Origin of the sequence: Vibrio anguillarum (assembly GCF_001989995.2) — a bacterium.
In the GTDB taxonomy this organism is placed as follows: Bacteria; Pseudomonadota; Gammaproteobacteria; order Enterobacterales; family Vibrionaceae; genus Vibrio; species Vibrio anguillarum.
The window spans coordinates 1-57,671 of sequence record NZ_JAHGUP010000051.1 but is presented as its reverse complement, the minus strand read 5'-3'; the positions used below and the strand labels follow the sequence as shown (position 1 = coordinate 57,671).

The following is a 57,671-nucleotide window of genomic DNA, read 5'->3' as shown; positions in this document are numbered from 1 at the left end:
TGGTTGATGCTTGGGTCAGCGCATTTTTTATATTGACTCCGCTAGGAGATACGGACTTCTCATTTAATTGATAGAATAAAGATCCATCTGCAAGGAAAACCGCTATATGTTTGAGTTCTTTATTGCTGCTATCGACAGCGACTTTAACCCGCTCTTCCAAGCTCTCTACTTTGTTAAAGCGCACCGAAGTGGCGACGTTTTCAGCTAGAGAAGCCGCCATTTGTTGATAAGTTTGAGCGCTCAGCGAGTACATCACTGTGGCACTTTTCGACCATAGAGCATAGGAAATAGCAATCAGCGATACAACGCTAAGTAGCGACGCACTTGCCACTACCAACCGACTAATACTAAGTCTCATATAGAGTAATCCTGATCAATGAGTTAAAGAGCTTCTACGTTAACGCCGATGGTGATGGCACCAATCACTTTCCCTGAGCTAGGGTCAACCATGCTGTGGCTTATCTGTGACTGAAACATTTGGGTCGACTCATCTTCTTCTATCTCACCAATTAGATATGCGCTTGGACCTTTAAGGTAGGTGTCTTGCCACTTTTCCTCATCTCCTTGCCAGTAGTCAGAAGTAATCTCGCTTTGGGCGACATTCAGCCCTTTGTTATCCATAGCAAAGATCTCCGTAATTAGCCCGTTGCTAGCTTGTTGAATCGATTTAAGTTCAGAAGATGCGGGGGAAGAGAGCAGTTTGTTGATCAGTGGAGCATCGGTTTGGCCCACTTGGCTACGCCAATCCTTGTCGAGTTGATCAATTTGCATTTGAGTTAGGTTAGCGTGTTGAGCGTTTTGAGCATTAATGGCTTGGATTAAAACGGGATTAGCAATGATTTCAGCCACCTTGGTATCAATGAAGTTTTTTAGCGCCCCTTCAAACTCATTAGCAAAGGAGGAAAAGGAGAAACAAGCGATCAGGCAAATAAAATATTTCATAACAGACTCCAGTCGAGTTAGGTATTTTGCGTTGTGTATAAGGTATGTAGTGATCTTAGATGTTCATATTCATCCATATGCACTTTGAGCCTAGTTTAAGAATAGAAAACTGTAAAAAAATAGGTGTGATTTGAGCGCATGATCAAATGAATATTCATCTCTTGCCAAACAAAACAAAAAACTATCCGTTTTGACAATTGACAAGCTTGATGGCGGTGCCGGTTGTATTGTTTTCTCGACGAGGTCGGTTAGAAAATATCGATTTGGAGTGATACTTGTGGTGACCCAGCTGTGCTGAATGGCTTATTTAGCTAACGCATAGATTTTATTTTTTAACTCACTGTCACCGTTAAGCAATGTAAATTTAACTTATTTGTCACGATAGACCGCTAAGCTGCTTGCAAAATCCAATAACAAGACAAGTAAAGTCAAGGAGCAAACATGTGGAAGCGTGAAGAGCAAGAGTCTCAATTTAGTGAAATGATCGAAGCGAGACTCTCTCGCCGCCGTTTTATGGCGGGTAGTGCGGCAGTCAGTGCAGGCGCGTTTTTATCTTTAAATCCAGTTGCTAAGGCTGTGGCGGCAAAGTCGAGCTCTTCACTGCTCAATTTTGAAGCCATTCCTGTCTCAACGGCAGATGCCATCGTTGTTCCTAAAGGGTATAAAGCGACCCCGTTGATTTCATGGGGTGACCCCATTTCTGTTGATGCTCCTGAGTTTGACCAAAGTGGTAAACAAGATTCACGAGCACAAGAGCTTCAATTTGGTGATAACACTGATGGCATGAGCTTCTTCCCAATTTCGGATGATCGCGGTGTACTTGCGATTAATAATGAATACACCAACTACGAATACTTGTTTGATCACAAAGGTAAATCGATGACAGCAGATGATGTGCGTAAAGCGCAAGCTGCGGTCGGCGTTACTGTCGTTGAAGTGATGAACAAAAATGGCCAGTGGACGGTTGACCGCGCAGGGAAGCGTAACCGTCGTATCACGGCAAACACACCAATGTTGCTCACAGGGCCAGCTGCAGGCCATACGCTAATGAAAACCGCCACTGATCCTAAGGGCTTAAATCCACTGGGAACTTTTAACAATTGTGCGAATGGTCAAACGCCGTGGGGGACATACTTAACGTGTGAGGAGAACTTTGATGATTTCTTTGGTAGTAACCAAGATGGCGTGAAGTTAACGGCTGATCATAAGCGTTATGGTATTGAAGCCAAACCCAGTGATTATCAGTGGCACCAACATGATGAGCGTTTTGACGTTGCGAAAAACCCCAATGAGCCAAACCGCTTTGGTTGGGTAGTGGAAATTGATCCGAACGATCCAACATCGACGCCACTTAAACGCACGGCGTTAGGCCGTTTCAAACATGAAAATGCGGCGCTTACTCTCAACAAAGACGGCCATGCTGTGGTCTATCTGGGGGATGATGAACGCGGTGAACATCTATACAAATTCGTTTCAAAAAATCGCTACCAAGTTGGTAACGATGCGGCGAATCGCAATTTATTAGAAGAAGGAACCCTCTTTGTCGCTAAGTTTGATATGAATGAGAAAGAACTGAAAGGCTCGGGAAAATGGCTTGAACTGACCTTTGGTAAAAATGGTTTAACGCCAGAAAATGGCTTTAAGGACCAAGCAGAAGTGATGATTTTTGCTCGCCGCGCAGCGACTCAAGTGGGTGCTACGACAATGGATCGTCCTGAATGGGTTGCGATTCACCCTGATAATAAGCACGTGTTCTGTACACTGACCAACAATAAAAACCGAGGTAAAGAGGGGCAGCCTGTTGGTGGTCCTAACCCTCGCGCTAAGAATAACTATGGCCAGATTCTGCGCTGGATGCCAGCCAATGAGGATCACACTAGCACTGTGTTTGCATGGGATCTGTACTTGATTGCGGGCAACCCAACGGTACATAAAGGCGATCTCTATGCGGGCAGCGACAATATCTCAGCAGACAACATGTTCAACAGCCCAGATGGTATCGGCTTTGACAAAGCGGGTCGCTTGTGGATTCAAACCGATGGCAACTATTCCAACAAAGGGGATTTTGCCGGGCAAGGCAACAACCAAATGTTGTGCGGGGATCCAATTACTGGTGAAGTAAAACGTTTCCTAACTGGGCCGATTGCTTGTGAAATAACAGGGTTAACTTTTTCACCGGATCAAAAAACCATGTTTGTTGGCGTTCAACACCCTGGGGAAGATGAAGCGCCATCGCATTTCCCATACGGCGGAACCACCAAGCCGCGTTCGACCATTATGATGATCACTCGTGAAGACGGCGGGGTGATTGGCGCATAAGCCCTGATCATTTCCTCTGAAGGGAGCTGCGGCTCCCTTTTTAACATTCTTGCTGTCGGTCAACGCTGCTGCCATCATCCATTCACGGTCTTGGAGTCTCCTATCTTGCACGAAAGAAGACGTTGTTTCGGTTAGGCAGGACATGGTCTGGTTTGCCTTTCCTACACGTTATGTATGAATTCTTTGTGTCAGGAAAATAAGTAAAAAGGGTGAGATCGGGGCGATTATTTTCCCTCAAATTGACAATTGCTTGATACGTTCTTTGCGTGTCGTCCGTTATTATGCTGATCTTCAATAATCCAGCGGTGTCTATTGAGCGTGAAAAAGCAAATCCAAATGAAAAAATCGGGCTTAGTACTCTTAGCCTTGTTCTCGTTGCTGTTAGTTCCCATCTCATTGGTTGGGTCTTCGATTGATTTGACCACGCCAGTGAGCGAGGGCGTCGGTGCATTTTTTACCTATTTAACCGATTCGGCTGGTTGGCAAGGTTTTGGCTTTACCTTTGCTTTGTTGGCTTTTTTGGCAACACGGACAGCGACTTCCCGCATTGAACTGCTTAACCGCATTATTCAAATTGGCTTGTTATTGGTGATTGGTATGGCTGCCAAAACGGGTTTAAAACATCTGACAGAGAGCCCTCGTCCATACACCGAATTAATGACGTATGAGTTACTTATCCCAAACCCTGCGCATTTTTATAAATTGAGTGAATTACAAAAAGAAAGTGTGATGACCGACATCGCAACCCAAGTCAGTGACTGGCGTTTACGTCATTGGCAGGGTGAAAAGGATTATTCATTTCCTTCTGGCCATACGATCTTCGCTGCTATTTGTCTGGCTTTCTTTGGTGGCCTGTTTATTGAACAAAAGCGCTATATTTTTGCGGCGGGTCTACTGCTTTGGGCCTGTGGGGTCTCCTTTAGCCGCTTATGGTTAGGGATGCATCGTCCGGTTGATTTATACGGCTCCTTGCTGTTTGTCAGCATGATTTACCTTGTGATACCCAAAGTGTATCCCTTAGATCATCCTAAATTAAAACCGTTATTAACGCGCCTTCATCTCTGTTAACGGGTCACGAGTCATCATAAAAAAGCCAGCACATTTAAACGTGCTGGCTTTTTTGTAATCACATTCAATCACATAAGTAACGGCAATCAGGCAAAGAAGGAGGAAGCCACACCAATCAAACCACCGAATACTCCACCCCAAACAACCAACCAGCCAAGGTGCTGTTTAATCATCTTCTGTACCATCTCTTTCACCAATTTAGGCGTGAGTTCATTGAGACGTTGATCGATGATGTTTTCGATGTTAGCGGTGATCTCTTCAATCATCTCAGGAGCTTCTAACTGCTCTTTGAGCGCTTGTTTAACGCTATCGCTTTGGCTGATATCAATCATAGATTGCTGCATTTTTTCGACAAACGGTTGCTTGAGTGGTTGTAGCGCGTCGGTTCCACCAAACATCGCCAGCATGCCGCCAAATGGAGAGTTTGCAATCACTTCGACCAAAGAATCAAAGGTTGGGTTGAAGTCAACTTTGGCAATCACAGGCTCAAGATCCAACGTTTTACTGCCCGTCATCTCTTTACTGAGGAAGCGGTCAATATTGGACTGGGTGAAAAATTGCTCCATCATCAGGCTCTTGATTGCGGTTTTGAACTCTTCAAAGCGAGCAGGTATCACACCCGAGCCATAGAGTCCTGGCACTTTTTCAAACAGCATGTGAATCGCAAGCCAGTTGGTGATTGCGCCAGAGAAGGCAAATAAGCCCGCATACAGCGCAATAGTGTTATCCAGTTGATAGCCCGCTGCAAGGAGCGCTAGCGCAATGATATTAGTGAGTAAGCTCTTGTTCATAATCCAAATCTAGTTAAATAAAGGGAATGGGCGAATTCTAAGGAAAAAGAGTGAATTGTGGAAGCATCAACGGAGCGCAAACTCCGTTGATAAACCATTAAGCAATCTCAACGTCGTCGCAACCGATAAAGCCACCCGTTTGGTGCGCCCATAGGTGTGCATAAATGCCGTTTTGAGCGATCAACTCTTGGTGTGTGCCTTGCTCAACGACGTTACCTTTATCGAGTACGATCAACCTGTCCATTGCGGCAATGGTTGATAAACGGTGAGCAATGGCAATCACGGTTTTGCCTTGCATCAGCTCATTTAAGCTCTCTTGAATTGCCGCTTCCACTTCGGAGTCGAGTGCGGATGTGGCTTCGTCGAGTACCAACAGTGGCGCATCCTTTAACAGCACGCGGGAAATAGCAATTCGCTGGCGCTGGCCGCCAGACAGTTTTACGCCGCGCTCGCCCACTTGCGCATCATAGCCTAGGTTACCAAATGGGTCGGTGAGTGTTTCGATAAACTCATGTGCGTGTGCCTGTCGGGTGGCTTGCAGCAGTTGTTCTTCACTTGCATCAGGGTTGCCATACAAAATGTTATCGCGGATCGAGCGATGCAACAGTGAAGTATCTTGCGTCACCATACCAATTTTGCTGCGCAATGAATCTTGGGTGACCTCATTGATCGCTTGCCCATCGATACGAATTTGCCCACCTTCAACATCATGAAAACGAAGCAGTAAATTGACTAAAGTCGATTTTCCAGCGCCAGAACGCCCTACTAAGCCCACTTTTTCACCCGGTTTAATGGTCAGGTTTAAATGGTTAATAACGCCTTTATTCTCGCCATAGTGGAAACTCACGTCATCAAATTCGATGCCACCTTGTGCAACCTGCAACGGTTTTGCGTTGGGTTTATCTTCAATGGTGATCGGTTTCGAGAGGGTTTTCATGCCATCCACGACTGTGCCCATGTTTTCAAAGAGTGCACCGACTTCCCACATGATCCATTTCGACATGCCATTAATGCGCAATGAAAGGCTGATCGCAATCGCGATTGCACCAATACTGATGGCACTCTGCATCCATAGATAAATCGAAGTCGCCGCAATCACGAACACCAAAATATAGTTGGCGAGTTCAACGCACAGGTTAAAACCAGTCACTAAACGCATTTGGCGGTGAACCGTGTCTAAAAAGCTCTCCATGCCTTGTTCGGCATAGTCGGTTTCTCGGCGGGTGTGTGAGAACAATTTGACCGTGGCAATATTGGTGTAGCTATCAACAATGCGCCCCGTCATGGTTGAGCGAGCATCGGCTTGTTCTGATGCTACTTTTTTAAGCTGTGGTACAAAGTGAAGTTGAATACAAATGTAGGCCGCGAGCCAGACGAGCATCGGCACCATTAAACGCCAGTCTGCTTGCGCCAACATCACCACAATCGCAGTGAAATAGACTGACACATAGACAAACACATCCAAGGTCTTCATCACTGTTTCGCGGATGGATAACGCCGTTTGCATTACTTTAGTGGCAATTCTTCCCGCAAAGTCATCTTGGTAAAAAGAGAGGCTTTGTTTGAGCAGATAACGGTGCGCTAACCAACGGATCGACATGGGATAATTGCCGAGCATAGTTTGGTGGATCAACAGTGAATAGATGCCAATCAAAAGTGGCATGATCACGAGTACTAAAATAGATAAACCGATCAAGGTGTCTCGGTTCTCAGTTAGGAAAGTCTCTGGGTTACTGGATGAGAGCCAATCCACCAGTTGGCCCATAAAACCGAACAGTGATACTTCAACAACGGCAATTAACGTGCTGATTAACGCCATTAAAATGAGTGGTTTTTCAAAGCCGCGCGTGTAGTAACGACAAAAGGCCCATAAGGTCGCAGGAGGCTGTTTGGGTTCCTCTTTGGGAAAGGCTTGGGTAAAGCTTTCAAATTTTTTATACATCGAAAATCCTTATGCCAATTCTCGCTAAAGTATGAGAGACCAAAAGCCTAGAACGCGAGAATCTAACGTTGAACTCCTATAAGGGGAGCAAATGATGGAGTAAGCCGAACAGAAGTATAACGAAATCACAACATAAGTGGCGGATTACTTTTCGCGCTTGGCTCTAGAAAACGGCGCCTGATTAATACGGTGGTCAATGCAGCAAGCATCGGCTCGAATGGTCAGTAACGTCCATCGGGTGAAAAAGTGAAGTGAGTTAAATATCGTTATCGACGATAAGAGAACCATCAACGAGTTGCGCTACTTTTAAGTGAGTTTTTACTGTGAATATTTTTTGAATAAGGGTGAATATTTTTAGGTGTGATGGGGATTTTGCCGTAATTTTTAATGTGAAAAGTAGTTTTCTCAGTAATTAATAGGAGTTATTCGATGAAATAACCCAAAATTCAGTCAATGTTATTTTAACATTATGCTTACAATTGGCCTAAAGTGAGTAGAAGGGAAAGTTTCTATGATGTTGCAGGAACAAGTGATCACACAGCCAGCCGTGAATACGGTGCAAAATGCCAATTGTGTCGTAATGGTGCCGCCAAAAGAGTTCAAATTTAACGCTCAAACGGCGCAAGATAATGAATTTCAACACCAAGTTGCATTGAGTACCGAACAAGTTCGCATCCAAGCCATGGCCGAATATCAAAGCATGGTTGAGACACTGCGTCTCGAAGGCGTGCAAGTGGTGGAGTTTGATTACCCATTATCTGAAGTGGAAACGCCAGATGCCGTCTTCCCTAATAACTGGTTTAGCACTACGCCAGAGGGAACCTTGTTTACCTTTCCGATGGCTTGTAAAAATCGACAGCAAGAAGTGCGCCCACAAGCGTTGATCGAAACCCTTACTTTGTCAGGCCGCAAGGTATTGGCGCAAGATTCGTTGCTCGCGTATCAAGACCAGCAGGCTTATCTTGAAAGCACCGGTGTGATGGTGATGGATCACCTTAATCGAACCATCTATTCGGCGTTGTCACAGCGCTGCGACCGTGAAGTGCTAGAGGAGTACGCTAAACGTATCGGTTATGATCGCGTGGTCTCTTTTCAAACGGCGTTGCCTTCAGGCCAACCGGTTTATCACACCAATGTGATGATGGCGGTTGGTGAAGCATTCTGCGTGATTTGCGATGAAGTGATCCCGGAGTTTGAACGTCGTTTTGTGGTTAAATCACTGGCTAAAGATAAACAGATCATCTCAATTTCACTTGAGCAGATGAACTGTTTCTGCGGCAACATTTTACAATTAGAAACGGCGGCAGGGGATAAAGTGATCGCTATGTCACAATCGGCGTTTGATGCCTTTTCGCCGGCGCAGCGTGCGCAGCTAGCCAGTCACGGTAAGTTACTGCCGTGTAATGTGAAGACCATTGAGGATATTGGCGGTGGTTCGGTGAGATGTATGTTAGGGGAAGTGTTTTTGCCTGCTATTGGCTAAGATTGATGTACTCAACGCCATTTTTGCCATTTTTCTTCACCTGATACATTGCTTGGTCGGCCAATTCATATAAGGTTTCAAAAGTATGCATTGAGGTTGTGAATTGGCAAACACCAATACTAAAGCCAATTTGCACTTCTCCATGACTTAATTTTAGTGGTGAATAGGCTTTGGTTAGCAAACTGTCGATAAACTGCTTTAACGTTTCTGTGCTTTGATTGATGCACAATAGGACAAACTCATCGCCGCCCAAACGAGCAATCGATGATGGTTGAGGCGCATTTTCTTGAAGCCATTGAGAAACTTGGAGCAGCACGAAATCCCCAGCTTGGTGCCCAAGATGATCATTGACGGTTTTAAAGTCATCCAAATCGATAAAAATCAGTGCCGCAGAGTGTTCGACAAGATCATTCATCTCGTCAAACTTAGTTTCTAACGCCTTTCGATTTAATAGGTTGGTCAATGGATCTTGCGCGGCGAGTTTGGAGAGTTCTAATTCATAATGTTTTTCATTGGTAATATCCGTGTGGGTGCCCATCATGCGCAGCGGCTTTCCATTCTCATCATATTCAACGATTCGGCCGCGATCCGACACCCAGCTTTGACCTCCATCTTTGCGGATCATCCGGTGTATGACCTGATAGGTGTCAGCCTTGCCATTCAAATGGTCCTCAAAAGCGCCCACGGCTAAGTCATAATCATCGGGGTGGAGTTTGCTTTTCCAAATATCGACGGTGGCGTCTAGCTCGTGTGATTGATAGCCAAGCATATCACCCCATTCTCTATTGAATATTTTAAGGGTTCCGCTAGGAATGTGTTGTTCCCAAAGACAAAGTCCAGTGCCTTCTAGCGTTGTATTCAGTTTTTCTTCAAGAGAGCTGTTTTCTTTTTTGAGATGCTCAACTTGCTCTTCAAGCTGCTTGATTCGTTTTAAGTACTCTTCCATAAACCGTGATGAACCGAGTCTGCATTTATGTCGAGTGTGCCACAGTTTGCCGATGGATTCACAAGGTTGTTGATATCTTGTTCAACATACATCTCATTTTTTCCCGTGGGTCACAAAGCTTATTTGGTTTGAATAAATTTGCTGTAGGTACTGACTCGGCCGTTGATGTACTCAATACCGCAGTGAATACTGTGTTCGTTATTGCCAACAATCTGATATTCGACAATAAATTCACCGCTGATCACTTTGATAAATAAGAAACCGTCGATGACTTTCCATAATCCTTGCAGTGTTTTTTCACCAAACAGATCTCGCTCGACCAACGTGCCATTCGGCTTTAAATGCAAAGCGGAAGAAAAACCGTCTACATTCACTTTTACCCAAGTATGCTGGTGAGCCTCAAAGCTTAATATTTTGCGTCGACACTTAACCCATTCTGCCAGCGCTTGCTCTTGGGTTGGGGTGAGCGTAGGGAGCGCTTCCATTTCTAAAAGGGTGTGATGCTTTTCATACCAGAAGAGTTGTAAGTGAAGTAATTTCATTGGTTCTCAGAGTGTTATGCATCGGGGCGTTATCAAAAAGCAACTCTGCGCGATTGTGTTGGTGATGTCAATATTTGCCAAGAAAAGCTACCGCGCTCACGGGGGAGAGGGCGCGGCATTATCCAATATGAGGATGAAGGATGCATAAAAGATGCACCCGAGCACAATTTATAGGTTGAATAAATGAGCTATAGGTTGAATAAACGAGGCGAATCAGCGGCATCGCAGGCTTGATTTAGCCGATGTTGCGCAACACGAATATTGTGTTTCCAATGTTCATCTTGCGCCCACATTTCGATCACCATAGGTACAACACAGTTTGCCTCTTTCAGCGTTTGGGAAATAGCATCGAAATTGACTTCTCCTTCACCAATCACCAAGTCTCGAAATTGGCCCGTGGAACTAGAGGTGACGCAATGAGTATCTTTAAGGTGGATCTGAGTAATGTGTGGCATACCAAGTGCCAATTCAGTACACACATCGTAGTTCCAACCTGAAATGTTGCCTACATCTGGATACGCCATAAAATAGGGGGAGGGTACTTGCCGCTTTAGAATTTCGAACTTACTGAGTGAATTAAGATAGCTGGTATCCATGATCTCCACTGCCAGCATCACGCCAGCACGCTCGGCCAATTTGGCGGCAAGCTGCATGCCTTCAATGAAACGTTGATGAGTTTCTTTATTAGCGGGTTCGTAATAGACATCATAGCCTGCGAGTTGGATGGTGCGAATGCCCAGTTTGTAAGCTAAGGTAATCGCTTTCTCCATGTGCAGAATGGCTTGCTCTCTAATGGCGGGGTCTGACGAGCCAAAAGGAAACTTACGGTGCGCACTTAGGCACATCGATTGTAGCGGGATTTGGTATTGCTCACACCATCTTCGTAGCTGATAGATGGTTGCATCATCCCAGTCTAAGCGTTGACGACGTTCATCCGACTCATCGACGGATATCTCTAAAAAATCAAACCCCAGCTCTTTCGTTGTGGCGAGCTTTTCTTCCCAACTGAAATGATTGGGGAGCGCTTTTTCATACAACCCGATACGTTGGCGTGGCAAATGTTGATACATACGGCCTCCTAGCACCAAAAACGATCGATTTGACTGCGCAGTGCTTCGGCAGTGACGCGACCTTTTTCACCGACCAATGCACGCCCCGCAATGAAGGTTTTGGCCTTAATGCCTTCAAATAAATAGAGATCTTCTGGCACGATGCCACCTGTGATGGAAAGTTCAAGCCCCATATCGGATAGAGTTCGCATCTTCTCAACATCTTCGCTTGTCCAACCAATACCGGCCAGTTCGGCATCTCTTGAACGGTGATAAATGGCTTGAGTGATACCAAGGTCAATCCACGCTTGTGCATCAGCAAAGGTCCAGTTGCCGTAAATTTCGATTTGGATTTCGCCATCCAGTTCATCGGCGACTTTCTTACACGCACTGATGGTGGCGATATGCGCTGCGGCAGAAACGGTGATCCAATCCGCGCCAGCTTCAAATGCCATTCGCGCTAAAATAGCGCCGCCATCGGTGGTTTTCATATCGCACACTAGAATATGGTCAGGGTGATTATGGCGTAACGTTTTGACGGCCTTCATGCCTTCAGCAAAGGCGAGGATGGTGCCGACTTCGATGACATCCACAAAGCTTGCTACGTTTTTTGCCACTTCGATGGCAGAAATAAGGTCAGTTTGGTCGAGAGCGATTTGGATCATTGGTTTAGTCATGAGAGTTATCCTTGAATTTTGTCACGGATCAAACGGGCGAGCCCGTCGTGATTGTTATCGGTTGTACAAATCAGTTTGGCGTGGGATTTCACCGTATCGTCGGCATTGAGCATCGCCACACCGAGCCCAGCGTAGTCGAGCATTGAAATGTCGTTATGGTTATCGCCGACAGCCAACACGTGATTAGCGTGGTAGCCAAGTGATTGCACATATTCAGCCAAGCGCTGACCTTTACTGTTGCCTTTGGCAGCGAAGTCGACGCGATTCGACCATGAACGCTCACCGTTGAATGTTTCTTGTACCCAAGCTTGTTGGGCAAGACGTTCAACGGAACTCGGTAGCCCTTCAACCACAAATTTCCAAATAAACGTTTCTTGCTCGACGCGGTGACGAAACGAGTCAATTTGCTCGATTTTGGGCTGTGCTGTTGGTGGGTACTGGTTAGCCCATTTTTCCAACGCTTGCATGTAGGCGATTGGGCTACGCTTGGAATAGGTCATCGCGTCGGTCACATACATCACCAGTTTCATTTGAAACTCTTTAGCCAAAGCGAGAAAGGTCAATGCATCTTGCTTGGTGATGGCATTGTGCTTGAGCACTTTTTCATTTTGGTAGTCATACACATAAGTGCCGTTACAGCAGATGATGGGGGGTGTAAGCCCCAATTCTTGATAATAGGGTTTAGCCGCCGTGTGGTGACGGCCTGTCACGATCACCACGTGGCAGTGTTGCTGCGCCTGTTGAATCGCTCGCTTTAGCTGAGGATGAATGGTGTGTTCATCAGTCAACACCGTGCCATCAAGGTCGAGCGCGAGAACTTTATACATAGCCGCTACCTTTGGCCGTAGTAAGCGTTATCACCATGCTTACGTTGATAGTGTTTATCGGATAATTCCGGTTGAATTTTGATGCCACTGTTGAGTGAACGAGTCGCCAGCGCCATGGCGGAAATCTCTTCCAAGACGACAGCGTTATGAACGGCATCGTTAGCATCTTTGCCCCAAGAGAAAGGAGCGTGCCCGGCGACAATCACACTTGGCACCGCCATCGGATCAATGCGACGATGTTTGAACTCTTCGATGATCACAAGGCCGGTATTTTTCTCATACTGGCCAGCGATTTCATCGCAAGAAAGTTTGCGTGTGCAGGGGATGTCACCGTAAAAATAATCGGCGTGAGTGGTTCCTAAAGCGGGAATGTCAATGCCCGCTTGCGCCCAAATAGTGGCACTGCGCGAATGGGTGTGTACCACGCCGCCAATCTCTGGATAAGCTTTATAGAGTTCGAGGTGAGTGGCGGTATCACTGGATGGATTAAGTGTGCCTTCCACAATCGCGCCGTTAAGGTCAACGATCACCATGTCATCGACTTTCATCACATCGTATTCTACGCCGGAAGGTTTGATGGCGATGACGCCCTTCTCGCGGTCTATTTCTGATACATTGCCCCAAGTAAAAGTGACTAAACCGTATTGGGGAAGCTTAAGATTTGCCGCAAATACTCGCTGTTTTAGTTCGCTATACATGGCATCCTCACTCGACCAATTGCGCCGCTAACGCTTCATCAATCACTTGGTAAACATCCTGCGCGGTACGACAACGGCGCAGTTTATCGAGATCAACGCCAGTCTCGCTCTCTTCATCATCCAGCACTTGGGTTACTTCCATTAATCCTTCCATATGCTGATCAGACGAGCTACCAGCCAAGGTGATCAGCACATCGACCGGTTCATCTTCGCCGTCAAAATAGACAGGCGTTTGTAGCGTCACTAAAGCAAAGGCGGTTCTGATCACGCCATTTTCAGGACGAGCATGAGGCAGGGCAAGATTAGGCGCGATGACGATATACGGGCCTAATTGTTCAACGCTGCTGATGATGGCATCGTGATAGCAGGGGTGGATGGCTCCTGATTTGATCAGCCTATCCGTACCGATTTTGATCGCCTCTTGCCAAGTGCTCGCCTGTGCATTTAATTGGATGGAATCATTGTCGATCAGTGATTGTTTCAGTCCCATGGTTCTATCTCCAGAGTGGGTGCCAGTGCGTCTGGCACCTATTGTTGTTTTTGTACTTATCGTTTTGTAGTAAATAGCTATTTCAAAGTGACAAAGTTTTTATCGATGATATCGAGTAGCTCATCACCAAAAGAGTTCGGATTCAGCATGTTTTGTACGCCGAGCACAAACTTGCCTTCTCCGGGCTCCATCTCACCAGAGAGATGTTTTGATGAGACGATGATGTCGGTGGTGGCGAGCTTAGATTTATAATCAGACACTGCGCAAGAATCCATCACATGTGGAATGCCTTTTTTCTCCAGATACTTACCGATTTTCATCTTCATCATCATTGAGGAGCCTTGCCCATTGCCACACACGGCTAAAATGCTGACCGGGCGCACGCCATCACTGACTTTCAGTGCTTGTTCGACGGCGGCGATGACTTCTGGATCGTCACTGATGTTTACCAAACCTTGTGCATCTTCCTCTTCACGCAGTTTTTTAGAGGCGAAGAACATGTACACACCAGCCAATGCAATCAGCACAAAGAAGAACAGTTTTGAGACGGATAAGCCTTGCATGATCGGTGGGAAGACTAGCGCCCAGTCGGCCATGCCCATCCAGCCACTGAATTCGGTGCCGTATTGGTTGAAGATGTGAATTGCCCATGCTGAGCCAACGACTTCGATGATACCCATCACAAAACAGATCTTCATGACCGCGCGCCAGCCGCCAAAGTGGTTGGCAAAAACACCAATGGTTGCGTTGGAGAAGAACATCGGGATAAAGCCGGGAATGATCATGATCGGTGCATCAAAAGCGAGCATGGCCAGCACCGCCGTAAATTGACCAATCGCGCCCCACATAAAACCAAACACCATGGCATTAGGTGAGAACGCGTAGATAGCGGCGCAGTCAATGGCTAAAACCGCGTTAGGAATGACGCGCTCTGAGATACCTTTAAAGGCTTCAGACAGTTCGGCAACGAACATACGCACACCCGCTACGATAACTTGAATCGCTACCGCAAATTTAAGGCCAGTTTCCAGAATGTAGATAGACCAATGGGTTTTTCCCGCCATTGCTTGCAGGTTGTCTAAACCAAATGAGAGCAAAATAATGCCGAAAAATAGCGTCATCACAATCGCGGTTGCGGCAATGCTGTCGTGGAAAATGTGCAACCATTTAGGCAGCTCAAGGTGGTCGACACTCTCGTTTTTGTCGCCCAATTTGGGGGCAATCTTAACTGCAATCCAAGACGCGACTTGTTGCTGGTGGCCGATGGAGAAACCGGCTCCACCCGTGACGGCTTCGGTGGGTTTGAACATAATGTTGGAGGAGATAGACCAGTAGAGCGCCATCAAAACAGCCGAATAAAGGATGGTTTCCCACATGCTTGCGCCCAGCACAAGGTAGAACACCGCAATTAACCCTGCTTGTTGGAACATAATATGCCCCGTTAGCATGATGGTGCGAATGCCTGTGTAGCGGCGCAGCAAAACGAGCAAGATGTTGATCGCCAGTGCCAGTAGTACGGTATAACCAACCCAAGAATAATCATCCCCCATGATTTCCATGGTGGCCATCATTGAGGTGTACGGGTCGATAACCGAGCCAGTTAAACCATGATATTCCGATAATTTCTCAATCACAGGCTTAAAGCCTGCCACTAAGGTCCCTGCACCCACCTGTACCAACATAAAGCCGACGATGGTTTTGATCGACCCTTTAATGATGGTGGTGGTATCTCTTCTTAATAACCAGTAACCGATAAGGGTGACTAAGCCCAGCAGCAAAGGTGCTTTAGTCATTACTTGGCTATAAAAAATGTAGAAGATATCGTAGATGAACTGCATATCTTTACCCCTTGATTCTCTATTTATCGTTATGTGTATTCCCGTCTTACTCGAAGCTGGGTGTAGGTCAGAGTGAATCAGCAAGGTGATGCCGATTTCCATCTTGTTTTGCTCACGAAATAGACTTTACCAATCAAAAGTAATCATTCAATGCTCATTTGTGATTATTTTGATTTTTATCAATTTCTTCGCCAAATGGAGACATTATTTGATACTCAAGTCACAGTTAAAATTTTATTTCAAATAAAATCAATTGGTTATGTTTTATTGTGAGCGAGAGGGAAGTTTTGTTCGTCCAGTGTTTGACATTGTGATGGATGAGAAATAGAATCAAAACAAATCATAAATAATCACCAAGTAATCACTTGATGAAAAGATAAGGTGATAACCATGAACGAAGTACAAAGACATAACGAGATACTGTCTTTGCTAGACAATATGCGCACCATCAACGTCACGCATATTATTGAGAAATTTAACGTGTCACCAGCAACGGCCCGCCGCGATATTTCTAAGTTAGATGAGCTAGGTAAGCTGAAGAAAGTTCGCAATGGTGCTGAACGCTTAGAGATTAGAAAGCGAGCGTGGACGCCGTTAAATATCGACAGTACGGATCATTTCCATGAAAAATCACAGATTGCCATGGCTGCGGCTAAGCTCTGCAACCCAGGTGACAGTGTGGTAATTAACTGTGGTTCTACCGCCTTCTTGCTCGGTAAAGAGTTGTGTGGCCAAGATGTTCAAATCGTGACTAACTATTTTCCACTGGCCAGTTACCTTATCAATGAAGATCACGACGATGTAATCATCATTGGTGGGCAGTACAACAAAGCACAAAACATTTTCCTCAACCCCGCCCCTGATTCGTTAGGTGGTTATGCCGGACATTGGATGTTCACCAGTGGCAAAGGGCTGACGGAAAATGGCCTATACAAAACCGATATGCTCACCGCCGTTGCCGAGCAACAAATGCTAGAGCAAATCGGTAAGTTAGTGGTGGTAGTGGATAGTTCTAAAGTTGGGCAGCGTACGGGCATGCTATTTTGCCCCGCCAGCAAGGTTGATATTGTTATCACTGGCAAAGCCGCCGATCCGCAAGTTATCCAAGCGCTACAACAGCAGGGGACAGAAGTGATTCTGGTATAGAAAGCACTTCGCTCTACACATTCTAATAATAAACACAGGCTCAGTGTCTTCACCTTTGGTTAAGACGCTTGGCTCCCTACATCCAAAATTTGTCTAACTGATCGTGAAATAAAAGGTGTTGCTATGAGTAAAATTGATGAAATCACACGCGATTCATGGGTTCTCAGTACGTTTCCTGAGTGGGGAACTTGGCTGAATGAAGAGATAGAAAAGACCGAAGTGGAAGCCAACACCTTTGCTATGTGGTGGCTTGGTTGTACAGGCATTTGGCTAAAAAGTGCCGGAAATACCAATCTTTCGATCGATTTTTGGTGTGGGACGGGTAAGAAAACACAAAAGAATCCGCTTATGAACCCACAACACCAAATGATGCGGATGGGGGGCGTGCGTGAACTGCAACCCAACTTAAGAACGTCTCCTTTTGTGTTGGACCCATTTGGCATCAAAGAGATTGATGCGGTACTGGCGACGCATGATCACGCTGATCATATCGATATTAATGTCGCAGCAGCTGTGCTGCAAAACTGTGGTGAGCATGTGAAATTTATTGGGCCACAAGCTTGCGTTGACCTGTGGCAAGGCTGGGGAGTACCGAGTGAGCGCTGCATTGTGGCGAAAGTGGGTGATTGCATTGAAGTCGGCGATATCAGTATCCGAGTGCTGGACTCTTTTGATCGCACTGCGTTGATTACGCTGCCTAAAGGTGTTTCATCTTATGATAAGGGGATTCTTGATGGTATGGATGATCGCGCGGTCAACTACTTATTGGAAACCTCCGGTGGCTCAATCTACCATTCAGGTGATTCGCATTATTCGAACTACTATGCCAAGCATGGTAATGACTACAAGATTGATGTGGCGCTGCTCTCATACGGTGAAAACCCACGAGGCATCACAGATAAGCTGACTGCATCTGATATTTTGCGCGCAGGCGAGGCGTTAGGTTGTGAAGTGGTGATCCCATTCCATCACGATATTTGGGCTAACTTCCAAAATGACCCGCGTGAAATTGAAGTATTGTGGCAAATGAAAAAAGATCGTCTGCAATACGGCTTTGCGCCATTCTTTTGGCAAGTGGGTGGTAAATACACTTACCCAACCGACAAAGGACGTATGCATTACCAGCATTTCAGAGGCTTTAAAGATATTTTTGTCGATGAACCAGAGCTGCCTTTCAAAGCATTCTTGTAATGTTCTGAAAGCAAAAATTAGAGAAGAGAAAGAGGCCAATTGGGCCTCTTTGTTTATTGGTAATCTCTTTGCTTATCGGTAGTGATGTACAGCACTTAATTTTATACTTCAGGTTGGTAGTGCAAAATTGTCATTGATATGGGCGATTGCAACAACTCCCCTTCTGCATGGCCGGGTTGTACGTTACGTAAATTGGTATCGCATATCACTTCCCAGTTTTGGTTACGATCTTTAGGTAGAGTAAAACGAGCGGGTGCGTTGGTTTGGTTGATCAAGTAGAGCATTTCAGCCCCATCCGATCCAATGCCCATCTGCAATGCCACAGAACTTAAGCGGTTCCAATCATCATGTTCCATCAGTGTGCCATCCACGCGTCGCCAGAATACGCGGTTGGCATTACGTTCCTCACCGCTAAAAGCACGAATAAAGGGCACCATATAAAGGTGTCTTGCCGCCACCATTTGACTCAACCAATGTTTGAAGTAGCTTTTGCGTTCGGTCATGTTCCAGTCAAGCCAACTGATCTCATTGTCTTGGCAATAAGCGTTGTTATTACCTTGCTGAGTATGAGAAAGCACATCCGCGGTGAGAATATGAGGAATGCCAAAAGCAAAAAGTAAGCTCGCCATCATATTGCGTTTTTGCTTTTCGCGGGTTGCTTTTATCACCATGTTCTCGGTTTCGCCTTCGACGCCATAGTTGTCGGAGCGATTGTCACCGTGACCATCTCGGTTTTGTTCACCATTCGCTTCATTGTGCTTATGCTTGTATGACACCAAATCTTGCATGGTGAAGCCATCATGATAAGTGATGTAATTGACGGTCAGTTTGTAGGGCCAGTTTGCGGCACTGTACAAGTCGCGCGAGCCCATTAAGCGTGTGGCGAACTCTTTTAAATAGCCTTGATCGCCGCGCCAGAAGCTGCGTGTGATATCACGTAATTTGTCGTTACATTCATTCCAACCGAAAGGAAAATTGCCTACTTGGTAACCGTTTGGACCAATATCCCAAGGCTCAGCAATCAATTTGACGCGTTTTAATGTTGGATCTTGCGCCACCGCTTTAAAGAACGCAGCATCGGGGCTGAAATTATCGCCATTTCTTCCAAGCGTTGCGGCCAAATCAAAACGAAAACCATCGATTTGGTATTCGCTAACCCAGTAGCGCAGCGTGTCCATGACTAGGTTAAGGGCGGGTTGATAAGAGAGATCAATGGTGTTACCACAACCGGTAAAATTCGCGTAATGTTGGCCGTGTTTTAGATAATATTTAGGGTCGAGTGCTTTTAAATTGAAAATAGGCCCATCTTCGCCCCCCTCTGCTGAGTGGTTATAAACCACATCCAGTATCACTTCAATTCCGTGACGATGCAGTTCTCTGATAGCCGTTTTCAGTTCCGTTACCGCATCTTTTTGCGCATAACGTGGATCTGGCACCATAAACAGATAGGGGTTATATCCCCAATAGTTGACTTTGCCCATATCCAATAGATGTGGCTCATGCATACAAGCCGCGATGGGCAGTAGCTGTAGTGTGTTGATGTTTTGCTTGCGATAAAACTCCAGCATCTCCTCACTGATTAAGCCTAAATAAGTACCTTGTTCTGCTTTAGGCACACGTGGATTGAGTTTGGTCACCCCTTTGACATGGGTCTCAAATAAAATAGTCTTATCGCGAGGTATGTGTGGCTTTTTAGTTGATTGCCAATCGAATTGATCGTCGACCACGACACACTTAGGCAGCTCGAAACTCTTTTTTGAACTAAATGGTGTTTTATAGCCTAAGTTTTTATCTATCGCCTTCGCGTAGGGGTCGGAAATATAGTGCGGCTCGTCACCATTTAAAATGAGGTAACCGTATTTTTGCCCTGCTTTAATGTTTGGCACATGAGTGTACTTCACGCCCGCATATTCATTCTCTAACTCGTGGGTGGTGAAACTTCCCTGTTGATCAAACAGAGCGAGTAGAAGCTGTTTATTTGCTGGAGCATGAATAGCAAAATTGCAACCTGTGTTATCAAGGGTTGCACCGAGTGGGTAAGGGCTAGAAATAGTACATTTCATATGGGCATCTTTAATTGTTATTTTGCTGCACGTCATCGCTTTAAGTAAAAAGCTTTGTTGATATTAGGTCAAGCGCCCAATGAATAAAATTTGAATGTAATTTTATTTCATTTTAGTGATGTTATTGGCCCTAAATAGTGATCAATAAGGCATTTTGTATTCTATTTTATAACCATTAACTGATCTCCTCCCCCTGAAATCCGTGATCCGCGTTTTAAAAACGCCATACTATAAAATTACTCATCCTTTCTCCTCCCCCCCAAATTACTTTGAGGTGGAGGAAGCAAGCTTATTACGCCTTTAGTAACCTTATCACCGTTGAAACAACTGGGGACTTAGTCCCGTCTTACCTCTTCTTTTAGCGTTTATCTGTCAACTGCCTTGCAGGTTCCAACAGGAGAAGAGTGAAAGTTTTAAATGCTGTCCGTAGTTAAAATTTTCCATAAATATAAATCGTCCTTAATGGAGTTAAGAATGAAAAAAGTAAGTGTAATTGCTGCCGCAGTGGCTGCTACTCTAGCAGCAGGTTCTGCTTTTGCTGCAGAAACAGATGTACTAAAAGACGGATGGGAAGTTCATGGGTATGCTTCAATGAATTTCCGCATGGTTGATGGTGAAACTGTTGATACAGAGTTTGGTAAACCAGATTACAAAACAGCGGGTACTCATGGAAAAAGCACCAATCAGGTTGAGTTTGTAATTAAGAAACACACAGAACATGAAAATGGTGTTTGGTCAAATTTCACTGTTCGTTCTGAATACGGTAATGGTAACTCGTACGCTTATTCTTCATCTGGTAGTCAAAAAGCCAATGACACTGCACAATTTGAAGTGAAAGAAACTTTTGTTGAAATCGGTGGTTTATCCTACTTAGGAGAAGACACATCTATATGGGCTGGTCAACGTTTCCTAAACCGTGCTGCTGGTATTCTTTCTGGTGAATTTTGGAAACAATCTTCTGGCGTAGGTGCTGGTGTTCAAACTAAGCTTGCTGGCAATACTGCAGGATTTGCGGTGGTGGTTGCCGATCCTGATGCAGGTGCAGCAACGACAAACCCTGAACGCACAACGCTTTCATCTTACGATCTGTACTACTACGGTGTCGATGTTGGTTTTGGTAGCTTAGACTTTGATTTTAAATACATGGAACAAGCGAACAAAGACAGTAAATCAGATGATGGTTTTGGCGTATCAATCACGTTAAATTCTAGCTATTACGGCTTGGATGGTTGGGCTCAATCTGCTATTGCATATGGTAAAGGTGTTGCGCAAAACCGTGGTGTTAACTTTGGTGGCTGGTCAGGCGGTGATGATAAGCAAGAGTCTATTTTCTTGACTTCTTACGGTGTACTGAATATTTCCGAAAACTGGCAAATGGGCTCTGAAATTACCTATTTTGGTGCGCTGGATGAGTTATTTGGTGCTAAAGATTTGAAACGTTATATTGCTGCTGTTCGTCCATCGTATAAAGTGAATGATAACCTACGTCTTGAAATGACAGGTTCTTATGCTCATGAAGAGGGAGCTGAAGGTTACTGGGGTCGTACTGGTGAGGCACTAGAAAGCGATATTTTCAATGTGGAATTAGCTGCTGCATTTACAGTCAATGCTGATTACTTCGGTCGTCCACAAATCAAACCATACATTAGCTATATTTCTGCTGATGATGAAGCAAGCGCATCACAAATTGGCATCAAAGATGGCAAAAATGAAACAGTTATCGGTGTCCACACTGAAATCTGGTTCTAACTCAACTAAGATTTAAGGCAGCCTATTGGCTGCCTTTTTTGCTTTGTAAATGATAGAGAATAACGATGAATAATAAAAAATCATTAATGACCCTTATCCTCGGAGCAGCTTTGACTGCCTGTAGTTCAGTTCCATCTACCTCAAACCTTTCGTCTACTGAGGCTATCTCATACGCAAAAGTATGCTGTAATAATTATGCTGACTTTCCTTGGATTGAGCTACAAAGCAATGAAAGTATCGAGTTTGATATTGATGAAAGTGCCCCTATTGGCCACTTTACAGATGGCAATAGCTATTTTAATGCTTTTCAGCTCCCTCAACGTTCAGCAAAAGTGCAAATACAGCTTAGTAGCTACATGTTTGATAAAGCAGTATTTTTGCCAAAATTAATTATGTTAGATCAGACGTTCAATATTGTTTCTGAAATTGATTTATCACAATTTAAAATTAAAACCTCGGATGCTTTTACAAGAACACAATATTATGTAAACGTTCAGGTAGACTCTAAGCAGACACCTTATTTTATTATTTACTCTCCAGAGCAATATTTTGGGAAAACAATCAAGGTCGATCATCCAGCGAAGGTTAGAGCTAAAGATCTTGGTGAAGCGATGCCAATGGTCACGGACCCTACATATATATCATCCCACTTTGGTCAATTTAAACTAGAAATCAAGACATTATCTTTACAGTCTCATCAAACAAAGAGGAAAATTGAAAAGCCAGCATCAGAACAAACTGCAGCGGCAGTAGCAGTAGTTGTGCAGATAGAAACGAAAAAATATTACATATCAGCTATTGAAAATGCCGTCAATACTGGTGATGTAGCAAAAGCTCTAAGCTTATTAGATGAAGCGAAAATGTTGAATGTTGATGGTGCTCAGCAAGCATTTATTAAAGCCGTTAATGCCAAATAATTAAAAATTTAAGGTAAGCGTTATATTGGTATTTCATCGTTTCTATGGATGATTCTTATCCTAGATTTCTATATCCCTGATGGGCATTGAATGGTGTGGTTTCTGATATATAAGCTCCTTCATTGATGATGAAGGAGCTGTGGTTATACTAATCAACTGCCTTTTGTAAGTTTTGACTATGACGCTTGGTTTGAAGGTAGTCGTTCTGCTTTAAAGAATTATGCGTTAAATGCCAATTGGGATAAGTGAACTTTAATTTAGAGAGTTCAGGATAAGATGGAGCCACTACTTTTTTTACAATAATATCATTTCTGTTGAATTTAATGTCATCAGTGTTTACATCTAGTATTATTTCCACTTTTTTTGTTAAGTCGCACTCAATATTTATTTGATAATTCCCCAACTCCAATATGAGATTCAATATGAGATCAGCCCTCAGGTATCGTGGATTGATCATATAACTAGCCTTACCATCGTGGCATTGCCAGTTGAAGTATAAATTCTCATCTTGACCATATGGGAGGGTCGCACTAAAGCTTGTCCAGCATGACGGTAGTTTCGGTGAAAGATTAATCTTATTTTTCGACAATTCTGGTTTAAAGCCTAGGTAATCTTGTTGAGCATTTCGTGCATATTCTGAAACAGACCAGGCTTGAGCATAGGTACCTGTTTCTATCAAATTGTCTTCATCATGTTGATAAGCATCGAGGTTTTCACTCATTGTGCCACGATGTCCTTGCTGCAAAATTTGTTTGGCTAAGTTTTTGGATAATTGAAAAGCCAAATCTTGCTTGCTAAAACTTGTTAATGCACTGACGGTAAAACCAGCGTTCCAACCCCAAATCGTACCGTTATGGTATGCCGCATCTTTATGGTACTCAGAGCGATTATCATGGTAGGGGTGAAAATCTTCGTGATATTGCTCTAAGGAACAAATACCCCATGGAAATAAAAGATGATCAATGCTGTTTCGAATAATAAATTGCCCAATTTCTAGTGGGAGAAAGGCTTCTGTCTGTGGGATAGATAGTACCATTAATTGATTTGGACGTACGCTATTATCTGGTATATCGAACTCTTTTAGATGATCAGCTAGTTGTTTTTTATCCTCATCCCAAAATTTTCTGATAAAACTCATCTTTAATTTTTCAGCTAATTTTAAATAATATCGATGATCTAGATCATTTTTATTCATTTCTGCCAGACGTGCCGCAACATGAAAGCTTTCAAATAGCAATGCTTGAATATCATTAGCTTTCGGTCCGCGAGGAGACCATGGAATTTGACCTTTGATTTTTGCATCCATCCAGGTATCGGGATGACGATGTTTTAGTAACCCATCTTCACTAAGATAATTACTTTCTATCCCATCAATAAATCGTTTTACAATCGGATAAATATCCTTTGCAAAAGCGATATCGCCACTGTAATTAATATATTCCATCACCTCCCTAATCATCCAAGGCGTACCATCGGTCGTGTTATATATTATGTCCGTTTTGCTCGTTACTCGATTGGGAATACGACCGTAATTGACTGAAGTATGATCTTGCATTTGCATGGAAGCAAAATTTTCAATGATTGCTCTGGACTCTGGAAATTGACCATTAATGAGACTTGTCCCAGATAAGGCTATGAACGTATCCCTTCCCCAACAGTCTTTGAACCAAGGTAAACCAGCCCATATACCAGAACCAAACTCTTGGTTCACAAATGTACGACTTGCCAATCTAGACCACATCACGGCTCGGTTATACTCCAGATCGTTGGTCCATAGATAATTACGTGTCAGAAAGCGATACAGATTGTTTTGAAAAATAATATTTGCATGGTTTTGCGCTGCGAGTTGAGCTCCTTTTATTGCCTCTGTTTTGGTGCTTTCAAAGTAGAGGTAAATGACTAATTTTTGGGTTGATTCAGTGGAACTAATCATCAGCTTTACATTAGAATCACTTAAACCCATTAATTTAGAGGTGGTTGCACATTCATCGGTTGCCATTTCTTTGGCAATAACGGATTGATTTGCGCTAATCGCAATAAAACGTGGTTCTTCGCTAACAGAATTTGCGTCATTTACTTCATAGATAAGGACGTCATCGATGCATTCAGGTTTGCTTGCATTTACTAATATATTAAGCTCAGGGAGTATGGCAAGAGATTGTTTGGACTCAGAGGTGATGGTGAGACAAGCAAGTCGTTGACCTTGTAATAAGCTCAAACATTCTACAGAAGATGTACCAACATAGTGATGTTCAATGCCAAAAGGCATCAAGCGGGCTTTACTGGCTTGTGTTTTATCATTGATGTTACCGTTTACAAATGACGCAAATTGACCTAAATACCAACCTTGAGAATGACGGTAATTACCGCTTGAGCTGAAGCCATAGGTATGTCCTTGATAATATCCATCCACGCCATCACTGAATACATAAGAAAATTTTGAGGTACTTTCTATTGCTAGATTTGAAAATAAATTTTCTAGCTCTAAAGTGCCATCAATTCTTGGTGTACTCGGTTCTACACCACATATCGGCGTGAACTCCTTACAAATGAGAAGGCGTGTTTGTGTTTGGTTTATTGAGGTAATTTGAGAATGTCTATATTTTGAAGTCATGACCGATACCTATAAAAAGGGGTACAGTAGACTGTACCCAAAGGTGAACATGAAAATTGTGCTTGTTGGGGATGAATTATTTCGTGATTTGTTTCGCTGCCATATCTAATGCTTCTTTGACACCTTGTTTTCCTTGCATCGCATTATCAATCGCTGCCCCTTCGGCAAACCAGTATGCTGTCATCTGTGGGATATTAGGCATAATTTCACCATTTTCGGCGTTAATCATAGTGGCTTTGATTCGCTGATCTTGTTCTAAGATTTTTTGAAACGATTTTAACGTTACTGCGCCAAGTGGCTTATCGTCATTCATGATTTTTAGTGCATCATCTTGAAAGACATAATTTTCTAAAAACTCAACGGCAAGATCAGTATTCGGGCTGGCCGAATTAATCCCAGCACTTAGAATGCCAACAAAAGGATTACCTTTGCCACCGTTTAGCGTTGGCAGCTCTGCAACGCCATAATTTATGCCTAATTTATCTAAATTACCCCAAGACCATGGGCCGTTTATCGTCATGGCCACCTCTCCTTTGCTGAATGCAGCATCAGAGACGGCATAATCCATGTTTGGGTTCAATACACCTTGATTAACCATATTAACTAAAAACTGCAGACCGTTGATTCCTGCTTCATTATTAACTCCGGTACTTTTGGCATTGCAACCCCCTACAATTTTTTCAAAAGCATAGGCACCGCCAGAGGAAATAACAGGCCAAGTAAAGTAAGCATTTTTAATATCCCACATGATGGCTTTTTTACCCTGTTTCTCCATTGTATTATGAATACTGACTAGTTCTTCCCAAGTTTTAGGCGGTGTTGGTAACAGATCTTTATTGTAAATAAGAGAAGGGGCCTCAATAGCAAGAGGATAGCCAACCAATTTTCCATTAACGGTAACGGCATCCCAACTGAAATCGACCAACTTTTCTTTAAATTGCTTACTTGGTTTGATTTCGTGAAGCAAGCCTGCTTCTGCATAGCCACCGAATCTATCGTGTGCCCAAAAAATAATATCAGGACCACTGCCAGTTGCAGCGTGCTGTTGGAATTTCGCTTCAAGCGATTCTGGATGCTGAACAATGATTTTAATTCCAGTATCTTGTTCAAATTGTTGGCCTATTTGCGCTAAGCCATCATAACTTTTATCACCGTTAATCCAAATGGTGATTTCACCTTCTTGCATCGCCATCAGTGGTGCCGCCATTAAAGTGGCCAGTGTACAGATAGACAGATTCTTAATTGAATTTTTCATCACTATTTCCTGTTTTACCTAGGCCCGAAGCGAATATGGTACGCATGAGTCCTTGAGTGTAAGTCCTGTTGAAAATATAACGGCTTTTGCTTGCAATAAGAAATAGATGAAAGTGAGTTTGATATAGATTCTATCAATATCATTGCTCTAATATTGATAGAATGTAACTACGGTAGATAACACGGTGAGTTTTTCTACTTTCAAAAGTGTGAACCAAAACAAAAACTATTGTTGTAATGCCCGCTTTGTGTGCCGGAAGCCTATGTTATCAAGGCTTTAGTCCACACTGATCTTCAATAATCTGTTTAGTAGGGTGTTAGCCTTCATAAGGAAGAGGTATACTTCGTTAGTATTTCAATAAAACTGGTAATTTTTGGGTCAGCTATGCCTTGTTTAATATAAATTCCTACATTACCTTTTTTCTTTTTGTTGATGGTTAATGTTGCAATATTTCTTCTGGCCATCCAATGGCACATTTTATCGCTATATGGCATTACAGCGTTAGCCATCTCTAATATATCTATGCTAGCAAATAAAGAATCGACATCATAGATGGCTCTTTTACTCTCTCTTTGTTCCGTATATTGTTTAGCCAGTGATGCATGTTCAGCCAACATTGTACGATGTCGAGAATGATCCGGCGTGACGCGGATGAGAGGGTATTGGGCTTGTTCAAGCAGAAGTTCATCATCACTTTTTTTTGTATTCAATATCGGATGGCTTGAACATACAAACAATGCTTCTTGGTCTCGGAACAAAGGTTGGAAATGGACTTTACACCTTTCGTGTAGATCTTGAATTTCATGGCCAATAAAGAGGTCAATATCTCCCTGCACCAAATGATGGATCAAAGAAAGGTTATTGCCAAATTCCAAATGTATTGAACAATTAGGGGTGTTTTTTTGATATAGGCATACCGTATCGCGAACAAATAATTCCCACCACGCTTCCCCAGTGCCAAGCTTTAATTTTCCTTGATGTCTCTGTTGCATATCGGTGAACTGATGTAACAGTTGTTGCTGCTTTTCTTGTTGCTCCTGCACATACTCCCTAAATAGTTTGCCATAAGCGCTGAGCTCTACACCTTTTGAGCGGCGAATAAATAGCTCAACTCCAAGTTCATGTTCAAGCTTTTTAATTGCTGTGGTAAGAGATGGTTGACTGATATGCAGTTTCTCTGCGGCTTGCTTAATATTATTTTCAATCGCAACCATCAAAAAATATCGAAGGGATTTATCCATGCTGTTTTATCTTGTCTTCTGCTTATTGCTATCATGTTTGGCATAAATCACATTTTAGGTGATGTTTTTTTAATCTCTTTGCATGCAGAGAGGTCTAACTATAGTGATTTTTCTTATGATATAGGTATTGTCTATATCATATAGGGAATGTTCTATTGTTACTTTGCGTCAGCTCTCATTATGATGAGCAATAAATTAATTTACAAAAAGGCAATATCATGGAACCCAAATGGTGGCATAGCGCTGTGGTATACCAAATATACCCGCGCAGTTTTTACGATTCTAATCACGATGGTATCGGCGATTTAAATGGCATTATTAGTAAGCTTGATTACCTTGCAGAGTTAGGCATTAACGTTATTTGGCTATCTCCTGTTTATCAATCTCCAATGGATGATAACGGTTATGATATTTCTGACTACCAAGCAATAGCTCAAGAGTTTGGTTCCATGGAAGATATGCAGCGTTTACTGAGCGAAGCACAAAAACGCAATATTAAGATAGTGATGGATCTTGTCGTTAATCACACATCGGATGAACACCAATGGTTTTTACAAGCGAAGCAATCGCGAGACAATCCGTATCGAGATTACTACATTTGGCGGGATGCAAAACCGGATGGCAGTGTACCGGATGATACAGGGTCAATTTTTGGTGGCAGTGCTTGGCACTGGGATGAGCAAACGCAGCAATATTACTTCCACCTTTTTTCTAAACGTCAGCCAGATCTGAATTGGGAAAACCCTAAAGTGCAGCAAGAAGTGCACAGCATGATGAATTGGTGGATTGAACAGGGTATTGGTGGTTTTCGATTAGATGTTATTGATTTAATTGGCAAAGAAATTGATAAGGGCATTACTGGTAATGGCCCGCGCTTGCATCCGTTATTACAGCAAATGAATGCCGCCACCTTTGGTAATCAAGATCTGCTGACCGTGGGAGAAACTTGGGGAGCCACACCAGACATTGCAAAACTGTACAGTGCGCCGAGTCGTCGTGAGTTATCGATGGTTTTCCAATTTGAACACATCACTTTGACGTGGGAGCATGGTGACAAATGGAACCCTATTCCGTTAGATCTTAAGCAGTTTAAACAGGTATTAACCAAGTGGCAGATTGAGCTTGCCGATCAGGGTTGGAATTCATTATTTTGGAATAATCATGACCTACCACGCGCTGTATCTAAGTATGGTGATGACAAACGCTACCGAGTTGAATCTGCGAAAATGTTGGCAACGAGCTTACACTTTCTGAAAGGCACGCCTTATATTTATCAAGGCGAAGAGATTGGTATGACGAATGTGGCCTTCGATTCGCTCGATCAATACCGAGACATCGAGACGTTAAATTTTTATCGTGTGAAGACAGAATCGGGCGTTTCTCATCAGCATATGCTGGATGCTATTCATCAAAACAGCCGCGATAACGCTCGAACGCCAATGCAATGGTCAGCGGATAAACACGGCGGATTTACTCAAGGTTCTCCGTGGATAGAGGCGAATCCTAACTACCTAAAAGTCAATGTTGAACAAGCGCTTGCTGATAAACAATCGATTTACCATCACTATAAAAAGTTAATTGCACTGCGTAAAAAACACCTGTCCATCGTCTATGGATCGTTCACGCCTTTATTTGAAGAACATGACCAAGTGTTTGGCTATGTGCGCGAGTACCAAGGTGAGCAAATTGTCGTGGTCAGTAATTTTTCATCGGCCACGGTTTGTTTAACAATGCCCGAAAAGTTTCAATTGAGAGCGGTGGAGTGTTTGAGCTCTAATTATCAAGAGATTGAAAAATTAGAAGAAAACCTAGTACTCGAGCCTTATCACTCCATCGCGGTTTTGATGAGAGAGTAAAGTGAGTGGCTCATTTTTGATCTGGAATGAACGCAGCGATTTGGCTGCGTTTTTTCATTCATTGACCCAAATCGGAATCTATTCCTCAATTAGTGTGATTGTGCGTAACACTCTTGAAAAGAGTACGGTACTATCTTAGTGCTAAGGCTATGTGGCTTAATTAATCCACGAGCATTAGATATCACGAGCATTAGATATAGAGTGGCCTCTCTGTTTTGGATGAACGGATTTGACTGTTTCGTATGCTTTAAATGGTTCGAGACAGAATGAATGTGGTCAGACTTTTTCAAAGATTGAGAAAAATGGTCGATAATGAAGTTAATCAGCTAAATAAGATTTGAATCAATGAGCACTATTGGGATTGCCATAGGCGCAACCGGGTTATCACTTATCCTCATCTTCGTGTGGATGTTTTCGCTCTCTTTGCGCAAAAAACGCTTAGAGGAAGAGAGAAAAGAGAGAGAAATCGCTTATCGCAAAGCGATAGAAAAATCACGTGAACAAGAAAGACAAGATCGCTTGTTTAAGGCCGAAACAGGCCATGTGCCGACGATTTTGTATTTAGCGAAAGAAGCCGAACGAACCAACCTCAAAGAGGCGATGTACTGGTATGACAAAGCGGCAAATTATGACAATGTTACGGGAATGTATGGTGTTGTTCGGATTTGCCAAAAGTTTCGAGATGATCTGATTTTGCGGGAAAAAGAGAAGTTTTGGCAGACTTGTATTGCAGGCATTGAAGGTAACTTAACCGCAAAGTATGAAACTGGCATGGCCTATATTCATGGCCGTGGCGTGGAAGCGAATACTGCGAAAGGAGTCTCGTTAGTACAAGAGGCTGCGGAAGCGAATTTGCTCGACGCTGTGATTTTTATGGGGGATTGGTGTGTTTCACATGACAATATTGCGCCATCACCAGCGGATTCAACATTTTGGTATTCCAAAGCCGCGAAGCTAAATAGCCCGATAGGACAGATGAAACTAGGCTTGAATTACCTTAAGGGTGTTGGTGTCGCAATGGACCACAGTAAAGCTTGTTATTGGTTAGAGCGAGCTTCTGAAAAAGGTCATGTAGAGGCGATGTATCACGCAGGAGAAGCTTGGATAGATAAAGGTTCAAATGGCAATGCTATTGCTTATATTTGGTTATTTTTATCGGCTCATTTTGGTTTTGAACCGGCAAAGGTGCTAAGAGATCAAGTGGGCTCACGTATCGGTGTCGATTCTGTTGTGGGGTTGCAATCGTTGGCCAAACCACTCATGAAGAAAATCGGCGCGGGTACTGTAAGTAAACACTCAATTATTAAGGCGCTGAACAAGCTCTACAAACGTGGGATCCCTATCCCAGAGAAAGGGGAGTTACCTGATGAAGACGATCTCTCATTGAGCGTAGTGGCGGATGCCTCCGAAGAGCTTTTGTCATCCAAGCCATCTGATGATCATGAGGTTCTAACGCGATTAGATTTCTCCAATACTTCAATGGACAGGTAATGTTGGATCGATAAAGTGGCTAAGCACTGTAAATAAAAAATCTCTGAAATGAAAATCCCCAGCGAATCGACTGGGGATTTTTGTTGGTATCGATTTTAGTATATCGAATGATTATGCTGATTTATTGTGCTCAGCTTGGCAAACCGCAGCAGTGAAGACAACATCTGTTGAGCTGTTGAGCGCTGTTTCAGCTGAATCTTGAATCACGCCTATGATAAAGCCAACGGCAACAACCTGCATTGCTACGTCATTTGAAATGCCAAATAGCCCACATGCGAGCGGGATCAGCAGCAGTGAACCACCGGCCACACCGGATGCGCCACATGCAGAAACAGCAGCAACGATGCTCAGTAGCAAGGCTGTCATCAGGTCAATTTCAATACCTACTGTGTTTACTGCAGCTAGGGTGAGAACCGTGATAGTAATGGCGGCACCAGCCATATTAATGGTCGCACCGAGTGGAATCGAGACTGAATAAGTATCTTCATCCAGTTTTAGTTTCTCACACAATGCCATGTTTACTGGGATGTTGGCGGCGCTTGAACGTGTAAAAAATGCGGTGACACCACTTTCACGCAAGCACTGGAACACCAATGGATACGGGTTTTGGCGAGTTTTCGCGTACACAATGATTGGGTTGACAACTAATGCGATGATCAACATAGCACTGAGCAATACGAATAAAAGGTTGGCATAACCAGCCAAAGATTCAAAGCCAGTCGTGGCAAACGTGGATGCAACCAAGCCGAAAATACCAAACGGTGCTAGGCGAATAATAAAACGCACAATTTGTGAAACGCCGTGGCTTAAATCTTCAAATACGGCTTTAGTTGTTGCTGAGGCATGGTGTAAAGCTAAGCCCAACCCAACAGCCCATGCCAGAATGCCAATATAGTTTGCACTCATTAGAGCATTGACTGGGTTATCAACCAGCTTAAACAGCAGGGTATTAAGCACTTCAGCGATGCCTTGAGGAGGCGTTGCACCTTCTGCCCCCGCAACCAATGTTAAGGTTGTAGGGAAGATAAAGCTCAATACAACGGCAGTAAGAGCGGCGGTGAAGGTCCCAAAAAGGTAAAGCACCACGATTGGGCGCATATAAGTGTGTTGGTTTTTCTTTTGGTTTGCGATGGACGCGGCGACCAAAATAAACACGAGGATCGGCGCTACGGCTTTAAGTGCGCCAACGAAAAGGTCGCCAAGTAGGCCGACGCTTTTCGCATCATCGGGTGAAAGGGTTGCTAATATCCCACCGAGAACGATACCGGCGAGTATTTGCAGAACCAAATTGCCACGCGCAAAACGGGCGAAAATATTGTTGCTTTGCATAGTTATCCCTGCAATAAATCGAATTACATCCTGCATGACCTAAATACTACGAAGCCATAGCATCGGTTATGGTAGACAAATAGAGTTATAGTGACATCAGTGAGCTCCACTGAAGGGGGTAATGATATCTACGCGGGATATTGTGTCTAGAATTAATTGATAATCAGCACAAATAATTAATCAATGTGTGGAAATGCAATCGATTTTGAGTGAAATGTAAATAAAATGTAGCATTTGTGGTGGTGGAATGATAAGCCTCTCGTCGGGATGTCTCGCTCTCGCCATTAAACTGGGCAATGAGCGGTTAGTGCGATGATAAAAGAGGGTAAGCCAACATCGCTCACCCTCTTCTTTTTAATGGTGTGCCATACCACTCATCACTTTTTTTACTGGTGCAGTAATGGTTTGCTGCTCACCATTGGCAAAGGTCAGTTGTACGTCAATCTTTTCACCTTCAACCAATGGTTTCTTCAAATCAAAAAGCATGATGTGTAAGCCGCCCGGTTTGAGTTCGACGTGCCCTTTGGCCGGAATTTTAAATTCAGTGACTTGACGCATTTTCATCACATCTCCTTCGGTGATTACATCATGCAACTCAACTTTCCCTGCCACATCGGTGCTGGCCGATACAATGAAACGGTCCGTTTCACCTTTATTCATGATTTGAGAAAATACTGCGCTGGTGGTGGCGGTTGGTGCGGTAGCACGTGCGTAAGGGTGATGTACCATAATATCTGTGTTCGCAAAAGCAAGTGGGCTAAAGGCAAGGCTTGCTAAAAAAAGAGCATTGAGCTTCATGTTATTTTCCTTGTGATGACGTCATTATTGTTTTGATGGCTTCAACAATGGGAGCCGGTGAAAGCGTGTGTGGAACTTTAGTGATTAATGTTCCATCTGGTTGTAAAAAGTAGAAGTAGGAGCTGTGATCTAATGTGTATTTCAGTTCAGATCCCTTTAATTCGGTTTTGCGGAAAATGACGCCATACCGATGCGCCAGTGGTGTTGTAATGTCTAAAGGAGCAGAAAGTCCCTCGATCATAGGGTGGAAATATTGGGCGTATTGATGAGAAGCATCGGCAGCGTCACGCTCTGGATCGAGAGAGATAAATAAAGGGCGCAGCTTTGCTTTGGTTACATCATCTAGTTGATTGAGTGCACCTGCTAACATAGCCAGAGATGTTGGGCAGACATCTGGGCAGCGTGTAAAGCCGAAGTAAACAACACGTATGCGTTCATCTTTAGTATCAAAAATAGAGATGGGTTGATTTGCTTTGCCAAATAAAATTACTTCAGAAGATGAGCTATTACCGCCCTCTAAATCCATACTTTGCTGCGTATCACAATAGGTTTTTATGCCAAAGCCTAATACAAACGCAACCACCAATGCCAGAGACCAATTTTTACTCATCTTTCCATCCTTATTGCCGGGAATACTTGGGTACGACCATCAGAGAGCTCGCCAATCCATGTCATTTTTTCAGTCGTGCAAACTGGGAGTACAATCTGTGCTGTGTAGAGCCCGTCTTCCTGCGGCGTCAGTACATATTTAGCGGTGCCCATCTCCATCTCTAGCCCATTGAGTGTGAGTGTGAGTTTACTTGCATTGGCTTGCGGCCATTCAACGGTCAGAGTGTTAGCCACCAAAGGTTGAGATTTATCGTGTGCCAATGTCATGACAACATCTCCTTGTCGGCAAGGGGTACTCGACAACTGGCAATATCGATTAATGTCTGGAGAAGAGTGTGCTGAAGAGAGCCAATTGAAAATATCGCTGCTAAAGTAACCCGCTAGCAGGGCTAGAACAAGGACGCCGATTTTGATTGCGTTGTGCATGGGGACAATCCAAGCGGTTATAAAACGCGAATATTATCACAGCTATTTTTTTTCAGTGGTGACGAATGGATAAAATGTGCAACAAATCAATATAGTAAAGGTGAGTCTCCCCACCTTTTCTCATTCATGCTATGCGGTGTGATTTACACATCGTGATGTTTTGCATATTGCTCCAAGCCAAGCACGAGGGCAACAGCGCAAAGCATCAATAAAATGGCTACCAGCAGTTGCGAAGGCTGTGAAGTGATGGACTCAAATTCCAATGGAGAAAGGTTTCGCTGTAGTAAAGGAACGAGCTCGCCGTGAGAATTGGTTCGCCAAGTGAGCGTTTCTTTCCAAGGCCAGATTTTGGGTAAGGTGCCGATCATTAATCCCGTAAGAAAAATTAAGGTCAAATCTCTAAATTGTTTGAGTAACCAAGACAATACGTGAGAAAAACTCAGTAAACCACCAATACATCCGAGTAAAAAGAGTGCCAAAATATCGGCTTGCATCTCTTTCACCGCGCCCAGTACCGGTGCGTACATACCAATCAGCAACAGGATAAAACTGCCAGAAATTCCCGGTAGAATCATGGCGCAGATGGCAATAGCACCGGCTAGAACTGTGTTCAGCGCTGTTGGTTCCATCTGCATTGGGTTAAGCACCGTAATACTGTAAGCAAACGCAACTCCCAGCAAAGCGAAGAGCAACCGAGAAAGTTTGAATTGCTCAATTTGTTTCACAATATGGAATACCGAAACTAGAATTAAACCGAAGAAGAATGACCAAATGGGAATAGGATGCGTGGCTAACAGCCAAGAAATAAGTTTAGCCAAAGAGAGGATACTGGTGAATATTCCCCCAAACAGTGCGAGCAAGAAGAAGCCATTAATATGTTGAAATGCGGCGGCTAACCCATCTCGTTTGACTATGCGCAATAAACTCGGGTTAATCCTACGAATGCTTTCAAGCAAAGTGTCATAGATACCAGTGATGAATGCAATGGTTCCACCCGAAACACCCGGCACAACATCGGCGGCGCCCATGGCCATCCCTTTTAAAAACGTACTGAAATAGTTCATTGAATCTGCATGATTAAGTGTATGTGCCGGAAGTATATAATGAAATAACTAAGAAATGCTTGTACAAAAGATGAGTGAGTGGTGCTGGCTTAAGGTGAAAAAGCGCAGAAAGTTAGTTTGTTTTATAGCAACTGGGTGAGTATTGTTTTGCATTCGTTTCGCATAATGCAATTTGCGTAATGCGAAAAAGTACTACATTTTGATGAATTAATGCGATGCATAGCTAAAAAGCAGACCTTTTTTAGTTGGCATACTTCATGCATAATACTATTCGACCCTTCTTAAAGCCGAGGGTCACCTAGCCAACTGACGTTGTTAGTGAATGAATTTGTTCACACTACATATAAGCCAATCGCATCATTGCGGTTGGCTCTTTTTTTGTCTGTTAGGTATGATACGCCTCCTCGCTCGTCTAATGAGAGTTTGCAAATGACAATCAAAAGCCGTGAGCGAAGATGTTTTCCGAGCAAAACCAGTTAGGCCATATGTTCGTAAAACCCATCAAATAAACATCGTATGTCATTGTAAATAAACAATATCCATAAGGATGATCCGTATCGATCAATCGTATTTTTTTCGAGTTTATCAAGCTTTCTTTGATGATCTCCAAACTCATTAAGGAAGATGAGTGAAGCAGAAATAAGAGGTTATATGCACCATTTAATTTCAATTGGGCCCCTTGAGTCTTTCTTAATCGCTATTAGCGTGCTTTTTTTAGGCCACTTTATTAACGATTAACGCAAAACTGCCTATCTTGGAAAAATTCAACATTCCTGAGCCCATCGTCGGTGGCTTAATTGTCGCTTTCGCGATCACTCTTCTACATTTTTACGGCTTAGATTTAGAGTTCTCATTGCCGTTGCAGAATATTTTTATGCTGATGTTTTTCAGCACCGTAGGCCTTGCGGCCAATTACACTCAACTGGTTAAGGGTGGAGCAAAAGTCTTTCTTTTCCTCGCTGTTGCCTCGTTTTATATCATCATCCAAAATGGCGTCGGTGTATCGTTAGCGACGGCTCTTGGTCTTGACCCACTGATGGGGTTGATCGCCGGTTCTATTACCCTCTCGGGTGGACACGGTACGGGAGCGGCGTGGGCTCAAACATTCAACGACAATTATGGGCTTAGCAATACGCTAGAAATTGCCATGGCCTCAGCGACCTTTGGTTTGATCATTGGTGGGATTATCGGTAGCCCAGTAGCTCAAAAACTCATTAATAAAAACGGGTTTGAATCTGAGTATGGACGAGGGACCAAAACGCACGATAAGTTCCCAGAGCTGGTTACGTACAATGAATATGAAGAAGATAAAGTCACCGCAAAGAAAGTGATTGAGGGTTTGTTCATCCTTCTTATTTGTGTCACTGGTGCTAAATATTTAGAGCAGTGGGTAAGTGCATTTGAAATCAAATGGTTGATGATCCCCGATTTTGTCTATGCGCTTTTCATCGGCGTGTTCATTACCAATATACTTGAATTGACGAAAGTTCATAAAATTGATGCTGAAACCGTTGATATCTTAGGTACCGTTTCTCTATCACTATTTCTTGCTATGGCGCTCATGAGTTTAAAGTTATGGAATATTTTTGACTTGGCAGTTCCATTTCTGGTGATTTTAGCGGTGCAATCGGTCGTGTTGGGTATTTTTGCTTATTTTGTGACTTTTAAAGTGATGGGATCAAACTATGACGCCGCTGTGATCGCTGGTGGGCACTGCGGCTTTGGTCTTGGAGCAACGCCAACCGCTGTGATGAATATGGGATCGCTAGTGACACGATACGGCCCATCACCACAAGCGTTTATGGTCGTGCCAATCGTTGTGGCATTCTTTGTAGATATTGTGAATTTGGTGATCTTACAAGGGTATATTTCGTTTCTCGGTTAAAAACAATGCAGTTAAAAGCAATGTAAAAAGTAAAAACGCCCTGACTTAACTTGTTTAACAGGGCGTTTTTATTACTTCAACGTCAATTTGGTGCCATCAAACTTCAGTTGACCTAATAAACTTTTCGCATTTTTGACACCTTCTTCATCAAACTGCACTCCGTAACGAGCATAGTGCAGTGAGCGTTGCAAGTTACAAACTTTACCCATCAAAGGCGCAAAGAATTGGCTGCTGCGAGGATCCGTAAATAATTCGAGACTAATCTTATCACCCACTTGGAAAGTGCGCCCAAGAGGAGGTGTGACAAAACGACAGCCACTTTTGGAGAGATCTCTTACCTCACAATCCGACTTATGCGTTCCTACCGTTGCTTTTCCTGCCAGATTCACATCGTAACGAGCTTCTTTGCGCAGTTGGGTCACTTGCATGCTGTTGGGAATGGATAACATGGCGAGCGGTATAGGCTCTTGCAATACATGTAACAACTGGCTACGAAAATGGATTAAAGCCCCTTCGCCACGTGGTGAAATAGCTCTGATATTCATCCAAAAACCTTCTTGGAAGAAAAAAGAGAGATCATCTGCGGAAATTTTAGGAATTTCTACAAGAAGATGGGAATGAGAGTAGGTACCGATAAATGACGTTTTACACTGGAATTTCGTACCAACGGGAGTGGTTATACTTAAGGTTAGTTCACTACTGTGTTCAACCATAGATAACGCATCAGTACTATTAAGTGTCGATAGGGTTTTATTACGTTCGGTTGAACGGTTTGGGTTCTGTTCATCTTTCAGCACTGCCGACTGCGATTCCATCTTAATTTTCTCCGTGATGCAGTAGCTGCATTTTATTCTAATTTTTGTAATAGTTTAAATTCTAGGGGTAGATGTTGGAAGATTCAATTCTGAGAATATCAATTTATTTGATTTATATATCAATTAGGACGTTACCATGATTCATGAAGTGCAACATGATATACAAAATTGTCAATATAAAGTACATCTTGAGGGAAATCTATTCGCAACTGTGACATACCAACAACAGGATAAAGTGTTGTTTATTACTTCGACTCGCGTACCGGATGAACTTCAGGGTAAAGGATACGGAAAAATAATGATGGAGAGTGTATTACCGCAAATTGAAGCGCAAGGTTACACCATCAAACCTGTCTGTAGTTATGTTGTGCATTATTTAAATCGACACAGTGAATGGCAGCATTTATTGCATCGAGAGTCGTAGCATACAAACCCATTAGCTCGGTGTAGTGTTTACTTTTAATGTGACCGCGACCAGTGCATGGTCAGTACTAAAGTTATCGAGCTCATAGCTTGGGTTGATCAGATGTTGATCAAGCACAGTATAGTGGCTGATATAGCTTTTCATTGGCTGGATAAAAGGCGCGAAGTCTGCGGAAAGGAGAATATAGTCGAGTACAGATCCCGTGGCTCCGGCGTAATGAGTGGCTTTGCGAGGCTGCTCAACACTCTCGGTATGCAGATCCCAAGCATCGTAAAGCGCATAGCCAGCCAGCGGTTGTTGTGTTTCTGGTCTGCGGTATAAGGCCTGTGATAGTAGTCCTTGAAACTCCTCGTGATGTAACGGTTTATTAAAATCCCCCATTAGCACACAAGGCCGCCCAGTTTGTTTTTGAGTATTGACGATATATTGGTGAGTCAGGTTTGCTTCAAAGCCTCGCTGAACAGTAGAGAGCCAGCGTCCTAGCGTTTCTTGTTGCCATTCATCGATCAGATGATGAGGTGCCGCAGGCGATTCTGCCGGACGTTGAGATTTAAAATGCACAATATAGACATCGATATCCCCGAGCATTGGTAGGCAAACCGTAGCGTGTAACGGTGTACGATTAAAGCAAAAAGGGGCAGCTTGGTTTGGTAGCGTGCCATGTACGGCGCTCACTTGGCGCAGAGGATAGCGAGAGGCAATCACCACAACCGGATGGCTGTAGATGTATCCATCTTTGACGATAGGTTCATCTACACAGGCCACATACGGGTAGCCTAAATCCATCATCTGGTTGCGCAGTTCATCAAAACTGAAAACTTCTTGAAAGCCAATGATATCGGCATCCAGCTGTTGGATCTTCTGGTTAAACCATTGCTTTTTTTTCTGCCACTCTGCTTGCGTGTAAATATTGTCGAACTGATAATATGCGTTCGGCGGAGCTAAATAATTGAATAAATTAATCGTTGCGAACGTAATCGTCATGTTAAATCCCAATATTTGTGTCTCGGTCGATCTTATACCCGAACGGTGTAATTTAGCAGTGCTAATCCCTAACCTTGTTTCCTGTTGTGATGAGCTCTCGCCTTTTAAGGCGACTTGAGTATATGATGCGCTGAAACATAGATAAGGATCTCTCATGTACCCTAAAGCCTCTCAAGGTTGGCGCACGCCACAAAATTTCCTATTGATTATCTCCATTATTGTGCCGATTGCATTTTCTAGTTGGATGGCACTGTTGAATAATTTCGTGATTGAAAAAGCGAATTTCGATGGTTCAGACATTGGCTTATTACAAAGTGTACGAGAAATCCCCGGATTTTTAGCCTTCACCGCCGTATTCGTTTTACTGTTCATTCGAGAGCAGCGATTTATCCTGATCTCATTGGGTATGTTGACGTTAGGAACCGCGATGACGGGTTTTTTCCCTTCTTTAACCGGGTTACTGCTCACGACATTATTGATGTCGACTGGGTTCCACTACTTTGAAACGCTTAAACAATCCTTGTCTTTGCAGTGGTTAAATAAAGATGAAGCGCCAGAAATGCTTGGCAAACTCATTTCGGTTGGAGCACTTGCATCACTGATCACTTACGGTGCTTTGTGGGTAATGTTAGAAGTGTTTCAGCTCGATTTTAAATGGGTCTATGCCATTTCTGGCGGTGCTGGTTTTGTGCTGGTGTTGATCATTGCCTTTGCCTTTCCTGAATTTAAAGCGGAAGTGCCACAAAATAAAAAGCTCGTGCTACGCAAACGTTATTGGCTGTATTACGCCTTGACCTTCATGAGTGGTGCGCGTAGGCAAATTTTCACTGTTTTCGCTGGTTTCCTTATGGTGGAGAAATTTGGCTATTCAGCGGCCGATATTACCTTACTGTTTTTGATCAACTATTTGTTCAACTTTTTGTTTGCTAAACGTATTGGTAAGTTCATTGGTGTAGTCGGCGAGCGTAAAGCGCTACTGTTTGAATACACGGGGTTGATTGTTGTTTTTGTTGGGTACGGTCTTGTACAAAACGCACATTGGGCGGCGGCACTTTATGTGGTTGACCACCTCTTTTTTGCCTTGGCCTTGGCGATTAAAACTTATTTTCAGAAAATTGCAGATCCTGCGGACATGGCGTCTACAGCGGGAGTTTCTTTTACCATTAACCATATTGCGGCCGTGTTCATCCCCGCCACGTTTGGTTTAATTTGGCTTATCTCTCCGGCGAGCGTTTTTTATATTGGAGCGGTAATGGCACTTGTTTCGCTGCTTTTATCACTCAATATTCCAGTAAAACCCGAAGCGGGTAATGAAGTGAGAATTCTGCGTTGGAGCGACAGATAACAAAAGGGTCGTTTACGACCCTTTTAACATGATACCAATAGTCACTAGACAAGCGACATCTGGGTTGGCTGTTTTTCAACGTATGTCGTGACGGATGGTATCTAATGATCTATGTAGAGATAGTTTTGCCAACTTTTCATCCGGATGAGTACCTTACGCATAATCGAGACATGAGAGAAACTGTCTGAATAGATAGCGGCTTCAAAAGCAGTACCGAGTGGCAGGTGATAATCGCTTAAATCATCGGTGATTTTAAGGGTGACGAGTACGCGTCCATTGGTACGTAATGCCTCAGTTCCTAGCAAGGTACCTCGTGCTTGGATCTGGCTTTCACCAATAACAGGTAATATTTCAACCACCTCTCCTTTGAAGACTTTTCCGGGTAGTGCTCTGAACAAAAACTCGGCTTCAAAGCCCGGTTTTAGGCGTTGAAGAGAATTTTGCCTAAATGCAGCTGTGTAGATTTTATCTTCTGTGTGTACAAACGTCATCATTGGCGCTAAGGGTAATGGTACGGACATCGCACCTGGTCTGAGAGCTAATTGCGTCACATAGCCATCAGTAGGCGCTCTGACAATGGTTTGTTCAAGGTTGAATTGGGCTTGTCTAAAATCGGCAAGCAGGCGAGCAACGGTAGTATTCTCACCATTGATTTCTGAGTTTAAGGAGATATTGGCTTGATTTAGACGTGCTTGGGCGACTTCTACTGCTGCCTCTGCTGCTTTATAAGCTTGGCGACGGGTATCAAGATCTTGTTCGGTGAATGCACCTTTATCATACCCACGTTGATAACGAGTATACTCACGTTGTGCTTTATCCCGGTCAGCGATGGCCTGTACTTTCGCTGCCGCAGCTTCAGAAACATTCGATTCTAGGCCAAGTGCACCTTGGCTCGCCTCTTTGATCTGAGCTTCAATTTTTGCCAATTCCGCTTCAAAAGGCACAGGGTCAATTCTAAAAAGCACATCACCTTGTTTTAAGGGCTGGTTTGCTTGTACCGGAACCTCAATCACTCTTCCTCGTACCCCTGATACGACAGGTGTTGTGGAAAAAACTTGGCTACCCAATTGAGTAAAAGGATGATTATAGTTCATCAGTAAGATCAGGGTGCCGATCAAAATAACGCCACCTAATACAGCGGTAGGGACGGTCCACTTATTTAATGGAATTTTAAAGACTTTGAATATCGCAATACATAAAGCGGCATAAGTCATGATCAGAAGTAAATCCATTATTTTGTCTCCTGATTACTGGCATGGTCGATGTTCGCTTGAGCAACGGGTGGCTGCGCTTTTAACTCATGTAATTCTCGAGTGAGTGTTGCGACTTGATCGATAAGTTCATCGACACGATGATGAATATCGTGCTGCTCTTCTTGAAGTTTAGTGAACCCCCACCCGCGATCTTTTCGCCATAAGGTTGCCCAAATCCACAAAAATGGCCAGATTGCATGTAAGGTAAATAGACTGACCCAGCCAGAAACATGAATGGCATCTTGATGTGGATGGTCGCGCTCTTTGGCGATTTCATAGGGGATATCATGAATGACGATGATTCCATAAAAAATGACCAAGGCTGCGAAAATCAGTAGACCAAGGGCAAAGTAATCTAAAAACATAGTTGCTCCTGTATTTCAATGACGAGTGTAAACGGCAGCCAATAGCTTAACGTGATGGAAAGTTACTCAGTGCACACTTGGTTGCGGCCATTCGCTTTCGCGCGATATAAGGCTTTGTCGGCGCGGTAGAATGTGCGTTGTGTATTTTCACCATCTCGATGCAAGGTTATACCGATACTGACGGTTAAGCCGCGCTCACCTAGAATATCGTGCCAACCAAATTGGAATATGCGTTCTCGATAGTTTTCGGCATGCATTTCAGCTTGGTCGAGCGAGCAATCTTCTAAAATCACCAGAAACTCTTCTCCACCAAAACGGACACAGGAGGAGCCTCGGAATTTAAAGTAGTTTTTCAACTCACGTGAAACATTGACTATCGCTTTGTCACCAACCAAGTGACTAAGTTCATCATTAATCGATTTAAAATGGTCAATATCAATGACTAGAAATGCAAATAGCTTCTCATGAAGCAGTAGGTCTTTCAGCTTTACATCTAACCAGCGGCGGTTGTGTAAGGTGGTGAGTGGGTCAGTGAAGACATCCTGTTGAAGTTGGGCTACGGCATTCTTTTGATGTTCGGTGGTTTCTTTGAGCTCGCGATTTTCAATCTCAGATAAGATCAATTTCAATTGCAATTCAAAGCGCGATAAGCGACGCAGTTGATTGGCCCCCAGCTCACTAATCGGGATGTTTTTCATCAGATCAGTTTCAATTCGAAAGCCTTTTTTTTCATAAATCAGGGCGGCTTGATAAAGGCCTTGGCGCTCGCACACGGCACTGAATGCTCGATACAGCTGCTTGGCCATCGTGGGTGACGTGTATCGTTGCAGACGTTTGTCTGTACTGGCCAGCATCATATTGGCAATATGACTTTTGCCTATTTTAGCAAGGCAGTTGGCCGTTTCAATTCGAATCATATTCGATAGCCAGGTGGAATTCATATTTCCAGCACTGTACTGAACACTAGAGAGCGTAATGAGCGCTTTATCGACTTGATCCTGATGAAGATAAAGTTGAGCTTGATAGAGTGAAATTTGCCCGGTAAGAATTTTATCGCTGACCAAAATACTCAGCTCTTCACACTCTTTAATTAGGTCGGTGGCGGCGGAGATTCGGTGCAGTTGAATGTAACACGATAGCATGTAAAGTTTATAACGCAGGCGTAATGAGCGGCTGGTGATTGCGTGATCAATACTATCAATTTTTTGATAGTAACGAAGGGCTCGGCTGTGCTCGCCATAAGCATCACACAGGTTACCCATGCCAATGACGGCTAGTACATATTCGTCAATGTAACCTGTGTCGACGGCAATATTAGAAGCGGACACATATTCGTTGAGCGCCGCGGCAAATTCACCGCTTTCCATTAGGCGATCGCTTAAACTGTTTTTCACAGACAAAATAATTTCGGCGTCCTTAGGCAATTCAAGTAATGCTAAGGCGTGACGAAGCTCCTCTATACTGGCGGACGACTGATGCAGTTCTGAACGATACTCTGCACTGATGATGTAGCTAAGTGCTTTTTCTTTTGATGTTGAGGCTATATGTTGTCGGACGTGATTCCAGAAAATGATGGCCTCTTCTCCGGAAACGGAGGTGGCATCCAAACCCGTATCTTTAATCTTACTGAGCAGTACTTCCATGCGACCATTCCTGAGGTTGACTGTCTTCCAGTTGTTCTAATGTGAATGGGAAACTCAAAATGTCTTGGAACATCACTTGAGGTAGCGACCCCGTTAATCCTTTTCTTTCCCAGGGGTATATTTCAATCATCTTAGCCAATACATGGAAGACGTGCAGCGCTGCATCGCCTTTATCGGCAAGAAGCAGCGCTAAGCGTTCGCTACTTAAACGAGAAACGAGATCTTTTTGGTTACAGAGCGAGTGGGCAATCTCGGTACATACATCGAGGTACTTTGAGTCGTTATGTTGGATGACAATGACGGCGTGATTAGAATGCTTCAACTCGGTCTTGAACAACATGAGTTGTTCCCACCAATAAGTCTCTGAAACTACATTGGAGAGATGTTTCTCTGGGTCGTATTCGTGTTGACCACGAATACGGTTAATGAGTTTACGTGCTCGTTGCTCAAGTTGTCGCTTAGAGGCTCTTGCTTTATCAAGACCAATGCGCGCCGTTTGTTCTCGAAGCATCTCAACCGTAAATTGGCGATATTTTTTAAATGAGGCTAAAGAAGCTTTAAAATCACCACGCTGCTCTGCGACTAGGGATTGTTGGTAGCAAATTTGTGAAAGTAGCTCACCTTTATCAAACGAAGCCGCAGAGGCTTCAGCAAGAAGCAACAGCTCAGTTGCTTTCTTGGAGTCTTTTCTCAGCAGTTCCAAACGAGCTCGACTAATGAATGAGTGGGCCTTCATCCACACAAGGTTATGCTCCACGGCAAGTTCGAGTGCTTTGGTGGTTGCCGCTTCCGCATCTTCGATTCGTTCAAGCCCGAGCAGTGCCAAGCCGCGAAAATCCCAAACCTCGGCTTGCCAAGTTTTATCGGGATGATCCTGTAGCGCTTCTTCTGCACCATCGAGCACCGTGAGCATATCAATGTATTGGTTAAGTAGATAGAGATCCCATGCCCACAGAATACGGGCTTTGCCTTCTAACCAATGGATACGGGCATTATTAGCAACTTTAACGGCTAGCTCGTGTGTTGAACATGAAAGTTGATATTCGTTGGTAATACGCCAAACATTACCCAGACCAATGAGGCACTCTATCTGGATATCAACTTCATCAACCAGAGCTGATTGTTCTAAGGCATTTATCCAATATTGTTGGGCGGTATAATATTTTGCCTGACCCCAAAGTTGCAGCGCGTGAATATGCAGAATTTCGGGAAGGCAATCATCAGTATCGAGGGTATTTTGAGTGGATAAGGCTTCTTTAATGTATTTTAAACCCACGCGGTAGTCCATTAGACACCAAGCGCAGCGAGATAAAATGATCAAACATTGAATCGCCCCTTCTGGGAAAAAGATCTGCTGTGCTCTCAATAAACACTGCTCCGCGACGATCGACACCTTCTCCGGCTCAGTTTCAATACGGGCTCTAAGCTGTTCTATTTCAATTTCAAGAAGGTATTGGCTTTTATCCAAACGGGCTGTTCCTCAAAAGTAAGAAGCCTAAGTCACCGATTCATTATATGAAGCCAACGTTAAAGCGCACTATTTACTTTCCCAAAAGTGGGTGCATTGGTTATTCATTACCACAATAATTTGCGCTACTTCACAATCCACAGTCTAAATATAACCTAAAAATCTAAGAGAGTAGTTCTTTCAATGTCAGTGGATGTTTGGTTAATTCCAAATTTTGGGCGGCGGTGAATCCATGTTTATCTTGGTAGCACAGATTGTGCCAAGCACGAAAAATATCCAGCATTGGTTGTAGGCCGCCAGGGCGAAGTTTGCGCCTCGGTTCGTTGATAAAGCTTTCGAACAACAGTTGGAAGCGTTTTTGATAGAACTCTGTTTGCTTAATCGATGCTTTATCGAGCCAAGCTTCGGGTGTTGGATTGTCTCCTGCCAAATAGCAAACACCTTTGGCAGCCTGTGCCTGATTGGCAATAGCCCAGCGATCTCGCCACCATCCCATGTGAACAATGTCCGTTTTATTCACGGAATGTCCATTTTGCCATTGCGGATCTTCCTCAACGTACATTAAGTCAACATTCTTACGCTTGATTCGCGGCAAACAGACGCTCAATGCTGCAGAACGTAAAACCGGATCTTGAGGCAGATAGATAGAAACTCGCTTATCTTCAAGGCACAAATCCAGCACGTGGAGGAAGTGAGCATAAGAGGTGTAAGGAGGGCGTATCAAGGCGCCTTTAGAAGGGTAATGAAAAGTGGTGAGGTTACCCATGGGGTCTTCAACATTACCGCGGGCTAAAATCGTTTGGTATTTCTGATCAATACGCTCACGTAATAGCGGAGATGCGTCAGGAGTGGGTAGATTCGCTTCGGATGAATGTTCACGAGAAACAAAACGCGCGGGCGAGTGATAGGGGTTGTGATCAAGCTCGCCTGCAGGCTCTTCATTGGCGGAATAGTTTACGTGCTGACAGAGTATGTAACCTGTTTTGGCTTCACCTGTTGCAAACCACAATACGCCGTTGTCGCTATGGGGTTGGAGCGGGATGTAATTGCAAGCCAGTTCATATTGGTTTGCATGATTCACCCAACGCGCATCAATCATGGCCAGTTTTCGCCGACAGCGACTGGCAATGTGCTCGACATGATCATAAAACGTTTTTGGGTTGATGGATAATTTACGGCAAATCTCTCGCACCGAATAACTCATGAAGAGTAGGCCGAGTAAGGTTTCTTGAAAAACGAGTTTTTTGTTGGCTCCTGACCACTTATCAACAAAGGTACTCTGACAAGCTTTGCAACGGTATCGCTGGCGATCGCCGCTGTAGCCAAAAGCGTGATAGAGATGTTTGTGCGTATGAACAGATAAACCGAAATTTTGGCAATCATCACTGCGGCAAGCGGGCAACCCGTCGCTGTGAAGCTGCCTTAAACGGTGTAATTCGTTTAACACTTCTCGGTTGTTAAGTAAGGGGGGGAAAGCTCCACATTCACGACAAACCATCGTTGGACGCTTCGGGTTTACGCGCTGCAGAACGTACCGTTCGGCTTCACTCAGTCCAAAGTTGTCACACGCCAATGTTTTACAAAAGTTGAGTTGTAAACCATCTGCGTCCTTGGGTAGTTGGTCGTTGGACACAATCGCCCCCTCGGGGTAATTTAAGGCTGCCAATTTGGGTGAGCAGCTGAGGTTTAAAAATTAGATACTAATCGCTGTTTCAAGCGCGACTTTCATCATGTCGTTAAAAGAGGTTTGGCGATCTTCAGAGCTTAATTTCTCACCGCGAATGATGTGGTCTGACACCGTAAGAATCGTCAATGCTTTTGCGCCTAGATCCGCTGCAACGCCATAAATACCGGCCGCTTCCATATCCACACCTAAGATGCCAAGCTTATTCATTTTTTCGAATAAATCACCTTCAGGTGTGTAGAACAGATCAGCGGAAAACACGTTGCCTACCTTCACGGGCACGTTTTGTGCGCGTGCTTGATTGACGGCTGTTTCAAGCAATCCGTAATCCGCAATCGCGGCAAAATCGTGGTTGTTAAAACGGATGCGGTTAACTTTGGAATCGGTTGAAGCACCCATACCAATAACGATATCCATTAGATTGACATCGTCACGAACTGCGCCACAGCTACCAATACGGATGATATTTTTTACACCGTATTCTGAAATTAACTCGTGAACATAAATCGAGCATGATGGAATGCCCATACCATGGCCCATAACGGATACTTTTTTACCTTTATAAGTACCGGTATAACCGAACATACTACGAACATCACAAACCTGTTTAGCATCATCTAAAAAAGTTTCAGCAATGTATTTTGCACGTAATGGATCGCCTGGCATTAGAACGGTTTCAGCGAAATCACCAACTTGCGCATTAATGTGTGGGGTTGCCATCGTTGTTACTCCAAAGTTTTCGAGTCAGCGATTTATCCGCAATAAGTGGATTAAATTACTAATTCTGTTGAATCTGATGTGTTTTGTTGAGGCAATATTAGCTAGACCTGACACTGTTCCTTGAGAGATTAGTCACAGAATTAAGGTTAATACCCTTTTTTGAGCTCATTGATAACTAAAAGTGTTGAAAGTGGTAAGGCAATCGATTTGGGTAAACGTTTACCTTTTATGTGTACATAAATATATTTTGTATAAGGTGGTTGGAGTGTGCTATACATTATACAACAAATATTTTTGTATATGAGGCGGCGATGAGTAATCCAGAAATTCGTATCGGGATCAGTGCATGTGTGCTGGGAGAGCAAGTCCGTTTTGATTCTGGCCACAAAGCGAGTGACTTTGTGACCAAAGAGTTGACGAATTATTTCTCTTTCATACCCGTTTGCCCAGAGGTTGCGATTGGCTTAACCGTGCCAAGGCCTACCATTCGCCTGATCTCTCACGAAGAGCGTTTAGCGCTGGTTGAAACTAAAGATGAAACCAAAGATTACACGCAAGCCATGTTCGATTTCTCAGAACGAAAAGTTGATGAACTCGAATTGATGAAATTGTGTGGTTATATCGTTTGTGCGAAATCCCCAACATGTGGCATGGAAAGGGTCAAAGTCTATAAGCATCAGCGAGCGGATAAAGAGGGCGTTGGTCTTTATACCGCCACTTTGATGCGTAAAATGCCGTGGTTGCCTGTAGAGGAAGATGGCCGTTTGCATGATCCTGTGCTTCGCGAAAACTTCATTACGCGTGTCTACTGTTTACATGACTTTTATCAATCGATAGGTGACAACCCGACACCGGGCAAAGTGGTGGCCTTTCATTCACGCTACAAATTGACGTTAATGGCGCATCACCCGCAAGCGTATCGAGAACTCGGCCGTTTGGTGGCTGAAGTCAAGCAGCATCCGCCACAGTATTTTATTGAGCACTATCGCCAAGGGCTAATGGATGCGCTTAAACACAGAGCGAGCCGTAAAAATAACACCAATGTTTTGATGCACATTCAGGGTTATTTCAAACGAGCCTTAAACAAAGAGCAGAAAGTGGAGTTAGCGCAATTGATTGATGACTATCGAACTGGCGAGCTTCCTTTACTTGCGCCTATTACGTTGCTCAAACATTACATAAAAATGTATCCCGATGCTTATCTGCAGCAACAGCACTATTTATCGCCTTATCCACAAACGCTAAGGTTACGTTATGGACTATGAGAACCCACTGACTGAAAACATGATGACTGAAAAATTATACGCTATTCGAGACGTTGCCGAGATGACTGGAGTAAAGCCCGTTACCTTGCGTGCATGGCAGCGCCGCTATCACCTCGTTCAGCCACAGCGCACGGAAAAAGGGCATCGCCTTTATTCACAAGAGGATATTGCGACGATTCGCATAATTCAAGGTTGGCTGGCGAAAGGGGTTTCGATTGGCAAAGTGAGTGCATTGCTCAGTGGCAGTGAAAGCATCATCGATACTTTGGCAAATCATGGTTCAGAGCTTTTAGAGCAAGAACAATTGCTGCAAGCTTTAGTGGATCTCAATAAAGGCAAAGCGGAATCAACCATTGCTACAGTATTGAAAGAGTATCCGTTAGAGATTGTTGAGCAGCAGTTTGTCTTTCCTGTCATCGACACGTTAGAGCGGGTTAAAGGACCGTTGCGCAGTTTGCAAAAAGGGCTTTTTCAGGCACTGATGATAAGCAAGTTGAGCTCGATCATTGAAGCGGAAAACAAAGCGGCAACTAAAGGAAAATGTCTTTGCGTTAATCTTGATCCAACATCGAGCATACTGGCTTGGTTATGGTTCGTGGGAAAGGTGGAAGCTGGGTATAACCTCACTATCTTAGATGGTGTCGAAGATCTTACCGCTCTTGTTGATCATGATGCTTTAGCAAACTACCAACAGGTTGCGCTGTTTGCCAACCGAGCACTAACCGAGCAGCAAGTTCAAGCGTTACGGAAATTGCGGATCTCACTGGGAGATAAGCTTTCGTTGTCAGATGTGGTTGCTCGTCTGCACCATTCGTTAGATTAATCAGTAAGGATGCACAGTGAAATTACTCTGGCTGCGCCGAGATTTACGATCCGTTGATAATACGGCATTACATGCCGCCATTGATGGTGAAGAACCTGTTGTTGCCGTATTCATTGCAACGCCAGCACAGTGGCAAAAACACCATCTTGCTCCGATGCAGGCGGATCTTATTTATCGGCGTTTATTTGAGCTGCAACGTGAACTGCAAGCACTCAATATTGCTCTATTGTATGAGGAAGTCGATGATTACGCTGATGCTGCGCAGCAGATTGCCGCTATGGCTAAGCAGCTTAATGCCAGCGCAGTGTTGGTTAATCGCGACTATGAAATCAATGAGTTGCAGCGTGATGAGATGGCGAGCCAGTTTTGCCTAGAGCGCCAGATCGAGTGGCGAGCATACGACGATAAGTGCATTATTACCCCCGGTTCGGTCAAAAACAAGCAAGGTGATTATTTCAAAGTCTTTACGCCTTTTAAACGAGCGTGGTTATCACAAGCGGCTCTTCCTCAAATTTTACCAACGCCTATTTCTGCACATTATAAACGCATAAAGGATCTTGAGCCGTTGCTGTGGAGCGAACACCGCTCGTTCAGCTATCCACGCATCAGCAGTGATCATTGGGTGGTCGAGTTCGATGCAATTCGCGCTAAATTACGCCAGTTTTGCCGTGATAAGGTACAGAATTACCACCAGCAGCGTGATTTTCCCGCGTTGGATTCGACCAGCGCACTGTCACATTATCTCGCAATAGGGGCGCTTTCTGCGCGTCAATGTATGGCGCGTCTATACGCTGAATCGCAACATATTGGGTTGTCTGAAGGGGCGCAAACTTGGTTGAGCGAAATCATTTGGCGTGAATTCTATCAGCATCTGATCGGGTTTCGTCCTGATCTCTGCAAAGGAAAAGATTTTGCACCTTGGGGGAAACATGTATCTTGGTGGGAGAACTCAACGGCCTTTGAACGTTGGCAGCAGGGGCAAACCGGGTTCCCTATTGTCGATGCGGCGATGCGCCAACTCAATAAAACGGGGTGGATGCATAACCGATTAAGGATGGTGGTGGCCAGTTTTCTAACCAAAGATCTGCATATCGATTGGCGACTTGGTGAACAATATTTTATGCAAACATTAGTGGATGGCGATTATGCATCCAACAATGGCGGTTGGCAGTGGTGCGCTTCAACTGGGTGTGATGGGCAACCTTATTTTCGAATTTTTAACCCTACCAGCCAAGGGGAACGTTTTGATCCGAAAGGTGATTTTATTCGTCAGTGGGTACCTGAATTGGCTTCGTTGCCAGATAAGTACATCCACACGCCTTGGAAATTCCCTGCCGTCAATTCCTTGTCATATCCCGCGCCAATGGTTGATCATAAAGTAGAAAGAGAGATAACCTTACAGATCTATAAAGACGCCAAGGATACCTGATCACCATGCTACGCAAGCTACTCTCTTTGTGTTGTTGCTGGGGTGCGCTCAGTGTGAACGCGTTTGCCGCGACTTATGATTTTCCTGCCGAAGGCAGTAGCATGGTTGGCCGAACTCAATATCACGTGATTGAGCAGGGCGAAACCTTAGCGCAAATTGCAAAACAGTACGATGTTGGGTTTTTATCTTTGATGGCGGCTAACAAAGGAATTGACCCATTTTTGCCGCAGCAAGAGTTTGTGCTAACCATTCCGTCACAAATTATTTTACCGCACGTGGCTTACGAAGGCATCGTCATCAACTTAGCGGAACTGCGGCTCTATTACTTTGAGCCTGAAAAACGCAAAGTGCATATTTTCCCCGTCGGTATTGGCCGTATTGGTCGTGACACGCCCGAAATGGAAACCACTATCAGCCAAAAACGGCCGAACCCAACTTGGACACCTCCTCAATCGATCCGCACTGAATATAAAGCGAAAGGTATTGAACTGCCTGCGGTGGTGCCTGCTGGGCCAGATAACCCGCTTGGCGAATACGCGCTTCGTCTCGCTTATGGTGCGGGTGATTATTTGATCCACGGTACCAACAAAGATTTTGGTATTGGTATGAGAGTCAGCTCAGGTTGTATTCGTATGGATCCCAAGGATATTGAATGGCTGTTTAAGCAGGTTCAGCGTGGCGAGAAAGTGAAAGTAATTGATGAGCCGATAAAATTAGCCTTAGAGCCAGATCGAAGCGTATTTCTTGAAGCTCATGAACCTTTAACGCGCAGTAACGGCAGTAAAAAAGAGTTGCAGGTACCGCAAGAACTTCGCTGGTGGTTGGATGAATTTAACAAATCAGATGCGAAAGCGAGAGCGGTGATCTTGGCGCAAAATGGTGTGCCTGTCGAAGTTGTGGCTGCAGATTTTTCAACCTCATTGGAGTAATTAAAGAAGTTGATGAGTTCATTAATGGTGAACCATGTAATAGCAGCAATAAAAAAGGCTTGAATTAACAAGCCTTTTAAGGAATTTCAGCTATGGAATATAACGAAATTATTTCGTGTATGACTGAGCAATATTATCGATACGCTCGTTTGCACGAGCCGCTTCTTCTTGCGCAGCGGCAGCGGCATCAGCCGCTTGGCTTACTTTAGACGAAAGTGTCGATTGCTCGCTCTTAAGTGCAGAAATTTGATCACTGAGTTGGCTAACTTGGTTGCTTAGCTGATCCATTTTCGTCATTGCTGCGTCATCAGGGCCTGATGCACAACCAGCAAGTAGAAGTACAGAAGAGGCTGCAGCTGCAATTAACATCTTATTCATTATTGAACTCCTTGTTTGTAAGATTATTATCAATGATGCCCTATTATACTTTTCCTACTTGAAGCTACAGCGGTGCTGTTTACCTGCAACGTCAAGTCGTTTGGGTATACGCTTTTTTGGAAATCATCATATAGTGACGAACTCAATTGTAGACACTATTCTAGCGTTCACCCAGTAGCCGAACGTCAAAATAATCCAAGAATTTCAATTTATGCCCATTTACTCCGCTATGTCTCATCGTTAAGAGACGTATTTTCTATCTTCTTATGCCTTGAAAAAGTGTGCGTGCTGATTATTTTTATGTGATCTCTATCTATCTAAGCGCCTTTCGGGCTATCATATTGCGTTTTCATTTTGACCTCTTGCCCTATTTATTGTGGCAACTTTACAAATTTTTGGAGAATCCTTTGCAGTTTAAAGATTTAGGCTTAGACAATCGCTTATTGAAGACCCTCAAACACTATGACTTCAAACAAGCGACAGAGATCCAACAACAAGCGGTTCCCGTGGCGATTGCAGGTAAAGATTTGTTGGCATCCTCTAAGACTGGTTCGGGTAAAACATTAGCGTTTGTTTTGCCAATGCTGCATAAGTCTCTCAAAACTAAAGCGTTATCAGCAAAAGACCCTAGAGCTCTGATTCTCGCTCCGACACGTGAGTTGGCCAAACAAGTGTACGGTGAGCTACGTACTATGCTCAGTGGGTTGAGCTACGAAGCAACGCTGATTGTGGGCGGTGAAAACTTTAACGACCAAGTAAAAGCACTGCGCCGTTTCCCCCGTTTTATTGTGGCGACTCCTGGTCGTTTAGCGGATCACTTAGAGCACCGCTCGTTGCGTCTTGATGGTTTAGATACGCTGATCCTTGATGAAGCTGACCGCATGCTGGACCTAGGTTTTGCTCCGGAACTACGCCGTATTCATCATGCAGCGAACCACCGTCGTCGCCAAACACTGATGTTTTCCGCAACGCTTGATCACGGCCAAGTGAATGACTTTGGTACCGAGTTGCTTAAAGATCCAAAACGCATTTCGATTGGTGTTGCCAACGAAGAGCATAAAGACATCACCCAAAAATTCTACCTCTGTGATCATCTCGATCACAAAGAAGCCTTACTCGAACGCGTGCTGCAAGAAGCCGAATATCGACAAGTGATCATTTTTACCGCAACTCGTTCTGATACTGAGCGTTTAACGCTTAAACTCAACGAGCAGAAACTGAAAGCTGTTGCGTTGAGTGGTAACTTAAATCAAAACCAGCGCAACACCATCATGAGCCAGTTTGAGCGCGCCGTCTTTAAAATTTTGGTCACGACGGATGTGGCTTCACGTGGCCTTGATATCGCGAACGTGACGCACGTGATTAACTTTGATATGCCCAAACATACGGAAGAGTATGTGCACCGTGTTGGTCGTACAGGCCGTGCGGGTAATAAAGGTGATGCAATCTCGCTGGTTGGCCCAAAAGATTGGGACAGCTTCAAGCGCGTGGAAGCCTTTTTGCAGCAAGATATCGAGTTCTCTCAATTTGATGATCTGAAAGGTAAATTTACCGGACTAAAACCACGCGTTCCGGCCTTTAAGAAAAACGCAGCCGCTAAGACTAAAAGTACTAAGCCCAAGGCGCACACCGCCAATAAGAAGCCCGTTAAACGCGATAAAACCTTTTATCAGAATGTGGCAGTGGGTGATGCGGTATTTGTGCCGAAAAAGAGAGTTGCACCTAAAGTTGACGATGAGTAGCCGCGAGCGTCTTGTCAGCGTGACCTTTCGGTCAATCGAATCTGCTGACGGACTCAATGCCAGTATTTGCTGAGACAACCTCACCCTAATTATAAAAACACCGCCAAATTGGCGGTGTTTTTATATACACGCAAACGTTCACCCTTATAAATTTCATAATTTCTCTATTTTATATAAAAATGATAATTGATCTCATTATCGTTTAGTGGCAAGCTGCGCCTCATTATAATAATTGGCTATGTTTTCACTGATCATAATGAAATTACTCAATATCATTGCTTTTGTTGTTGGTTTGTCTTGTTTTCATTCATCTTATGGTGAGTCACTACAGTGGCTGGAAGATGGCTCGCGTAGCCAGCCTAAGGTTCGAGCACACCTTGAAGACCACAATAAAAAAACACAACAGTGGCTCAATCAAGCCGCACCACTTTCTAATGCACTAGTTAAAACATGGTCAGAGAGTCAGAGCGTAAAAGCACCGACACCTTGGCTCATCCAGTACCAAAATTACTATCATGATCAAGTAATTAAGGGTGAACGTTTTGTTGTTAAAAAGACCGCAGAAGACAGCCCAATTGAGCGCTTGGTCAATATCAGTGTAAGACAGCAGCAATCAGATTATTACCAGTTAGCCAATTGGGCGGTGGCAAAAGGGGACCGCTTTATTGCATTAAGCGAAGATTTTACTGGCGAAGAGCACTACACGCTGACGCTGGTGGATCGTGTATCGAAGCAGGAAATCGTGCTTAGCCAATCTGCAACGACTCAAGCGATTTGGTCTGAAAATGGCCAATATCTCTATTTTTTGGCGGCAGAAGAAAGCCGTTCTTCTAGCTTATTGCAGCGCTATGATGTGCTGAGCAAGCAGACAAAAACCCTATGGGAGTGGGCTGATCCGCAGTGGATCGTGTCTCTCTATTTGGCGGCGGATCCGCATTTTGCCCTCGTGCAAGTCAACAACGAAAACAGCAGTGAACAACGTATTTTAGAGACCAACAGCTCTCACTTAAGCCTTCCGCTTCGTGCCGCACAGCCGGGTATTGAATACTACGCAGACGTTGCTAATGGCTGGCTCTACATCAATAGTAACCTCAACGGCAAGTTTGCACTCTACCGTCGATTACTGAGCATGAATGAAAACCCTTGGCAGCTTTTTTATGCGCCAGATGATCATTCCACGCTGGATAATTTTTATTTATATCAAGCTGGCGTTGTGGTTAAAACCAACCAAGCACAGCATTCTCAACTAGCCATTATGGATCAGCATGGAAAGTTGAGAGCATCACAGCCTTTGGCAACAGAAAGTGAAGTCGCTTGGGTCTCTCGTAACGGTGATTGGCAAAGCAATAAACTGCGCGTGCGTTCAATGTCGATGGTTTCTGCAGGAGTTTGGCGTGAGTTTGATGTGGCAAGCTTACAATGGAAGCGACTGGGTCAAGACAACTATCCTGCTTATTTACCGGAACAGTATGAGTCACAACATATTGTGGTGGATGTTGATGGCGTGGCTATTCCTGTCACTTTGGCGTACCGAAAAGACACCTTGAGCGCACAGTCCAGCGTCTTTCTTTATGGCTACGGCGCGTATGGCGTCACTATGCGTCCGTACTTTATGCCACAAGTGATCAGTTTATTGGATCAAGGCGTAATTTATGCGATTGCTCATGTGCGCGGTGGTGGTTATCACGGTGAATCATGGCACCGCGCTGGGTCTGGCATTCTGAAAAAAATAGGCATCTCAGATTTCCTGAACGTCGCCTCTTCATTGCAGCATTTTAATAACGGCCAACGCGCTATTTATGCGATTGGCGGCAGCGCTGGTGGAACCTTAGTTGCGGCCGCGGTTAATCAAAACCCAGCACTTTTTGCTGGAGTGGTGCTGCAAGTGCCTTTTGTGGATGTGCTTAGAAGCATGTCCACAGAAGACTCCTCTTCACTCTCGGTGCAGCAGCGAGGAGAGTGGGGAGATCCTAGCCAGCCATTGCAACGCTCAGCAATTGAAGCTTATGACCCACTACTCAATATTCAAGCCAAACCTTATCCGCCAACCTTCGTCCGTGTCGGGTGGTTTGATAACCGTGTCCCTTATTGGGAAGGCGCGAAATACATAGAAAAAATGTCGATGATGAGTACGGGTAGCGGGCCTTACTTGTTATGGACGGACTTCAATAGCGGGCACAGTAGCGATTCACGTAAGGCACTACAGCAACAGGCCGTGGAATACGCCTTTCTTCTTACCATAGATAAAAACAAAAAAGCGGAGCAGTAAATGAAGCTTTCTCCAATCACCGCAGCGGTGCTTAGCGTGCTTGCGGTAGGGTCAGTGCATGCCGAATTCAGCCTAACCAAGCTTGAAGAAGTGGTGGTGAGTGCCAATAAAGTAGAGCAGCCGTTGTCAAAAGTCGCTGGCTCAATATCAGCGATTGACGGTGAAAGCATTGAAAAACAAGGCGCGACAGAACTGTATGATGTATTGAGTCATGAACCCGGAATCAGTGTTACAGGTGGTGCTGGTCGGCCACAAAATATCACGATTCGAGGGATGACGGGCAACCGAATTGCGATCATTCAAGATGGCGTCGCCGCATCGGACGGCTATGGTGCCAATGACATTAACGACAAAGTAGGCCGCAATACTTTCGCCTTAGACAACATAAAAAGCATTGAGGTTGTGAAAGGGGCAGGGTCTACCATCCATGGTTCGGGCGCGATCGGCGGCGTTGTGGTTGTCACCACAAAATCGCCGGCGGATTATTTGCAAGGACGTGATTTCTATATTGATGCCTCTGGCTCCTACACAGGGATCAGCAATCAATATAAGAGCAGTAGCACGCTAGCGGTGCGCAATGGAAATGGTGAAAGCTTGGTGACCATTTCATATTGGCAAGGCGAAGAGGCTCGCAACTTTAACCAAGATCTCTATAACCGAGATATTGAAGGATTCAGTGCATCGTTAGCCCACGATCACATGGTCAATGATTCGCTGTTACTCAGTGTAAAATTTAACGCCTATAAAGATGAAAACATCCGCAAAGAAGGGATTGCTTCCATTCAGCGCGATGACAAATGGGAAAGCAAAGAATTTTTTGAACAGGAACAGCACCAAACCTTATCGGCATCATTGGGGGTGCAATTAGACTGTCTCTTGATCACAAGTC

At 44.1% G+C, this 57,671-nt stretch carries 48 protein-coding genes and 1 pseudogene (1 of these 49 running past the window's edge); 19 read left to right on the top strand and 30 right to left on the bottom strand.

What is annotated here, in order from left to right:
- Both PL85_RS12900 and PL85_RS12895 read right to left on the bottom strand, forming a co-directional pair.
- On the bottom strand, nucleotides 1-358 hold the beginning of the coding sequence (locus PL85_RS12900; RefSeq protein ID WP_013868325.1) for a methyl-accepting chemotaxis protein. Its footprint begins 1,211 nt before the window's first position; 358 of the gene's 1,569 nt are visible here — the first part of the coding sequence; its start codon is at nucleotides 356-358; its stop codon lies beyond the left edge, outside the window.
- A 23-nt stretch (nucleotides 359-381) separates the two neighbouring features.
- A complete protein-coding gene (locus PL85_RS12895; RefSeq protein ID WP_115339943.1) occupies nucleotides 382-942 on the bottom strand; it encodes a hypothetical protein in 561 nt (186 codons plus the stop codon).
- A 441-nt stretch (nucleotides 943-1,383) separates the two neighbouring features.
- Here PL85_RS12895 and PL85_RS12890 point away from each other — a divergent pair, with 441 nt between their 5' ends.
- Together PL85_RS12890 and PL85_RS12885 are read left to right on the top strand one after the other, a co-directional pair.
- Entirely contained in the window at nucleotides 1,384-3,261 is a 1,878-nt protein-coding gene (locus tag PL85_RS12890) for a PhoX family protein (protein WP_094123614.1), read from the top strand.
- Nucleotides 3,262-3,573: 312 nt separating this feature from the next.
- Entirely contained in the window at nucleotides 3,574-4,329 is a 756-nt protein-coding gene (locus tag PL85_RS12885; protein ID WP_094123615.1) for a phosphatase PAP2 family protein, read from the top strand.
- Nucleotides 4,330-4,415: 86 nt separating this feature from the next.
- Here the strand turns inward: PL85_RS12885 and PL85_RS12880 are convergent, their stop codons facing one another.
- Both PL85_RS12880 and PL85_RS12875 read right to left on the bottom strand, forming a co-directional pair.
- Entirely contained in the window at nucleotides 4,416-5,120 is a 705-nt protein-coding gene (locus PL85_RS12880) for a DUF445 domain-containing protein (protein WP_013868329.1), read from the bottom strand.
- Nucleotides 5,121-5,217: 97 nt separating this feature from the next.
- Nucleotides 5,218-7,062 (bottom strand): ABC transporter ATP-binding protein, encoded by a 1,845-nt coding sequence (locus tag PL85_RS12875; RefSeq protein WP_013868330.1) that lies wholly within the window; start codon nucleotides 7,060-7,062, stop codon nucleotides 5,218-5,220.
- Nucleotides 7,063-7,573: 511 nt separating this feature from the next.
- On the opposite strand from PL85_RS12875, the gene PL85_RS12870 reads away from it, so the two are divergent.
- Nucleotides 7,574-8,545, top strand: coding sequence for an arginine deiminase-related protein (locus tag PL85_RS12870; RefSeq protein WP_115339942.1), 972 nt, complete (start codon nucleotides 7,574-7,576; stop codon nucleotides 8,543-8,545).
- Here PL85_RS12870 and PL85_RS12865 read toward each other — a convergent pair.
- The 8 genes from PL85_RS12865 to PL85_RS12830 form a co-directional block, all read right to left on the bottom strand.
- Nucleotides 8,535-9,491 carry a diguanylate cyclase domain-containing protein gene (locus PL85_RS12865; protein WP_115339941.1) on the bottom strand — a complete coding sequence of 319 codons (957 nt, stop codon included), beginning with the start codon at nucleotides 9,489-9,491 and terminating at the stop codon, nucleotides 8,535-8,537. The two genes, PL85_RS12870 and PL85_RS12865, sit on opposite strands and share 11 nt — an antisense overlap.
- A 119-nt stretch (nucleotides 9,492-9,610) precedes the next feature.
- Nucleotides 9,611-10,033, bottom strand: a complete 423-nt coding sequence (locus PL85_RS12860) for a hypothetical protein (protein WP_010316849.1) — start codon at nucleotides 10,031-10,033, stop codon at nucleotides 9,611-9,613.
- Nucleotides 10,034-10,221: 188 nt separating this feature from the next.
- Nucleotides 10,222-11,103, bottom strand: coding sequence for an L-ribulose-5-phosphate 3-epimerase (locus PL85_RS12855; RefSeq protein WP_026027146.1), 882 nt, complete (start codon nucleotides 11,101-11,103; stop codon nucleotides 10,222-10,224).
- 8 nt (nucleotides 11,104-11,111) lie between these two features.
- The gene (locus PL85_RS12850) at nucleotides 11,112-11,759 is read right to left on the bottom strand and encodes a 3-keto-L-gulonate-6-phosphate decarboxylase UlaD (protein ID WP_010316854.1); all 648 of its coding nucleotides are present in this window, start codon (nucleotides 11,757-11,759) and stop codon (nucleotides 11,112-11,114) included.
- Nucleotides 11,760-11,764: 5 nt separating this feature from the next.
- Nucleotides 11,765-12,586, bottom strand: coding sequence for a Cof-type HAD-IIB family hydrolase (locus PL85_RS12845; protein WP_115339940.1), 822 nt, complete (start codon nucleotides 12,584-12,586; stop codon nucleotides 11,765-11,767).
- 5 nt (nucleotides 12,587-12,591) lie between these two features.
- A complete protein-coding gene (locus tag PL85_RS12840; protein ID WP_013868339.1) occupies nucleotides 12,592-13,284 on the bottom strand; it encodes an L-ribulose-5-phosphate 4-epimerase in 693 nt (230 codons plus the stop codon).
- Between the two features lie 7 nt (nucleotides 13,285-13,291).
- Nucleotides 13,292-13,774, bottom strand: coding sequence for a PTS sugar transporter subunit IIA (locus PL85_RS12835; RefSeq protein WP_013868340.1), 483 nt, complete (start codon nucleotides 13,772-13,774; stop codon nucleotides 13,292-13,294).
- A gap of 77 nt (nucleotides 13,775-13,851) precedes the next feature.
- The gene (locus PL85_RS12830; protein WP_026028425.1) at nucleotides 13,852-15,612 is read right to left on the bottom strand and encodes a PTS ascorbate-specific subunit IIBC; all 1,761 of its coding nucleotides are present in this window, start codon (nucleotides 15,610-15,612) and stop codon (nucleotides 13,852-13,854) included.
- Nucleotides 15,613-16,002: 390 nt separating this feature from the next.
- On the opposite strand from PL85_RS12830, the gene ulaR reads away from it, so the two are divergent.
- Nucleotides 16,003-16,758 (top strand): HTH-type transcriptional regulator UlaR, encoded by a 756-nt coding sequence (gene ulaR / locus PL85_RS12825; protein ID WP_026027147.1) that lies wholly within the window; start codon nucleotides 16,003-16,005, stop codon nucleotides 16,756-16,758.
- Between the two features lie 123 nt (nucleotides 16,759-16,881).
- On the top strand, nucleotides 16,882-17,949 hold the full coding sequence (gene ulaG, locus PL85_RS12820) for an L-ascorbate 6-phosphate lactonase (protein WP_115339939.1): 1,068 nt from the start codon (nucleotides 16,882-16,884) through the stop codon (nucleotides 17,947-17,949).
- Nucleotides 17,950-18,050: 101 nt separating this feature from the next.
- Here ulaG and glgX read toward each other — a convergent pair whose 3' ends face one another.
- Complete coding sequence (glgX, locus tag PL85_RS12815; protein WP_017048138.1) at nucleotides 18,051-20,048, bottom strand: glycogen debranching protein GlgX; 1,998 nt, start codon at nucleotides 20,046-20,048, stop codon at nucleotides 18,051-18,053.
- Nucleotides 20,049-20,486: 438 nt separating this feature from the next.
- On the opposite strand from glgX, the gene PL85_RS12810 reads away from it, so the two are divergent.
- Together PL85_RS12810 and PL85_RS12805 are read left to right on the top strand one after the other, a co-directional pair.
- Nucleotides 20,487-21,761 (top strand): carbohydrate porin, encoded by a 1,275-nt coding sequence (locus tag PL85_RS12810; protein WP_174223854.1) that lies wholly within the window; start codon nucleotides 20,487-20,489, stop codon nucleotides 21,759-21,761.
- Between the two features lie 65 nt (nucleotides 21,762-21,826).
- Nucleotides 21,827-22,678 carry a MalM family protein gene (locus tag PL85_RS12805; RefSeq protein ID WP_017045030.1) on the top strand — a complete coding sequence of 284 codons (852 nt, stop codon included), beginning with the start codon at nucleotides 21,827-21,829 and terminating at the stop codon, nucleotides 22,676-22,678.
- 148 nt (nucleotides 22,679-22,826) lie between these two features.
- Here PL85_RS12805 and PL85_RS12800 read toward each other — a convergent pair whose 3' ends face one another.
- The 3 genes from PL85_RS12800 to PL85_RS12790 all read right to left on the bottom strand — a co-directional run bounded on the left by PL85_RS12800 (nucleotide 22,827) and on the right by PL85_RS12790 (nucleotide 27,788).
- Nucleotides 22,827-25,292 (bottom strand): amylo-alpha-1,6-glucosidase, encoded by a 2,466-nt coding sequence (locus tag PL85_RS12800; RefSeq protein ID WP_115339937.1) that lies wholly within the window; start codon nucleotides 25,290-25,292, stop codon nucleotides 22,827-22,829.
- 76 nt (nucleotides 25,293-25,368) lie between these two features.
- Nucleotides 25,369-26,547 (bottom strand): maltose/maltodextrin ABC transporter substrate-binding protein MalE, encoded by a 1,179-nt coding sequence (gene malE, locus PL85_RS12795; RefSeq protein WP_115339936.1) that lies wholly within the window; start codon nucleotides 26,545-26,547, stop codon nucleotides 25,369-25,371.
- Between the two features lie 323 nt (nucleotides 26,548-26,870).
- Nucleotides 26,871-27,788 carry a LysR family transcriptional regulator gene (locus tag PL85_RS12790; protein ID WP_013868350.1) on the bottom strand — a complete coding sequence of 306 codons (918 nt, stop codon included), beginning with the start codon at nucleotides 27,786-27,788 and terminating at the stop codon, nucleotides 26,871-26,873.
- Nucleotides 27,789-28,006: 218 nt separating this feature from the next.
- On the opposite strand from PL85_RS12790, the gene PL85_RS12785 reads away from it, so the two are divergent.
- Nucleotides 28,007-29,644 carry a glycoside hydrolase family 13 protein gene (locus PL85_RS12785; RefSeq protein ID WP_115339935.1) on the top strand — a complete coding sequence of 546 codons (1,638 nt, stop codon included), beginning with the start codon at nucleotides 28,007-28,009 and terminating at the stop codon, nucleotides 29,642-29,644.
- A gap of 345 nt (nucleotides 29,645-29,989) precedes the next feature.
- Nucleotides 29,990-31,135 carry a tetratricopeptide repeat protein gene (locus tag PL85_RS12780; protein ID WP_019282475.1) on the top strand — a complete coding sequence of 382 codons (1,146 nt, stop codon included), beginning with the start codon at nucleotides 29,990-29,992 and terminating at the stop codon, nucleotides 31,133-31,135.
- 111 nt (nucleotides 31,136-31,246) lie between these two features.
- On the opposite strand, the gene sstT is transcribed toward PL85_RS12780, so the two are convergent.
- The 5 genes from sstT to PL85_RS12755 form a co-directional block, all read right to left on the bottom strand.
- Nucleotides 31,247-32,464: a serine/threonine transporter SstT gene (gene sstT, locus PL85_RS12775; protein ID WP_026028166.1), complete on the bottom strand. Its 1,218-nt coding sequence runs from the start codon at nucleotides 32,462-32,464 to the stop codon at nucleotides 31,247-31,249.
- 354 nt (nucleotides 32,465-32,818) lie between these two features.
- Nucleotides 32,819-33,262, bottom strand: a complete 444-nt coding sequence (locus PL85_RS12770) for a copper chaperone PCu(A)C (RefSeq protein ID WP_115339934.1) — start codon at nucleotides 33,260-33,262, stop codon at nucleotides 32,819-32,821.
- Between the two features lies 1 nt (nucleotide 33,263).
- On the bottom strand, nucleotides 33,264-33,872 hold the full coding sequence (locus PL85_RS12765) for an SCO family protein (RefSeq protein WP_115339933.1): 609 nt from the start codon (nucleotides 33,870-33,872) through the stop codon (nucleotides 33,264-33,266).
- Nucleotides 33,869-34,297: a hypothetical protein gene (locus tag PL85_RS12760; protein WP_115339932.1), complete on the bottom strand. Its 429-nt coding sequence runs from the start codon at nucleotides 34,295-34,297 to the stop codon at nucleotides 33,869-33,871. Before PL85_RS12760 ends, PL85_RS12765 begins: the two co-directional genes overlap by 4 nt.
- A gap of 143 nt (nucleotides 34,298-34,440) precedes the next feature.
- Nucleotides 34,441-35,361 carry a polyprenyl-phosphate transporter gene (locus PL85_RS12755; RefSeq protein WP_047688758.1) on the bottom strand — a complete coding sequence of 307 codons (921 nt, stop codon included), beginning with the start codon at nucleotides 35,359-35,361 and terminating at the stop codon, nucleotides 34,441-34,443.
- A 651-nt stretch (nucleotides 35,362-36,012) separates the two neighbouring features.
- Here PL85_RS12755 and gltS point away from each other — a divergent pair.
- Nucleotides 36,013-37,246: pseudogene (gene gltS, locus PL85_RS12750) on the top strand (sodium/glutamate symporter).
- A gap of 71 nt (nucleotides 37,247-37,317) precedes the next feature.
- On the opposite strand, the gene PL85_RS12745 reads toward gltS, so the two are convergent.
- Nucleotides 37,318-38,061 carry a flagellar brake protein gene (locus PL85_RS12745; RefSeq protein WP_013868359.1) on the bottom strand — a complete coding sequence of 248 codons (744 nt, stop codon included), beginning with the start codon at nucleotides 38,059-38,061 and terminating at the stop codon, nucleotides 37,318-37,320.
- Nucleotides 38,062-38,197: 136 nt separating this feature from the next.
- On the opposite strand from PL85_RS12745, the gene PL85_RS12740 reads away from it, so the two are divergent.
- The gene (locus tag PL85_RS12740; RefSeq protein WP_017042159.1) at nucleotides 38,198-38,485 is read left to right on the top strand and encodes a GNAT family N-acetyltransferase; all 288 of its coding nucleotides are present in this window, start codon (nucleotides 38,198-38,200) and stop codon (nucleotides 38,483-38,485) included.
- Nucleotides 38,486-38,497: 12 nt separating this feature from the next.
- Here PL85_RS12740 and PL85_RS12735 read toward each other — a convergent pair whose 3' ends face one another.
- The gene (locus PL85_RS12735; protein ID WP_115339931.1) at nucleotides 38,498-39,625 is read right to left on the bottom strand and encodes an endonuclease/exonuclease/phosphatase family protein; all 1,128 of its coding nucleotides are present in this window, start codon (nucleotides 39,623-39,625) and stop codon (nucleotides 38,498-38,500) included.
- On the opposite strand from PL85_RS12735, the gene PL85_RS12730 reads away from it, so the two are divergent.
- On the top strand, nucleotides 39,624-40,814 hold the full coding sequence (locus PL85_RS12730; RefSeq protein ID WP_019280775.1) for an MFS transporter: 1,191 nt from the start codon (nucleotides 39,624-39,626) through the stop codon (nucleotides 40,812-40,814). The genes PL85_RS12735 and PL85_RS12730 overlap by 2 nt on opposite strands.
- 101 nt (nucleotides 40,815-40,915) lie before the next feature.
- On the opposite strand, the gene PL85_RS12725 is transcribed toward PL85_RS12730, so the two are convergent.
- From PL85_RS12725 to deoD, 6 genes are all read right to left on the bottom strand, one after another.
- A complete protein-coding gene (locus PL85_RS12725) occupies nucleotides 40,916-42,046 on the bottom strand; it encodes an HlyD family secretion protein (RefSeq protein WP_115339930.1) in 1,131 nt (376 codons plus the stop codon).
- A complete protein-coding gene (locus tag PL85_RS12720) occupies nucleotides 42,046-42,432 on the bottom strand; it encodes a DUF3302 domain-containing protein (protein WP_115339929.1) in 387 nt (128 codons plus the stop codon). Before PL85_RS12720 ends, PL85_RS12725 begins: the two co-directional genes overlap by 1 nt.
- A 62-nt stretch (nucleotides 42,433-42,494) precedes the next feature.
- Nucleotides 42,495-44,075 carry a diguanylate cyclase domain-containing protein gene (locus PL85_RS12715; RefSeq protein WP_013868365.1) on the bottom strand — a complete coding sequence of 527 codons (1,581 nt, stop codon included), beginning with the start codon at nucleotides 44,073-44,075 and terminating at the stop codon, nucleotides 42,495-42,497.
- Nucleotides 44,056-45,543 carry a tetratricopeptide repeat protein gene (locus tag PL85_RS12710; protein WP_013868366.1) on the bottom strand — a complete coding sequence of 496 codons (1,488 nt, stop codon included), beginning with the start codon at nucleotides 45,541-45,543 and terminating at the stop codon, nucleotides 44,056-44,058. Before PL85_RS12710 ends, PL85_RS12715 begins: the two co-directional genes overlap by 20 nt.
- 163 nt (nucleotides 45,544-45,706) lie before the next feature.
- Entirely contained in the window at nucleotides 45,707-47,176 is a 1,470-nt protein-coding gene (locus tag PL85_RS12705) for a lactate dehydrogenase (protein ID WP_026028170.1), read from the bottom strand.
- 60 nt (nucleotides 47,177-47,236) lie between these two features.
- Nucleotides 47,237-47,947, bottom strand: a complete 711-nt coding sequence (gene deoD / locus PL85_RS12700; RefSeq protein ID WP_013868368.1) for a purine-nucleoside phosphorylase — start codon at nucleotides 47,945-47,947, stop codon at nucleotides 47,237-47,239.
- Nucleotides 47,948-48,258: 311 nt separating this feature from the next.
- On the opposite strand from deoD, the gene PL85_RS12695 reads away from it, so the two are divergent.
- The 4 genes from PL85_RS12695 to PL85_RS12680 are packed head-to-tail and all read left to right on the top strand — an operon-like array spanning nucleotide 48,259 to nucleotide 52,393.
- Nucleotides 48,259-49,212 (top strand): YbgA family protein, encoded by a 954-nt coding sequence (locus tag PL85_RS12695; protein WP_026027151.1) that lies wholly within the window; start codon nucleotides 48,259-48,261, stop codon nucleotides 49,210-49,212.
- Entirely contained in the window at nucleotides 49,202-50,035 is an 834-nt protein-coding gene (locus tag PL85_RS12690) for a MerR family transcriptional regulator (protein WP_017048150.1), read from the top strand. The genes PL85_RS12695 and PL85_RS12690 overlap by 11 nt, the downstream gene beginning before the upstream one ends.
- A gap of 16 nt (nucleotides 50,036-50,051) precedes the next feature.
- Entirely contained in the window at nucleotides 50,052-51,464 is a 1,413-nt protein-coding gene (gene phrB, locus PL85_RS12685; RefSeq protein ID WP_115339928.1) for a deoxyribodipyrimidine photo-lyase, read from the top strand.
- Nucleotides 51,465-51,469: 5 nt separating this feature from the next.
- The gene (locus tag PL85_RS12680) at nucleotides 51,470-52,393 is read left to right on the top strand and encodes a L,D-transpeptidase family protein (protein WP_017049254.1); all 924 of its coding nucleotides are present in this window, start codon (nucleotides 51,470-51,472) and stop codon (nucleotides 52,391-52,393) included.
- A gap of 108 nt (nucleotides 52,394-52,501) precedes the next feature.
- Here PL85_RS12680 and PL85_RS12675 read toward each other — a convergent pair whose 3' ends face one another.
- Nucleotides 52,502-52,771, bottom strand: coding sequence for an Lpp/OprI family alanine-zipper lipoprotein (locus PL85_RS12675; RefSeq protein ID WP_026027153.1), 270 nt, complete (start codon nucleotides 52,769-52,771; stop codon nucleotides 52,502-52,504).
- Nucleotides 52,772-53,166: 395 nt separating this feature from the next.
- Here PL85_RS12675 and PL85_RS12670 point away from each other — a divergent pair, with 395 nt between their 5' ends.
- The 3 genes from PL85_RS12670 to PL85_RS12660 all read left to right on the top strand — a co-directional run.
- Nucleotides 53,167-54,513 carry a DEAD/DEAH box helicase gene (locus tag PL85_RS12670; protein ID WP_088733584.1) on the top strand — a complete coding sequence of 449 codons (1,347 nt, stop codon included), beginning with the start codon at nucleotides 53,167-53,169 and terminating at the stop codon, nucleotides 54,511-54,513.
- 256 nt (nucleotides 54,514-54,769) lie between these two features.
- A complete protein-coding gene (locus PL85_RS12665; RefSeq protein WP_115339927.1) occupies nucleotides 54,770-56,782 on the top strand; it encodes a prolyl oligopeptidase family serine peptidase in 2,013 nt (670 codons plus the stop codon).
- The coding region (locus PL85_RS12660; protein WP_196360410.1) for a TonB-dependent receptor plug domain-containing protein at nucleotides 56,783-57,671 on the top strand (889 nt) is incomplete at its 3' end.

Coding starts and splice junctions, on each gene's coding strand:
- PL85_RS12895 (WP_115339943.1), bottom strand. CDS start 942: ATGAAATATTTTATTTGCCTGATCGCTTGTTTCTCCTTTTCCTCCTTT.
- PL85_RS12890 (WP_094123614.1), top strand. CDS start 1,384: ATGTGGAAGCGTGAAGAGCAAGAGTCTCAATTTAGTGAAATGATCGAA.
- PL85_RS12880 (WP_013868329.1), bottom strand. CDS start 5,120: ATGAACAAGAGCTTACTCACTAATATCATTGCGCTAGCGCTCCTTGCA.
- PL85_RS12875 (WP_013868330.1), bottom strand. CDS start 7,062: ATGTATAAAAAATTTGAAAGCTTTACCCAAGCCTTTCCCAAAGAGGAA.
- PL85_RS12870 (WP_115339942.1), top strand. CDS start 7,574: ATGATGTTGCAGGAACAAGTGATCACACAGCCAGCCGTGAATACGGTG.
- PL85_RS12865 (WP_115339941.1), bottom strand. CDS start 9,491: ATGGAAGAGTACTTAAAACGAATCAAGCAGCTTGAAGAGCAAGTTGAG.
- PL85_RS12860 (WP_010316849.1), bottom strand. CDS start 10,033: ATGAAATTACTTCACTTACAACTCTTCTGGTATGAAAAGCATCACACC.
- PL85_RS12855 (WP_026027146.1), bottom strand. CDS start 11,103: ATGTATCAACATTTGCCACGCCAACGTATCGGGTTGTATGAAAAAGCG.
- PL85_RS12850 (WP_010316854.1), bottom strand. CDS start 11,759: ATGACTAAACCAATGATCCAAATCGCTCTCGACCAAACTGACCTTATT.
- PL85_RS12845 (WP_115339940.1), bottom strand. CDS start 12,586: ATGTATAAAGTTCTCGCGCTCGACCTTGATGGCACGGTGTTGACTGAT.
- PL85_RS12840 (WP_013868339.1), bottom strand. CDS start 13,284: ATGTATAGCGAACTAAAACAGCGAGTATTTGCGGCAAATCTTAAGCTT.
- PL85_RS12835 (WP_013868340.1), bottom strand. CDS start 13,774: ATGGGACTGAAACAATCACTGATCGACAATGATTCCATCCAATTAAAT.
- PL85_RS12830 (WP_026028425.1), bottom strand. CDS start 15,612: ATGCAGTTCATCTACGATATCTTCTACATTTTTTATAGCCAAGTAATG.
- ulaR (WP_026027147.1), top strand. CDS start 16,003: ATGAACGAAGTACAAAGACATAACGAGATACTGTCTTTGCTAGACAAT.
- ulaG (WP_115339939.1), top strand. CDS start 16,882: ATGAGTAAAATTGATGAAATCACACGCGATTCATGGGTTCTCAGTACG.
- glgX (WP_017048138.1), bottom strand. CDS start 20,048: ATGACGTGCAGCAAAATAACAATTAAAGATGCCCATATGAAATGTACT.
- PL85_RS12810 (WP_174223854.1), top strand. CDS start 20,487: ATGAAAAAAGTAAGTGTAATTGCTGCCGCAGTGGCTGCTACTCTAGCA.
- PL85_RS12805 (WP_017045030.1), top strand. CDS start 21,827: ATGAATAATAAAAAATCATTAATGACCCTTATCCTCGGAGCAGCTTTG.
- PL85_RS12800 (WP_115339937.1), bottom strand. CDS start 25,292: ATGACTTCAAAATATAGACATTCTCAAATTACCTCAATAAACCAAACA.
- malE (WP_115339936.1), bottom strand. CDS start 26,547: ATGAAAAATTCAATTAAGAATCTGTCTATCTGTACACTGGCCACTTTA.
- PL85_RS12790 (WP_013868350.1), bottom strand. CDS start 27,788: ATGGATAAATCCCTTCGATATTTTTTGATGGTTGCGATTGAAAATAAT.
- PL85_RS12785 (WP_115339935.1), top strand. CDS start 28,007: ATGGAACCCAAATGGTGGCATAGCGCTGTGGTATACCAAATATACCCG.
- PL85_RS12780 (WP_019282475.1), top strand. CDS start 29,990: ATGAGCACTATTGGGATTGCCATAGGCGCAACCGGGTTATCACTTATC.
- sstT (WP_026028166.1), bottom strand. CDS start 32,464: ATGCAAAGCAACAATATTTTCGCCCGTTTTGCGCGTGGCAATTTGGTT.
- PL85_RS12770 (WP_115339934.1), bottom strand. CDS start 33,262: ATGAAGCTCAATGCTCTTTTTTTAGCAAGCCTTGCCTTTAGCCCACTT.
- PL85_RS12765 (WP_115339933.1), bottom strand. CDS start 33,872: ATGAGTAAAAATTGGTCTCTGGCATTGGTGGTTGCGTTTGTATTAGGC.
- PL85_RS12760 (WP_115339932.1), bottom strand. CDS start 34,297: ATGCACAACGCAATCAAAATCGGCGTCCTTGTTCTAGCCCTGCTAGCG.
- PL85_RS12755 (WP_047688758.1), bottom strand. CDS start 35,361: ATGAACTATTTCAGTACGTTTTTAAAAGGGATGGCCATGGGCGCCGCC.
- PL85_RS12745 (WP_013868359.1), bottom strand. CDS start 38,061: ATGGAATCGCAGTCGGCAGTGCTGAAAGATGAACAGAACCCAAACCGT.
- PL85_RS12740 (WP_017042159.1), top strand. CDS start 38,198: ATGATTCATGAAGTGCAACATGATATACAAAATTGTCAATATAAAGTA.
- PL85_RS12730 (WP_019280775.1), top strand. CDS start 39,624: ATGTACCCTAAAGCCTCTCAAGGTTGGCGCACGCCACAAAATTTCCTA.
- PL85_RS12735 (WP_115339931.1), bottom strand. CDS start 39,625: ATGAGAGATCCTTATCTATGTTTCAGCGCATCATATACTCAAGTCGCC.
- PL85_RS12725 (WP_115339930.1), bottom strand. CDS start 42,046: ATGGATTTACTTCTGATCATGACTTATGCCGCTTTATGTATTGCGATA.
- PL85_RS12720 (WP_115339929.1), bottom strand. CDS start 42,432: ATGTTTTTAGATTACTTTGCCCTTGGTCTACTGATTTTCGCAGCCTTG.
- PL85_RS12715 (WP_013868365.1), bottom strand. CDS start 44,075: ATGGAAGTACTGCTCAGTAAGATTAAAGATACGGGTTTGGATGCCACC.
- deoD (WP_013868368.1), bottom strand. CDS start 47,947: ATGGCAACCCCACACATTAATGCGCAAGTTGGTGATTTCGCTGAAACC.
- PL85_RS12695 (WP_026027151.1), top strand. CDS start 48,259: ATGAGTAATCCAGAAATTCGTATCGGGATCAGTGCATGTGTGCTGGGA.
- PL85_RS12690 (WP_017048150.1), top strand. CDS start 49,202: ATGGACTATGAGAACCCACTGACTGAAAACATGATGACTGAAAAATTA.
- PL85_RS12680 (WP_017049254.1), top strand. CDS start 51,470: ATGCTACGCAAGCTACTCTCTTTGTGTTGTTGCTGGGGTGCGCTCAGT.
- PL85_RS12675 (WP_026027153.1), bottom strand. CDS start 52,771: ATGAATAAGATGTTAATTGCAGCTGCAGCCTCTTCTGTACTTCTACTT.
- PL85_RS12665 (WP_115339927.1), top strand. CDS start 54,770: ATGAAATTACTCAATATCATTGCTTTTGTTGTTGGTTTGTCTTGTTTT.